The 48,016-nt window shown below is 68.8% G+C and carries 50 protein-coding genes, 1 tRNA gene and 1 rRNA gene (1 of these 52 cut by a window edge); 39 read left to right on the top strand and 13 right to left on the bottom strand.

Features of this window, described 5'->3' with window-relative positions:
* Nucleotides 1–5 precede the first annotated feature (5 nt).
* Both rrf and QWJ39_RS15610 read left to right on the top strand, forming a co-directional pair.
* A 5S ribosomal RNA gene (gene rrf, locus QWJ39_RS15615) occupies nt 6–122 on the top strand.
* 203 nt (nt 123–325) lie between these two features.
* A complete protein-coding gene (locus QWJ39_RS15610) occupies nt 326–814 on the top strand; it encodes a hypothetical protein (RefSeq protein WP_290258791.1) in 489 nt (162 codons plus the stop codon).
* 164 nt (nt 815–978) lie between these two features.
* Here QWJ39_RS15610 and QWJ39_RS15605 read toward each other — a convergent pair whose 3' ends face one another.
* On the bottom strand, nt 979–2,013 hold the full coding sequence (locus QWJ39_RS15605; RefSeq protein ID WP_290258790.1) for a LacI family DNA-binding transcriptional regulator: 1,035 nt from the start codon (nt 2,011–2,013) through the stop codon (nt 979–981).
* Nucleotides 2,014–2,015: 2 nt separating this feature from the next.
* Entirely contained in the window at nt 2,016–3,752 is a 1,737-nt protein-coding gene (locus tag QWJ39_RS15600; RefSeq protein WP_290258789.1) for an alpha-amylase family glycosyl hydrolase, read from the bottom strand.
* Between the two features lie 334 nt (nt 3,753–4,086).
* Here QWJ39_RS15600 and QWJ39_RS15595 point away from each other — a divergent pair, with 334 nt between their 5' ends.
* The 5 genes from QWJ39_RS15595 to QWJ39_RS15575 all read left to right on the top strand — a co-directional run bounded on the left by QWJ39_RS15595 (nt 4,087) and on the right by QWJ39_RS15575 (nt 11,498).
* On the top strand, nt 4,087–5,391 hold the full coding sequence (locus QWJ39_RS15595; RefSeq protein ID WP_290258788.1) for a maltose ABC transporter substrate-binding protein: 1,305 nt from the start codon (nt 4,087–4,089) through the stop codon (nt 5,389–5,391).
* Nucleotides 5,392–5,518: 127 nt separating this feature from the next.
* On the top strand, nt 5,519–7,180 hold the full coding sequence (locus QWJ39_RS15590; protein WP_290258787.1) for an ABC transporter permease subunit: 1,662 nt from the start codon (nt 5,519–5,521) through the stop codon (nt 7,178–7,180).
* Nucleotides 7,177–8,175, top strand: coding sequence for a sugar ABC transporter permease (locus QWJ39_RS15585; protein ID WP_290258786.1), 999 nt, complete (start codon nt 7,177–7,179; stop codon nt 8,173–8,175). The genes QWJ39_RS15590 and QWJ39_RS15585 overlap by 4 nt, the downstream gene beginning before the upstream one ends.
* Before the next feature lies 1 nt (nt 8,176).
* Complete coding sequence (locus tag QWJ39_RS15580) at nt 8,177–10,081, top strand: glycoside hydrolase family 13 protein (RefSeq protein WP_290258785.1); 1,905 nt, start codon at nt 8,177–8,179, stop codon at nt 10,079–10,081.
* Between the two features lie 46 nt (nt 10,082–10,127).
* Nucleotides 10,128–11,498 carry an FAD-linked oxidase C-terminal domain-containing protein gene (locus tag QWJ39_RS15575; RefSeq protein WP_290258784.1) on the top strand — a complete coding sequence of 457 codons (1,371 nt, stop codon included), beginning with the start codon at nt 10,128–10,130 and terminating at the stop codon, nt 11,496–11,498.
* Between the two features lie 21 nt (nt 11,499–11,519).
* Here QWJ39_RS15575 and QWJ39_RS15570 read toward each other — a convergent pair whose 3' ends face one another.
* Together QWJ39_RS15570 and ugpC are read right to left on the bottom strand one after the other, a co-directional pair.
* Nucleotides 11,520–12,935, bottom strand: a complete 1,416-nt coding sequence (locus QWJ39_RS15570; RefSeq protein ID WP_290258805.1) for a DUF4032 domain-containing protein — start codon at nt 12,933–12,935, stop codon at nt 11,520–11,522.
* Between the two features lie 120 nt (nt 12,936–13,055).
* Nucleotides 13,056–14,138, bottom strand: coding sequence for a sn-glycerol-3-phosphate ABC transporter ATP-binding protein UgpC (gene ugpC / locus QWJ39_RS15565; protein WP_290258783.1), 1,083 nt, complete (start codon nt 14,136–14,138; stop codon nt 13,056–13,058).
* A gap of 247 nt (nt 14,139–14,385) precedes the next feature.
* Between ugpC and QWJ39_RS15560 the strand changes: the two genes are divergently transcribed.
* Entirely contained in the window at nt 14,386–14,787 is a 402-nt protein-coding gene (locus QWJ39_RS15560; RefSeq protein ID WP_290258782.1) for a VOC family protein, read from the top strand.
* Between the two features lie 28 nt (nt 14,788–14,815).
* Here QWJ39_RS15560 and otsB read toward each other — a convergent pair whose 3' ends face one another.
* Together otsB and QWJ39_RS15550 are read right to left on the bottom strand one after the other, a co-directional pair.
* Complete coding sequence (otsB, locus tag QWJ39_RS15555) at nt 14,816–15,619, bottom strand: trehalose-phosphatase (RefSeq protein WP_290258781.1); 804 nt, start codon at nt 15,617–15,619, stop codon at nt 14,816–14,818.
* Nucleotides 15,609–17,018: a trehalose-6-phosphate synthase gene (locus tag QWJ39_RS15550; RefSeq protein ID WP_290258804.1), complete on the bottom strand. Its 1,410-nt coding sequence runs from the start codon at nt 17,016–17,018 to the stop codon at nt 15,609–15,611. The genes otsB and QWJ39_RS15550 overlap by 11 nt, the downstream gene beginning before the upstream one ends.
* Nucleotides 17,019–17,324: 306 nt before the next feature.
* Here QWJ39_RS15550 and QWJ39_RS15545 point away from each other — a divergent pair, with 306 nt between their 5' ends.
* On the top strand, nt 17,325–18,215 hold the full coding sequence (locus tag QWJ39_RS15545; protein WP_290258780.1) for a DsbA family protein: 891 nt from the start codon (nt 17,325–17,327) through the stop codon (nt 18,213–18,215).
* 154 nt (nt 18,216–18,369) lie between these two features.
* Nucleotides 18,370–18,443, top strand: a tRNA-Thr gene (locus tag QWJ39_RS15540).
* A 62-nt stretch (nt 18,444–18,505) separates the two neighbouring features.
* Here QWJ39_RS15540 and QWJ39_RS15535 read toward each other — a convergent pair.
* From QWJ39_RS15535 to QWJ39_RS15525, 3 genes are read right to left on the bottom strand one after another with little or no spacing between them, the layout of a single operon-like run.
* Nucleotides 18,506–19,069, bottom strand: a complete 564-nt coding sequence (locus QWJ39_RS15535; protein ID WP_290258779.1) for a hypothetical protein — start codon at nt 19,067–19,069, stop codon at nt 18,506–18,508.
* A gap of 17 nt (nt 19,070–19,086) precedes the next feature.
* Nucleotides 19,087–19,839, bottom strand: a complete 753-nt coding sequence (locus tag QWJ39_RS15530) for a FadR/GntR family transcriptional regulator (protein WP_290258778.1) — start codon at nt 19,837–19,839, stop codon at nt 19,087–19,089.
* Entirely contained in the window at nt 19,836–20,660 is an 825-nt protein-coding gene (locus QWJ39_RS15525; protein ID WP_290258777.1) for an IclR family transcriptional regulator, read from the bottom strand. The genes QWJ39_RS15530 and QWJ39_RS15525 overlap by 4 nt, the downstream gene beginning before the upstream one ends.
* Before the next feature lie 254 nt (nt 20,661–20,914).
* On the opposite strand from QWJ39_RS15525, the gene QWJ39_RS15520 reads away from it, so the two are divergent.
* The 6 genes from QWJ39_RS15520 (at nt 20,915) to QWJ39_RS15495 (ending at nt 26,187) form a co-directional block, all read left to right on the top strand.
* Nucleotides 20,915–22,237 (top strand): MFS transporter, encoded by a 1,323-nt coding sequence (locus QWJ39_RS15520; protein ID WP_290258776.1) that lies wholly within the window; start codon nt 20,915–20,917, stop codon nt 22,235–22,237.
* A complete protein-coding gene (locus QWJ39_RS15515) occupies nt 22,234–23,532 on the top strand; it encodes a CaiB/BaiF CoA-transferase family protein (RefSeq protein WP_290258775.1) in 1,299 nt (432 codons plus the stop codon). Before QWJ39_RS15520 ends, QWJ39_RS15515 begins: the two co-directional genes overlap by 4 nt.
* Nucleotides 23,529–24,314, top strand: a complete 786-nt coding sequence (locus QWJ39_RS15510) for an enoyl-CoA hydratase/isomerase family protein (protein ID WP_290258774.1) — start codon at nt 23,529–23,531, stop codon at nt 24,312–24,314. The genes QWJ39_RS15515 and QWJ39_RS15510 overlap by 4 nt, the downstream gene beginning before the upstream one ends.
* A 98-nt stretch (nt 24,315–24,412) precedes the next feature.
* Nucleotides 24,413–24,901 (top strand): GyrI-like domain-containing protein, encoded by a 489-nt coding sequence (locus QWJ39_RS15505; RefSeq protein ID WP_290258773.1) that lies wholly within the window; start codon nt 24,413–24,415, stop codon nt 24,899–24,901.
* A 168-nt stretch (nt 24,902–25,069) separates the two neighbouring features.
* Nucleotides 25,070–25,372 (top strand): DUF4193 domain-containing protein, encoded by a 303-nt coding sequence (locus tag QWJ39_RS15500; protein WP_290258772.1) that lies wholly within the window; start codon nt 25,070–25,072, stop codon nt 25,370–25,372.
* A 254-nt stretch (nt 25,373–25,626) separates the two neighbouring features.
* Nucleotides 25,627–26,187 (top strand): hypothetical protein, encoded by a 561-nt coding sequence (locus tag QWJ39_RS15495; RefSeq protein WP_290258770.1) that lies wholly within the window; start codon nt 25,627–25,629, stop codon nt 26,185–26,187.
* Between the two features lie 26 nt (nt 26,188–26,213).
* Here the strand turns inward: QWJ39_RS15495 and QWJ39_RS15490 are convergent, their stop codons facing one another.
* Genes QWJ39_RS15490 through QWJ39_RS15475 form a run of 4 tightly spaced genes read right to left on the bottom strand, consistent with a single transcriptional unit; the run spans nt 26,214 to nt 29,394 of the window.
* Nucleotides 26,214–26,603, bottom strand: a complete 390-nt coding sequence (locus QWJ39_RS15490) for a flagellar assembly protein FliW (RefSeq protein ID WP_290258769.1) — start codon at nt 26,601–26,603, stop codon at nt 26,214–26,216.
* Nucleotides 26,600–27,487, bottom strand: a complete 888-nt coding sequence (gene flgL, locus QWJ39_RS15485) for a flagellar hook-associated protein FlgL (protein ID WP_290258768.1) — start codon at nt 27,485–27,487, stop codon at nt 26,600–26,602. The genes QWJ39_RS15490 and flgL overlap by 4 nt, the downstream gene beginning before the upstream one ends.
* Nucleotides 27,488–27,491: 4 nt before the next feature.
* A complete protein-coding gene (flgK, locus tag QWJ39_RS15480) occupies nt 27,492–28,898 on the bottom strand; it encodes a flagellar hook-associated protein FlgK (RefSeq protein WP_290258767.1) in 1,407 nt (468 codons plus the stop codon).
* 10 nt (nt 28,899–28,908) lie between these two features.
* Nucleotides 28,909–29,394 carry a flagellar protein FlgN gene (locus tag QWJ39_RS15475; protein WP_290258766.1) on the bottom strand — a complete coding sequence of 162 codons (486 nt, stop codon included), beginning with the start codon at nt 29,392–29,394 and terminating at the stop codon, nt 28,909–28,911.
* Between the two features lie 294 nt (nt 29,395–29,688).
* Here QWJ39_RS15475 and QWJ39_RS15470 point away from each other — a divergent pair, with 294 nt between their 5' ends.
* From QWJ39_RS15470 to fliP, 23 genes are all read left to right on the top strand, one after another.
* A complete protein-coding gene (locus QWJ39_RS15470) occupies nt 29,689–30,534 on the top strand; it encodes a flagellin (protein ID WP_290258765.1) in 846 nt (281 codons plus the stop codon).
* Between the two features lie 179 nt (nt 30,535–30,713).
* Nucleotides 30,714–32,042, top strand: coding sequence for a flagellar filament capping protein FliD (gene fliD / locus QWJ39_RS15465; RefSeq protein ID WP_290258764.1), 1,329 nt, complete (start codon nt 30,714–30,716; stop codon nt 32,040–32,042).
* A complete protein-coding gene (gene fliS, locus QWJ39_RS15460) occupies nt 32,042–32,551 on the top strand; it encodes a flagellar export chaperone FliS (protein ID WP_290258763.1) in 510 nt (169 codons plus the stop codon). Before fliD ends, fliS begins: the two co-directional genes overlap by 1 nt.
* A gap of 10 nt (nt 32,552–32,561) precedes the next feature.
* A complete protein-coding gene (locus tag QWJ39_RS15455; protein WP_290258762.1) occupies nt 32,562–32,933 on the top strand; it encodes a hypothetical protein in 372 nt (123 codons plus the stop codon).
* A 170-nt stretch (nt 32,934–33,103) separates the two neighbouring features.
* Nucleotides 33,104–33,448 carry a flagellar basal body rod protein FlgB gene (flgB, locus tag QWJ39_RS15450; RefSeq protein WP_290258761.1) on the top strand — a complete coding sequence of 115 codons (345 nt, stop codon included), beginning with the start codon at nt 33,104–33,106 and terminating at the stop codon, nt 33,446–33,448.
* Nucleotides 33,445–33,837: a flagellar basal body rod C-terminal domain-containing protein gene (locus QWJ39_RS15445; protein WP_290258760.1), complete on the top strand. Its 393-nt coding sequence runs from the start codon at nt 33,445–33,447 to the stop codon at nt 33,835–33,837. Before flgB ends, QWJ39_RS15445 begins: the two co-directional genes overlap by 4 nt.
* Nucleotides 33,837–34,142, top strand: a complete 306-nt coding sequence (fliE, locus tag QWJ39_RS15440; protein ID WP_290258759.1) for a flagellar hook-basal body complex protein FliE — start codon at nt 33,837–33,839, stop codon at nt 34,140–34,142. Before QWJ39_RS15445 ends, fliE begins: the two co-directional genes overlap by 1 nt.
* The gene (fliF, locus tag QWJ39_RS15435) at nt 34,142–35,758 is read left to right on the top strand and encodes a flagellar basal-body MS-ring/collar protein FliF (protein WP_290258758.1); all 1,617 of its coding nucleotides are present in this window, start codon (nt 34,142–34,144) and stop codon (nt 35,756–35,758) included. Before fliE ends, fliF begins: the two co-directional genes overlap by 1 nt.
* Entirely contained in the window at nt 35,755–36,768 is a 1,014-nt protein-coding gene (gene fliG, locus QWJ39_RS15430) for a flagellar motor switch protein FliG (RefSeq protein WP_290258756.1), read from the top strand. The genes fliF and fliG overlap by 4 nt, the downstream gene beginning before the upstream one ends.
* The gene (locus tag QWJ39_RS15425) at nt 36,758–37,444 is read left to right on the top strand and encodes a FliH/SctL family protein (RefSeq protein WP_290258755.1); all 687 of its coding nucleotides are present in this window, start codon (nt 36,758–36,760) and stop codon (nt 37,442–37,444) included. Before fliG ends, QWJ39_RS15425 begins: the two co-directional genes overlap by 11 nt.
* Nucleotides 37,441–38,769, top strand: a complete 1,329-nt coding sequence (locus QWJ39_RS15420; protein WP_290258753.1) for a FliI/YscN family ATPase — start codon at nt 37,441–37,443, stop codon at nt 38,767–38,769. Before QWJ39_RS15425 ends, QWJ39_RS15420 begins: the two co-directional genes overlap by 4 nt.
* Nucleotides 38,766–39,200 carry a flagellar FliJ family protein gene (locus QWJ39_RS15415; protein ID WP_290258752.1) on the top strand — a complete coding sequence of 145 codons (435 nt, stop codon included), beginning with the start codon at nt 38,766–38,768 and terminating at the stop codon, nt 39,198–39,200. The genes QWJ39_RS15420 and QWJ39_RS15415 overlap by 4 nt, the downstream gene beginning before the upstream one ends.
* Nucleotides 39,197–39,883 (top strand): C40 family peptidase, encoded by a 687-nt coding sequence (locus QWJ39_RS15410; RefSeq protein ID WP_290258751.1) that lies wholly within the window; start codon nt 39,197–39,199, stop codon nt 39,881–39,883. The genes QWJ39_RS15415 and QWJ39_RS15410 overlap by 4 nt, the downstream gene beginning before the upstream one ends.
* Nucleotides 39,880–41,574, top strand: coding sequence for a flagellar hook-length control protein FliK (locus QWJ39_RS15405; protein ID WP_290258750.1), 1,695 nt, complete (start codon nt 39,880–39,882; stop codon nt 41,572–41,574). Before QWJ39_RS15410 ends, QWJ39_RS15405 begins: the two co-directional genes overlap by 4 nt.
* Before the next feature lie 18 nt (nt 41,575–41,592).
* Nucleotides 41,593–42,051 carry a flagellar hook capping FlgD N-terminal domain-containing protein gene (locus QWJ39_RS15400; RefSeq protein ID WP_290258749.1) on the top strand — a complete coding sequence of 153 codons (459 nt, stop codon included), beginning with the start codon at nt 41,593–41,595 and terminating at the stop codon, nt 42,049–42,051.
* A gap of 30 nt (nt 42,052–42,081) precedes the next feature.
* Nucleotides 42,082–43,251 (top strand): flagellar hook protein FlgE, encoded by a 1,170-nt coding sequence (locus QWJ39_RS15395; protein ID WP_290258748.1) that lies wholly within the window; start codon nt 42,082–42,084, stop codon nt 43,249–43,251.
* A 222-nt stretch (nt 43,252–43,473) separates the two neighbouring features.
* On the top strand, nt 43,474–43,761 hold the full coding sequence (locus QWJ39_RS15390; protein WP_290258747.1) for a flagellar FlbD family protein: 288 nt from the start codon (nt 43,474–43,476) through the stop codon (nt 43,759–43,761).
* Between the two features lie 3 nt (nt 43,762–43,764).
* On the top strand, nt 43,765–44,586 hold the full coding sequence (locus QWJ39_RS15385) for a MotA/TolQ/ExbB proton channel family protein (protein ID WP_290258745.1): 822 nt from the start codon (nt 43,765–43,767) through the stop codon (nt 44,584–44,586).
* Nucleotides 44,583–45,452: a flagellar motor protein MotB gene (locus QWJ39_RS15380; protein WP_290258743.1), complete on the top strand. Its 870-nt coding sequence runs from the start codon at nt 44,583–44,585 to the stop codon at nt 45,450–45,452. Before QWJ39_RS15385 ends, QWJ39_RS15380 begins: the two co-directional genes overlap by 4 nt.
* A 58-nt stretch (nt 45,453–45,510) precedes the next feature.
* Nucleotides 45,511–46,398 carry a flagellar motor switch protein FliM gene (locus QWJ39_RS15375; RefSeq protein ID WP_290258803.1) on the top strand — a complete coding sequence of 296 codons (888 nt, stop codon included), beginning with the start codon at nt 45,511–45,513 and terminating at the stop codon, nt 46,396–46,398.
* Nucleotides 46,395–47,123, top strand: a complete 729-nt coding sequence (gene fliN, locus QWJ39_RS15370) for a flagellar motor switch protein FliN (RefSeq protein ID WP_290258742.1) — start codon at nt 46,395–46,397, stop codon at nt 47,121–47,123. The genes QWJ39_RS15375 and fliN overlap by 4 nt, the downstream gene beginning before the upstream one ends.
* Entirely contained in the window at nt 47,124–47,720 is a 597-nt protein-coding gene (gene fliO / locus QWJ39_RS15365) for a flagellar biosynthetic protein FliO (RefSeq protein ID WP_290258741.1), read from the top strand. It begins immediately after the preceding gene.
* An 83-nt stretch (nt 47,721–47,803) separates the two neighbouring features.
* A protein-coding gene (fliP, locus tag QWJ39_RS15360) for a flagellar type III secretion system pore protein FliP (protein WP_290258802.1) crosses the window boundary here: on the top strand, nt 47,804–48,016 show its 5' portion. It continues 576 nt past the right edge of the window; the window shows 213 of its 789 coding nt (coding positions 1–213); the start codon lies at nt 47,804–47,806; the stop codon falls past the right edge of the window.

The raw sequence follows: 48,016 nt of genomic DNA, 5'->3' as shown, positions 1-48,016 counted from the left end.
AGGGTTACGGCGGTCATAGCGTGGGGGAAACGCCCGGTCCCATTCCGAACCCGGAAGCTAAGACCCACAGCGCCGATGGTACTGCACCCGGGAGGGTGTGGGAGAGTAGGTCACCGCCGGACATAATTTAGCGGCTCAGGCCCCGACAACCAGTGTCGGGGCCTGAGCTCTTTAACGACCACAGCAGCAACGGCGTAGGAGCGCCTCCCGTTGAGCCGGCTCTGGAGCCGGCAGCAACGGCGTAGGCGCCCCCCGCTGAGCCGGCTCTGGGAGCGGGCGTATGCACAGGGTGGGGCCATCGACTGCCCTAGTAGAGTTGACGCTCATGGATAACCTCTTCAGCCACGCAGCTGCCGCCCCAGAGCCCGGTCCCTCCGAGGGTCTTGACCCGTTGGTGTGCGCCGTCGTCGTACCCGGCGCCGTCGCCAGGGCATTCGTGGGTTTCACCGAGCACACGCACCTGTGGTGGCCGCTCGAGGAGCACGGCGTGTACGGGGCCGGATCCTACGTGGAGTTCGAGGAAAGCCTGATCCTGGAAACCGCGGACGACGGCCGCACCTCCATCTGGGGGACCATCGACGACTGGCAGCCCCCTCTCTCCTTCCACGCCAGCTGGCACCCAGGAACCCAGGCGCTGTGGTCCACGGAGATTCGCGTAGCGTTCCGGGCTGTGGATGCCGGTACCGAGCTCCGTTTGGTTCACAGCGGATGGGAAGGCGCAGAACACCCGGCAGTGACCCGTGACGAGTACGAGGGCCTCTGGCCCATGATTCTGCAGCGCTATGTCCGGTTCATGGGCGGCGACCAGGGCTAACGGGGGCGTCCCCCGTACCATCCTTCCCAGTTACTCGCCCAAGCATCACGGGGAGGAACCTTGGAAGGTCCACAATCCGGCCGCTGCGGTTGAGTAAGTGCTCGGGCTGGGAAGTAACTGGGCAGGAACGTACGCCAGGCTGCGGTACTAGTGCGCGGAGACGCTTAGTGCAGCGGAGACGCGTCGGCCGGGGGCACGGCCGTGCTGGAGCGGATGACGAACCGGGTGGGGTATTCCAGGTCCGCCGCGGCAGGCTCCCCGCCGCCGCCCTCCAGCCCCTCCAGGAGGCGCCGGACCGCGAGGGCACCCTGGCCGCGGGCATCCTGGTCGATGGTGGTGAGGCCGAAGACCTCGCCCAGCTCGTGGCCGTCGATGCCGATCACCGAAAGATCCTCAGGAACGCGAAGCCCGAAGTCGCGGGCCGCGAGGATGGTGCCGATCGCCATCTCATCCGAGGCGGCGAACACCGCCGTCGGACGCTCCGGGGAGCTCCCCAGCAGTTGCCGGGCGCTGGCGTAGGCGCCCTGGATGGTGAAGTCGGCGGAGACCAGCCACTCCGGCCGCACGGGAAGGCCGGCGCCGTGCATCGCCGCAGTGAAACCCGCCTGGCGGGTCCCGGGCAGGCGGAAGTCCTTGTCGTAGGCGGCGTCTCCGGTCATGTGCGCAATCCGGCTGTGCCCCAGCTGGATCAGGTGCCGGGCGGCAGCCTCCGCCAGGCCCGAGTCGTTGATCCGTATGGTGGGAGCCCCGGGGAGGGGGCCGCCGATGCCAACAATGGGGCGGTGGATGGCCAGCAGCTGCTGGATTTCGGCCTCGCTGAGCTCCAGGGACACCGCAATGACCGCGTCCACCCGCTTGCGCAGCAGGAAGTCGTTCAGGACGCTGTGCCGCCGCTCCTCGCCGTCGCTGACGTTGTACAGCGTGAGATCGTAGCCGGCGTCGAGCAGGGTGGCCGAGACGCCTTCCACTACCGCGGAGAAGAACCAGCGGTGCACGGACGGAACCACGACGCCGACGTTGTGGTTCCGCCCGGACGCCAGGCTGGAGGCATGGTAGGAGAGGACGAACCCGAGTTCCGCGGCCGCGGCCTGGGCCAGCGCGCGGCTGCGGGGAGAGACGTTGCCCTTGCCGCTCAAGGCGCGTGAAACGGTGGCGATGGAGAGGCCGGCCCGTTCCGCGACGTCCTTGATGCCGGGCATTTTCAGCTCTCCGTGTCCTCGATGTAGATTTCCAGCCAAACAGTTTCCCCTGAGCCTAACTGATGCTCCGGGACGTTCATGCCGGCAGCCGCGGAGCTGCGGAGCAGCACGGTTCCGGCGGGCAGGTCGAGCGGTTCGTGACCCACATTCATCAGCACCGCGACGGTGCCGTTCAGGTAGCCCAGCGAGCTGTCCGTGGACCAGTCCTCGAGCCAGGCCAGGGAGCCCTCGCCGAGGCGCAGCTGCCGGCGCAGCGCGAGCATGCTGCGGTAGAGGTTTAGGTGCGACGACGGCGAGGCGGCCTGGGTGTCCCGGGCCAAAACGCCGAAGCTTTCCGGCTGGGGCAGCCACGGGTCAGCGCCGGAGCCGAAGCCGTTGTTCGGTTCGCCTGCCCGCCACGGCAGCGGCACACGGCAGCCGTCGCGACCCAGCCGCTCGCCGCCGGTCCGCCCGAAGGTGGGGTCCTGGCGCTGGTGGTCGGGGATGTCGATGCCGTCCGGCAGGCCGAGTTCCTCGCCCTGGTAGAGGTACGCCCCGCCGGGCAGGCCCAGCATGAACATCGTGGCGGCGGCGGCGCGGGCGCGGCCGAGCTCGGCGTTCGGCTGGGGATCGGCGGGACCGATGCCGTCGCCGTCGCGGGGTGCCGGGCCGTCGTAGCCGAAGCGGGTGGCGTGCCGGACGACGTCGTGGTTGGACAACACCCAGGTGGTCGGGGCGCCGACGGCGTCCAGGGCGTTCAGGGACTCGGTCACCACGCGGCGCATGCGGTGCGGGTCCAGGCCGGCGTGCAGGTACGGGAAGTTGAACGCCTGGTGCATCTCGTCGGGGCGGACCCAGTCGGCCAGCCGGGGGAGCGGGTCCACATTGGCCTCGGCGCAAAGAATCCGGTCCGGACCGTATTCGGCCAGGATCCGGCGCCAGGCGCGGTAGATGTCGTGCAGGGCCGGCTGGCCGAACATCGGCGCCTCGTGGCCGGGGAAGCCGTCGGAGCTGTTGCCGTCGGCGCGGCCGCCCCACGCCGGCAGGCCGGGGGCCTTGACCAGGGCGTGGGCGACGTCGACGCGGAAGCCCGAGACCCCACGGTCCAGCCAGAACCGCAGGACGCGTTCGAACTCGGCGTGGACGGCGTCGTTGTCCCAGTTGAAGTCGGGCTGGGAGGAATCGAAGAGGTGCAGGTACCACTGGCCGGCGGCGCCGTCGGGCTCGGTGATCCGGGTCCAGGCCGGACCGCCGAAGTGCGACTGCCAGTTGTTCGGGGGAAGTTCGCCGGACTCGCCGAGTCCGTCGCGGAAGATGAACATGTCCCGCTCCGGGCCGTCGGCCGGGGCGGCGAGGGCGGCCTGGAACGCGGCGTGCTGGTCCGAGCAGTGGTTGGGCACCAGGTCCACGATCAGCCGCAGGCCCAACCGCTTGGCCTCGGCCATCATGGCGTCGAAGTCGTCCAGGGTGCCGAAGAGCGGGTCCACGTCGCAGTAATCGCTGACGTCGTAGCCGGCGTCGCGCTGCGGGGAGCGGTAGAAGGGGGAGAGCCAGACGGCGTCGACATCCAGCTCGGCGAGCTGCGGCAGCTCAGCCGTGATACCGGCGAGGTCGCCCACGCCGTCGCCGTTCAGGTCGCGGAAGGACCGGGGGTAGACCTGGTAGATAACGGCGGATCGCCACCAGCCGGGCGTGTGGTCTGCGGCGTGCACCAGGGTCAACGGGCCGGCGAGGGAGGCTGGGACTGTATCAACTGACATGCCGGTAATCGTAAGGCCGAAGACACCGAAATGAAAACGCTTCCAGAAGTTTCGGTCACCCGCTTCTCCCGGCACCGGGGCCCCTCCGTCGGGGTAGCAATGCGAATTTGCTTGTAACGCCGGGCTAATCGGCGGCCGGAGGAGCCCTAAGGGCCGGCCGGAGGGGCCGGCGCCCGCGACACGCCCGGCAAATGCCGACTTCCCAAACTACCTACCGGCGTGTAACTTGGAAGCGCTTGCAGCTGTGAGCCACATCACCGACGATGCCACCAGGCCCGACTCGATCCGATCGGGCCTCACGTGTGGATGCAGGATCTTTATGAAAGGGACACCAATGAAGGTGCAGAACACCCTCACCACCGGCACCAGCCGCCGGGTTTTCACGGCAGGTGCCGTCTCCGTCGTGGCCGCGCTGGCCCTCAGCGCCTGCGGCGGCGCGGCAGCCACCTCCCCAGCCTCGCCGTCCGCCACGGCCAAGCCGGACCTCAAGGCCTCCGGTGCCAGCACCATCACCATGTGGGTCGACGCCGAGCGCTCCCCGGCGCTGAAGGACATCACCGCCAAGTTCCAGGCCGACACCGGCATCGAGGTCAAACTGGTGGTCAAGGACTTCGCCGCCGTCCGTGACGACTTCATCACCCAGGTCCCCACCGGCAAGGGCCCGGACCTGATCGTCGGACCGCACGACTGGGTAGGCAAGTTCGTCCAGAACGGCGTGATCGCCCCCGTCGAACTCGGCGACAAGAAGGGCTCCTTCCAGGATTCCTCGATCAAGGCCATGACCTACAACGGCTCGGTTTACGGTGTCCCGTACGCGATCGAGAACATCGCACTGCTGCGCAACACGGCAATCGTCTCCGATTCCGCCAAGACCATGGACGAGGTCATCAGCAACGGCAAGAAGGCCGTCGCCGACGGCAAGGCCAAGTTCCCGTTCCTGGTGGGCATGGACCCCAAGCAGGGCGACCCGTACCACCTGTACCCGCTGCAGTCCTCGATGGGTTCGCAGGTCTTCGGCAAGGCTGCCGACGGCGGCTACGACCCCAAGCAGCTCCTCATCGGCGACGCTGCCGGCGTCGAGTTCGCCAAGAAGCTCGCCGCCTGGGGTGACGCCGGCGAAAAGATCATCAACTCCAACATCACCGGTGATATCGCCAAGGAGAAGTTCCTGGCCGGGGAGTCCCCGTACTACCTGACCGGCCCGTGGAACGTTCCGGACGTGCAGAAGAAGGGCATCAAGTTCGCTGTTGACCCGCTGCCGACCGCAGGCGACCAGCCGGCGCAGCCGTTTATCGGCGTCAACGGCTTCTTCATCAGCTCCAAGAGCGCCAACGCCCTGGCCACCAACGAGTTCGTCACCAACTACCTCACCTCCGAGGCAGCCCAGGACTCCATGTACAAGGCCGGCGGCCGCCCGCCGGCACTGAAGGCCTCCTTCGACAAGGCCGCCAGCGACCCGGTCGTCGCGGCCTTCGGCAAGATCGGCGCCACCGGCGTCCCGATGCCGGCCATCCCGGAAATGAGCGCCGTCTGGGCTGACTGGGGTGCAACCGAACTGTCCTTGATCAAGGGCCAGGGCGACCCGGCCGCCGACTGGGCCAAGATGGCTGCCAGCATCAAGACCAAGATCGGGGGCTAGCCCCCGCCCCGGATCCCGCCGCCGCGAACCGCCGCGGTGGCGGGATCCGGACAGCTCCGGGCCGGGCGGCACCACACCGCCCGGCCCGTTCCTGCATCACCCTGCTTCTCCCAAGGACTGAAGAGCCATGCCAGATACAGAACTCCGCGAGGGCACCGACCCCTCCGCCGCACCGCCAGCCCCTGGCGCGGGATCCCGCACAGGCAAGCGCACGGGACGGCCGGCCGGGTCAGCCCGCCGCCGCACCTCCCCGGACGGGACCAAGGGCATCATCGCCAAGATCGTCCTGCTGGGTCTGGTCGACGCCCTGGCCGTCTTCGTCCTGACCATGCTGTTCCTCAGCCACTCGTGGACCGTCCTGGTGGTCTCCGCCGTCGTGGTCCTGGCGATCAACTGGATCTACCTGCGCAAGGGCGGCCTCCCGGCCAAGTACCTGGCCCCCGGCGTGCTGTTCCTGCTCGTCTTCCAGGTCTTCGTGGTGGTCTTCAGCGGCTATATCGCCTTTACCAACTACGGCGACGGGCACAACAGCACCAAGGATGACGCGATCTCCGCCATCCAGCTCACCGCCCAGAAGCGCGTTCCGGACTCCCCGGCCTACAAGACTTCGGTCCTGGCCAAGGGGGATTCGTTCTACCTGCTCTTCACAGACCCGGCCGGCAAGGTCTCCCTCGGCAGCACGGACAAGCCCCTTGAGGACGCCGCCGGCGCGGTCAAGGACTCCACCGGCAAGGCCAAGTCCCTGGACGGCTACCAGACCCTGAACTTCCAGGAGATCGTCGCCAACCAGCAGAAGATCCTGGCCCTCACCGTCCCCGTCTCCGCCGACCCGGCCGACGGGACCCTGCGCACCGCGGACGGCAGCAACGCCTACCAGTTCAAGCCCTCGCTGAAGTACGACGCCGGTGCGGACACCTTCACGGACACGGACAGCGGCGCCGTCTACCGCGACAACGGCAAGGGCGCCTTCGCCGCGGCGGACGGGCAGACGCTGTCCACCGGCTGGAAGATCGACGTCGGCTTCGAAAACTTCTCCCGCGCCTTCACCGACCCGAGCCTGCGCGGGCCGCTCGTGGGCGTCATTCTCTGGACCTTCACCTTCGCCATTGCCTCCGTGGCGCTGACCTTCGCCCTGGGCCTGTTCCTGGCCATCGCCTTCAACCGCGAGGACCTCAAGGGCAAGAAGGTCTACCGGATCCTGATGATCCTGCCCTATGCCTTCCCCGCCTTCCTCACCGGCCTGGTCTGGTCCGGCATCCTCAACCCGGAGTTCGGCTGGCTGAACCAGACCCTCCTGGGCGGCGCCCATATCGGCTGGCTGACGGATCCGGTGCTGGCCAAGATCAGCGTCCTGGTGGTCAACCTCTGGCTCGGCTACCCGTACATGTTCCTGGTCTGCACCGGCGCGCTCCAGTCCCTGCCCTCCGAACTGGACGAGGCTGCCCGGATGGACGGCGCCAGCGCCTGGCGGGTATTCCGGTCGATCAAGCTGCCGCTGCTGCTGGTCTCGATCGCCCCGCTGCTGATCTCGTCCTTTGCGTTCAACTTCAACAACTTCAACGTCATCTTCATGCTCACCGGCGGCGGCCCGCGCTTCGCGGACACCACACGGGACATCGGCGCCACGGACATCCTGATCACCCTGGTCTACAAGGTGGCCTTCGGACAGGGCACCGGCCGCGACTACGGGCTGGCCAGCGCCCTAGCCATCATCATCTTCATCATCGTGGCCACCGTATCGGCCATCAGCTTCAAGCAGACCAAGGCACTCGAGGACGTGAACTCATGAACGGGCCAGCACCGCGCACCGCATCGTCGGCGACCCCGACGGACCAGGCCACCGGGACGACGGCGGAGCCGGCAACGGGGGAGGCAGCCCGCGCCACCGCCGCCGACGTCGAACGCCTCAAGTCCCTGCACCGCAGCCGCCCCTTCGGCGTCTGGTTCGCGGACAAGGGCTGGCGGCACCTGGTGGGCATCGCCGTGACCATCTTCGCGGTCTTCCCGCTGCTCTACGTGCTCTCCGCCGCGCTGAACTCCACCGGCACCCTGGTGGGCTCCAACGCCCTGTTCAGCAAGATCGACTTCGGCAACTTCACCGCCCTGTTCAACATCCCGTCCCGGCCCTTCGCCCGCTGGTTCCTGAACACGCTGGTGGTCGGCGGCATCACCTCCGCGGCCACCGTCTTCCTCGGCGCCATGGCGGCCTACGCCTTCTCCCGGATGCGCTTCACCGGCCGCCGGGTGGGGCTGCTCAGCCTGCTGCTGCTGCAGATGTTCCCGCAGCTGCTCGCCGTCGTCGCGATCTTCCTGCTCCTCAGCGGCATCTCCGAGGTTATCCCGGCCCTGGGGCTGGGCAGCCAGCTGGGCCTGATCATGGTCTACCTGGGCGGCGCCCTGGGCGTAAACACCTACCTGATGTACGGGTTCTTCAACACCGTGCCGCAGTCCCTGGACGAGGCGGCCAAGATCGACGGCGCCAGCCACACCCAGATCTTCTTCGGCATCATCATGCGCCTGGTCACCCCTATCCTGGCCGTCGTGGGTCTCCTGACCTACATCGCCATCTCCGGCGAGTTCGTCATCGCCTCCGTGGTGCTCACCGACCCGGACAGCCAGACCCTCGCCGTCGGCCTCTACTCCTTCGTCGCCCAGCAGCGCTCGGAGAACTGGGGCGTCTTCGCCGCCGGCGCCGTGATCTCCGCCCTGCCGGTCATGGCCCTGTTCCTCTACCTGCAGCGCTACATCGTCAGCGGCCTCACGGCCGGCTCGGTCAAGGGCTAGAGTGTCCGGCGCCGCTGCCGCCGGGCTCCTGCCGCACCACGACGGGTCCGCGCTCCACGCCCCTGACGGCGTGGAGCGCGGCGGCCCGGTCCGCCTGCGGCTCCGGATCCCCGTCGGGTGGGGCGAGGCGTCCCGCGTCTGGCTCCGCTCCCTGCACGACGGCGAACCACGCTACGATCCCTGCGACCTCCTCGGGATCGCCGACGGCTGGGCGTGGTGGGAAGCGGCGACGACGGCCACCAACCCCGTCCTCCGCTACCGGTTCCTGATCGAGGCCGGCGGCCGGAACTGGCAGCTGAACGCCCAGGGCCTCTTCGGCCGGGACGTCTCCGACTACGCCGACTTCCGGCTGGGCACCTACCCGGCCGGCCCGGACTGGCTGCGGACCGGGACCATGTACCAGATCTTCCCGGACCGGTTCGCCCGCTCCGTCCAGGCGGACACGCACCCGGCACCGGACTGGGCCGTCCCCGCGGACTGGCACACCACCGCGGTGGAAGGCGCCTCCGCGGTCACGCCCTACCAGTTCTACGGCGGCGACCTGCCCGGCATCACCGAACGGCTGGACCACATCCAGGCGCTCGGGGCGGACATCATTTACCTCACCCCGTTCTTCCCGGCCCGCTCCAATCACCGCTACGACGCCGCCACCTTCGCCACCGTGGACCCGCTCCTCGGCGGGGACCAGGCGCTGGTGGACCTCGTGGAGGCGGCGCACGCCCGCGGGCTCAAGGTGATGGGCGACCTCACCGCCAACCACTCCGGCGACGCCCACGAATGGTTCCGGAACGCACTGGCCGGCCCGGATGCGCCCGAGGCGGGCTACTACTACTTCTCCCCGGACCACAGCAGCTACGAGGCCTGGTACGGCGTGCCCTCGCTGCCCAAGCTCAACTGGTCCTCCGAAAGCCTGCGTGACGCGTTCGTCCGGGATGAGGACTCCCCGGTGGCGCGCTGGCTGCGGCCGCCGTTCAACCTGGACGGCTGGCGGATCGACGTCGGCAACATGACCGGACGGCTCGGCGCGACAGACCTCAACCACGATGTGGCCCGGCTGATCGCGGACCGGGTCCGCGGCATCAACCCGGAAGCGGCGCTGCTGGCCGAGTCGACCAACGACGCGGCCCCGGACTTCAGCGGCGAGCACTGGCACGGCGCCATGACCTACTCGAATTTCACCCGCCCGCTCTGGGCCTGGCTGGCCGGCGAGGCCCGGCACGTGAACTTCTTCGGCACGCCGCTGCAGGGCCCCGGCCGGATCGACGCCGCCGAGTTCCTCGCCACCCACCAGGACCTGGCGGCCGCGTTCAGCTGGGACGTCCGCCGGCAGAACATGAACGCGCTGAACAGTCACGACACCGCCCGCGCTGCCACCGCCATGGTCGACGGCGGTCAGCAGCTGGGCGCGGTGCTGATGTTCACTCTGCCCGGCGTGCCGGTGCTCTTCGCCGGCGACGAATTCGGGCTCAGCGGGGACAACGGCGAGTTCTCCCGGACCCCCATGCCCTGGGACCGCCCGGACCGGGTCCGGCACGACCTACGCGGCCTGTACGCCGCTTTGTCCGGGCTGCGCCGGGACCAGCCCGCGCTCACCGCCGGCGGAGTCCGCTGGCTCTACGCCGATGGCGACGTGCTGGCCTTCATCCGCGAAACCGCCGAGGCCACGGTGCTGGTGGCCGTCACCCGGGCCGACGCCGACGCCGGATTCGACCGGACACTGCTGACCGCCGCACAGTGGAAGGGCCTGGCCGGTGCCCCCGCGCTCGTCGTCGGGGAGTTGGCGTTCGATGATGCCGGCGGGTTGGCTCCCGGCGGCTTGGCCCGTGACGCCCAGCCGCGGCTGCGCTCCGCCGGCCCGGCGGCGGCGGTCTGGGTACTGCCGGGGGTTGCCGTCCCGGGCGCCTAGACTGGGTCCGACACAGAGCGGGTTCAACGGCGAACGGGAGCGGGACATGCGCGGCATCATTGGGGATCTGACGGCGGCCCTGGGGGCGGACAAGGTCGTGACGGAGGATCCTGCGCTCGCCGCCTATGCCGTGGACCAGGCCCCCGTGCTGGACTATCAGTTGCCGCAGGCCGTGGTCTGCGCCGTGTCGGTCGAGGACGTGCAGGCCGTGGTCCGGGCCTGCGCCGCCCGCCGGGTTCCGCTCGTGGCCCGCGGCGCCGGCACCGGCGTCTCCGGCGGAGCCCACGCCAGCGAGGGCTGCGTGGTCCTCAGCCTGGAGAAGATGAACCGCATCCTGGACCTCAACCCGGATGACGAAACCGCCGTCGTCGAACCCGGCGTCGTCAACGCGGACCTCAACGCGGCCGCCGCCGTCCACGGCCTTATGTACGCGCCGGACCCGGCCAGCTACCGCAGCTCCACGATCGGCGGCAACGTCGCCACCAACGCCGGGGGCCTGCGCTGCGCCAAGTACGGGGTAACGCGGGACTCGGTGCTGGCCCTCGACGTCGTCCTGGCCGACGGCACCCTGATCCACACCGGACACCAGACCTTCAAGGGCGTGGCCGGCTACGACCTGACCGGTCTGTTCGTCGGCTCCGAGGGGACCCTCGGGATCGTCGTCGGGATCACCGTCCGGCTCAAATACCTGCCGCGCGAGAAGCACACCATCGCCGCCTTCTACCCGGATTTCCGCAGCGCCGCGGCCGGAGTACTGGCCGTGGGGAAGGCCCGGGTGCAGCCGGCCATCATGGAACTGCTGGACAGCGGCACCCTCGCCCAGCTCGACGCCATACACGGCTCGACCCTCTCGGCCCGGGGCGCCTCGCTGCTGCTGCTCCAGACGGACGGCTTTGGCGCCGCCGCCGAGGCCGCCGCCATCCGGCCGCTGCTGGCCGCCGGCGGCGCGGTGGTGACCATGGAGGCGGACGCGGAAGCCGAGGCTCTGGTGGAGCTACGCCGGCACAGCCGCGGCGCCGAGGTCGACGACGAATACCGGGTGGGCGAGGACGTCGCCGTCCCGCGCTCCCGCCTGGTGGACTACGTGGCCGAACTCGATGCGATGGCGGCCCGGCACGAGGTCCAGCTCAAAGTGGTGGCGCACGCCGGAGACGGCAACCTCCACCCCACGTTCTGGGTGGACCGGGACGGCGACGGCGTGGACCCCGGCGCGATGGAACGCCTGGGCGCCGCCCTGGACGAGTCGGTGACCGTGGCCCTCGCGATGGGCGGCACCATCACCGGCGAGCACGGAGTGGGCCAGTACAAGCTGCGCTGGCTGGGCCTGGAGCAGAAGGAACCGGTCCGGCAGTTGCAGTACCGGATCAAGGAACTCTTCGACCCGGCCGGGATCCTGAACCCGGGCAAGGCCATCTAGCCCGGCTGTGCTGCAACCGGCCTAGTCGTCCGCGTCCGGGTACTCGTCTTCCTCGGTCTCATCGCCGTCGTAGCGGGACTCCTCGGTCTCGACCTCCAGGATCTTGAGCAGCTCGGTGTCCGGGTTCAGCATGATCGCGGCCTCGTCGCGCCGGTGCCGCAGTTCGGAGTCGATGTAGGACTGCACGGCCTCGGCCAGCGGGATGTGCCGGTTTTCCTTCTCGGACATGTACCAGCGGTGCTCCAGAATCTCGTGCACGGCCTCCGCCGGTTCCAGCTTGCCGGACAGGTCGCGGGGGATGGCGCGGACGATCGGCTCGAAGATCTGGCTGACCCACAGGTGGGCGCTGTACTCCTCGTCCATGCCGGGGTTGTTGTCCGCCCGGAAGGAGTCCATGTCGTTCAGCAGCCGGCGGGCCTGGTTTTCCTGGGCGTCCAGGCCGGTGAGCCGCAGCAGCCGGCGCTGGTGGTGGCCGGCGTCGACCACCTTGGGCTGAAGCTGGATGGTGGAACCGTTCTGGGTGGTCTTGATCGCGTATTCCTCGACGTCGAAGCCGAGTTCGTTGAGCCGCCGGATGCGGGCGGCCACCCGCCAGCGCTCGCCGACCTCGAAGGATTCCTTCTCCGTCAGCTCGGTCCAGAGCCGGCGGTAGCTCTCCATGATCAGCTCGCTGGTGGCCACGGGGTCCACCTTCTCCTCGATCAGCCCGCCGTCGAGCAGGTCCATCAGTTCCCCGGCAATGTTGACCCGTGCGATTTCCAGGTCGTACTCGCGCTGGCCGGTGGACAGGTCCGGGTACAGCTCGCCGGTCTCGGCGTCCACCAGGTAAGCGGCGAAGGCGCCGGCGTCGCGGCGGAACAGGGTGTTCGAGAGGGACACATCGCCCCAGTAGAAGCCGATCAGGTGCAGGCGGACCAGCAGCAGGGCCTGCGCGTCGATCAGGCGGGTAAGGGTGTCCTTGCGCAGCATCTGCGAGAACAGGGCGCGGTAGGGCATGGAGAACTTCAGGTGACGGGTCACCAGCACGGGGTTCAGGGGCTTGCCGTCCGGGGTGGTGCGGCCGGTGATGACCGCCACCGGCTCCACGCACGGGACATCCAGCCGGGCCAGCTTGCGGAGCATGTGGTACTCGTGCCGGGCGATGTGCTCGGAGGTTTCCTTGATGGCGATGACCGAGCCGCCCAGGTGCGCGAACCGGACGATGTGCCGGGAGATGCCGCGGGGGAGTGCGGCCAGGTATTCTGCGGGCCAGTCCTCGAGGGCGATGTGCCAGGGCAGGTCCAGCAGCTCCGGCTCGGTGGCGGCCGCGGTGATGCTCAGCGAGCTGGAGATCGCCTTGTCGTCATTGGCGCTCGCGGGCACGTACCGGGGCAGCTTGCCGATCTGGCCGTAGTCAGTGGGTTCGTCGTGCCACTGGGCACCGTTGTCCTCGCTCATGCGGTTCTCCTCGGTCATGGGGCAATTCTCCCGCACCCGGCGGCGGCGCGCCTAACCACGGGGCGGTTAACGGCCGACGGCGGCCCTCCCGCAGGAGGACCGCCGTCGGATAAGACTGCGTTAGTCGCCGAGGCGCTCGCCGGTCTTGGTGTCGAACAGGTGCACGTGGCCGGACTGCGGGCGGACCCAGATGGTCTCCCCCTTCATCGGCGGGCGGCGGCCGTCGACGCGGGCCACGATGTCGTGGTCCTTGCCGTCGAGCGTGGTGTGGCCGTAGACGTAGGCGTCGGCGCCGAGTTCCTCGACGACGTCGACCTCAACCTGCAGGCCCTCGCCCTGGCTGGCGGTCTCCAGGTCCTCGGGTCGGCTGCCCAGCGTGACGGTGGAGCCGGAGGCGTCCTCGAGGACATCGCGCGGCACCGGGTAGACGGTTCCACCGAACTGCACGCCGCCGTCGACAACGGGCAGTTCCAGCAGGTTCATGGCGGGGGAGCCGATGAAGCCGGCGACGAAGACGTTTTTCGGCTTGTCGTAGAGGTTGCGCGGGGTGTCCACCTGCATCAGCAGGCCGTCCTTGAGCACGGCGACGCGGTCGCCCATGGTCATGGCCTCGACCTGGTCGTGGGTGACGTAGACGGTGGTGACGCCCAGGCGGCGGGTCAGCGACGCGATCTGGGTGCGGGTCTGGACGCGGAGTTTGGCGTCGAGGTTGGAGAGCGGCTCGTCCATCAGGAAGACCTGCGGGTTACGGACGATCGCGCGGCCCATGGCGACGCGCTGGCGCTGACCGCCGGAGAGGGCCTTCGGCTTGCGGTCCAGGTACGGCTCGAGGTCCAGCAGCTTGGCGGCTTCGCGGACACGCTCGGCCCGCTCTTCCTTGCTGACGCCGGCGATCTTGAGGGCGAAGCCCATGTTGTCCGCGACGGTCATGTGCGGGTACAGGGCGTAGTTCTGGAACACCATCGCGATGTCGCGGTCCTTGGGCGGCATATCGGTGACGTCGCGGTCACCGATCAGGATGCGGCCGGAGTTGACGTCTTCCAGGCCTGCGAGCATGCGCAGGGAGGTGGACTTGCCGCAGCCCGAGGGGCCGACGAGAACCAGGAACTCGCCGTCGGCGATTTCGATGTTCAGCTTGTCGACCGCGGGCTTTTCGGTGCCCGGGTAGAGCCGCGTTGCGTTGTCAAAAGTAACTGTTGCCACAGTTTTCAATCCCTTCACCGGCAGGTACGTGCCGGACGATCCGTTGTGAATGGTCTTTTTATTCAGTTGTGAGTCTTGCGCCTGCTCCCCGGCCGAAGCCGAGGAGCAGCCAGCGACGCCGCACGGTAGCTGTGCGCCACATCACATACAGAGTATGTCAGATGGATCGCGAATGGGGGAAAAGGTTACGGATGTCACTGGTGATCCCTGCCACCCGTGGCCGTGCGGCGCTGTGTAGGCTGTGCGCATGACGGCCCTCCAGATCTACGTGAGTTTCCCCGGTACCGCGCGCGAGGCGCTCGGGTTCTACGCCGATGTCTTCGGCGGTGACCTGGCCTTGTTCACCTACGAGCAGTTCAACCGCACCGACGGTCCGGCCGATGCGATCGCCCACGGTGAGTTGAGGGGTGACGTGCGCCTGGCCGGCTCCGACGCGGCCGAGGGCGAAGCCACCGTCCGGTGCGAGGGGCTGATGCTCTCGCTGCTGGGGACGGCCGAGCCCAAGGTCCTGCACGCGTGGTTTGACCGGCTGGCAGACGGCGGACGCGTCATCGACCCGCTGGGACCGAAGCCCTGGGGCGCGTCCGACGGCCAGGTGGTGGACCGGCACGGACTGCACTGGCTGATCGGCTACGAACCCGAGTCCTGAGCCCGGTCGCAGCCGCAGCCCTCAGCGGTCAGCTGCCGACGGCGGCCTTCCGCTCGCGCAGCAGTGCCTCCAGCAGTTCGGACACGTGCGGCGGGGCTTCCACCCGGAACTCCGCCTGGGTGAAGTCCAGGCCCACCTTCACTCCCAGGTCACCGGAGACCAGGCTGCGCAGGGCGTCCTCGTCCGTGGTGTCGTCCCCGGCGAAGACCACCGCTGTCGCGCCCGTGGCCTGCCGAAGGAAGGACACCGCCTCGCCCTTGGAGGCGTGGACCACGGAGGTCTCCAGGACCCGGTTGCCGGTCTTCAGGTAAACCCCGGCGCGGTCCTTCAGGGCGGACTTCGCCGCGGCCACGGCGTCCTCGGCCACGTCGTTAGCGGCCAGGCGGGTGTGGAGCACGACGCCGGCCGGCTTCTCCTCGAGCAGGGTGCCGGGTGCCACGTGGACGATCTCCTCCAGGACGGCCCGCACGTCGGCCAGGAGCCGGCGCTGGTCCTCGTCGAGCTGAAGCTCGGCCGAGCCCGGTCCCATCCAGATCTCGGCGCCGTGGCTGCCGATCAGCAGGGTCTTCTCCGGCGGGGACGCGACCGAGCGCAGGCTGTCCAGTGCCCGGCCGGAGATCAGCGCCGTCGTGGTCCGCGGCAGTTCGGCCAGGGCGGCAAACGCCGCGGCCGAGCGGGGGAGGGCGCGGGAGTCCTCCGCGTGATCCACCAGCGGGGCCATGGTGCCGTCAAAGTCCATGGCCACCAGCAGCTCCTCGGTGCCGGCGATACGCCGCACCGCCGCGAGCAGTTCGGGGGACAGGGAGAGCTTGGCGTCGGGCTCAGGAGTCATCACGCACCACCTTTTCCTGCAGGGCGCGGAGGAAGTCCGCGGACCAGAGATCGACGTCGTTGGTCAGGATCTGCTTGCGCATGGCCCGCATCCGGCGGGCAGCCTCGGCGGGCTCCATGTTCACGGCCCGCATGATGGTGTCCTTGAGCCCGTCGATGTCGTGCGGATTCATCAGCAGGGCCTGCTTGAGTTGGTCCGCGGCGCCGGCGAACTCGCTGAGCACCAGCGCGCCGTCGTTGTTCGTGCGGGCCGTGACGTACTCCTTGGCAACCAGGTTCATGCCGTCGCGGAGGGCGGTGACCAGCATGACGTCTGCGGCCAGATAGAGCGCCACCATCTCCTCGATGGGGTAGCTGTGGTGCAGGTAGCGGACGGCGGTGTTCTGCATGGTGTCGTAGGTGCCGTTGATGTGGCCTACCGTGCCCTCGACCTCTTCGCGCAGCAGTCGGTACTGCTCCACGCGCTCGCGGCTGGGGCTGGCCACCTGGATCAGGGACGCGTCCTCCACCGTGACCTTGCCGTCCTCGAGGAGTTCCTCGTAGGCCTTGAGCCGGTGCCGGATCCCCTTGGTGTAGTCCAGCCGGTCCACGCCCAAAAGGATGGTCTTGGGGTTGCCGAGGTCGCGGCGGATCTGCTTGGCCCGCTCGATGACTTCCGGCTTTTGCGCCAGCTCGCTGATCTGCTTCACGTCAATGGAGATGGGGAAGGCCTGGGCCCGGGCGATGTGGGTGGTCTGGCCGTCGGCGCCCTTGACGTGCACCTGCTGCTGCTTGACGCTGGCGCCGAGGAAGCGGCGGGCGGAGCGCATGAAGTTCCCGGCGTCGCTGCTGCGCTGGAAGCCGATCAGGTCCGCGCCCAGCAGGCCGTCGATGATCGCGCGGCGCCAAGGCAGCTGGGCGAAGATCTCCGGAGGCGGGAACGGGATGTGGTTGAAGAAGCCGATCTTCAGGTCCGGTCGTTGCTCGCGAAGCATCCGGGGGACCAGCTGCAGCTGGTAGTCCTGGACCCAGACCGTGGCGCCCTCGGCGGCGTGCCGGATGACGGCGTCGGCGAACCGCTTGTTGACCTTCCGGTACGTGTCCCACCAGGCGCGGTGGAACTCCGGCGGAGCGATCACGTCGTGGTAGAGCGGCCACAGGGTCGCGTTGGAGAAGCCCTCGTAGTACAGCTCCACGTCGCGGGTGCTCAGCTGCACTGGGATCAGGTCGATGCCGCCGTGGCTGAAGGGTTCGAGGTGCTCGTCCGGGGCGCCGTGCCAGCCCACCCAGGCACCGTCGGTCTTGGTCATCATCGGCGCCAGTGCCGTGACCAGGCCTCCGGGGGATCGGCGCCAGCCGTCCTCGCAGCCGGGCTCGTCGGGGGAGCAACGGTCCACCGGCATGCGGTTGGACACCACCATGAAGTCGAAACGGTCGACGTCGTCCGTTCCGCCCTGGTGCCCCGCGGCCTTGCCCTCGGTTCCCGCGTCGGTGCCATGCTCTTGGTGCTTCTCGGCGCGGTGCTCTGCGCTTTCGGTTGCTTGCATTCGTGCTCCCTGGGGTCGCTTGTGGCTTGTGTTCACCCTATCGGGGCGGAATCTTCCGGGCTATTCGTCCGTTGGGCACACGGGAAGAAAGTTGAAAGCGCAAGCTCCCCAGCTTTCTCACCTAAAATGATGACCGTGCCACCCGCTGGCGCAGTCCAGGCCGATCGACACGAGGAACCAATGAGCCCCGCAAACGAACCCCGTCAGTCCAAAGCTGAGCGCACCGCCGCGGCCCGCGAGAAGGCCCGTGAGATCCGTGAGGCCCAGCTCAAGAAGGACAAGCGCAACAAACTGCTCATTGGCTGGGGCATCGTCGCCGCCGTTGTCGCCATCATCGTGGTGGTGGCCCTCGTGGTGACCTCCAATATCAAGAACAATGCCCCCGTAGCTGACTCCGGGCCCGCGCCCGCCAACGGCAACGTCCACGGCGGCGTGACCCTGCTGGCCAACACGGAGGTGGCGAAGACTGACGCCGCCACGGTCAAGCTCTCCGATGTTCCCGCAGCCCCGGCCACCCCGCCGGCAGACCTGAAGGCCCCCGGCGCCGATGCCGAGGCCGGCAAGCCCGTCAAGGTTGTCCTCTACATCGACTTCATCTGCCCGGTCTGCAAGAACTTCGAGGCGCAGTACAACGACACCCTGACCAAGCTGCGCAACGACGGCAAGATCACCGTCGAATACCGTCCGCTGGGCTTCCTGGACACCCGCTCCACCACCAACTACTCCTCCCGCGCCGCCGCCGCGGCGGCCTGCGTGGTGAACGAGTCGCCGGAGAAGTACGCGGCCTTCGTGGACGCCCTGTTCGCCAAGCAGCCCGCCGAGGGCAGCGCCGGCCTCTCCGACAACGAGCTGAAGAAGCTGGCCACCGACACCGGTGCGCAGAACATCGACAAGTGCGTGGATGACAAGACCTACCGCCCGTACGTGAAGTACACGACCCAGGAAGCCGCGGCCATCGGGGTCACCGGCACGCCGACGGTCTTCGTCGAGGGTAAGCAGTGGGGCAAGGGCGACAGCGCCAACACCCCGTTCGACCAGTACCTGCAGGCAGCGGTGGACGCCAAGAAGTAAGCGCCACGTCCGCTGGTGCGGCCCGGTCCCGGAGTTCTCCGGGGCCGGGCCGCTTTCGTGTGGCGGAGGATTTTTTACCGCCGGGCATCGGTGGGCTACCCTTATCTAGCCGTTGTCCTCGCGCGCTTTCCGCCGGATACGACCGCGGCGGATTGCCTCCTTAGCTCAGTTGGCCAGAGCACCGCTCTTGTAAAGCGGGGGTCGTCGGTTCGAATCCGACAGGGGGCCCAGTGATACCCCTCCGTTCCGGTGCTTGTGCCCGGGTGGAGGGGTTTTCTTTTTAGTCGGACTCAGGGCCCGGTGATCCGGATGCCGGCCAGGGCGCCGGTCCACGGGCCGGTGGGATTTTTTCGGGTCAGCCCGACCCTGATATAGCCCGGCAGGAGGCTCACCGTCCGGGACACAGGCGCCGTGCAGTCCACGACGATGGACGTTGGGCCGGTCGGGGTTTGGTCCTGGAAGATGATGACCTGCGAGGCGTCGACCCCGACGCAGGCGGCCGTGACCTGGTAGTCGCCCGCGGTCCTGACCCGTCCCGCCTTCTGGAAGCCGACGCCGTTGCCGTCCGCCGGTCCTGAATCTGCGAGCACGACGGGTCCCGTCGCCCCCGCGAGCAGCCCCTCCAGTGCGGCCTCGTTGCGCTGCTGCGCGGCCAGGACATCAGGTGGTGGGCCGGCCGGGATGGTGCGGCCCGGCCTGGGGGTAACCGCCGACGTCGGTGTGGCAGGTGGCCGCCCGCCGTCGTCGTCCTCGTAGGTGCAGCCGGCCAGCGATCCGGCCGCCAGGCACAGCAACACTGCCCCGCTCAGCACGGCACCGGTCCGGATGGTCCTCGTTCCCCCACGACGTGACATGGGGTCGAGTCTAACCGCTAGGCACCGGGGGAGGGCTGCCGCGGGGACACTTCCTGGGCCCGCTCGTAGAACCACTCGATGTGCTCGCGCAGCAGCCGGGCCGCGCGCTCGCCGTCCTGGTCCCTGACGGCGTCGTAGATCCCGTGGTGCTGGGCCCGCAGGACCGCGAGGACCTCCGGCCAGGACTCCATTGCGTCCATGGCACCCTTGACGTAGTCGACGATCGCGCCGCTGAGCGACTCCATCATGGTGGCGACCAGAGTGTTGCCGGCCAAAGAGCTGAGCGCGACGTGGAACCGGGCATCGAGTTCGTGGAAGGTGGGCCGGTCCAGCTCCGGATCATCCATGGCCGCCAGGAGTTGGGCCGCCTGCTCCAGGCCCGCATCGCCCTCGTCGCGGGGCCGGGTGGCGGCGGCCTGCGCGGACCAGGTCTCCAGAAGAATGCGGGTCTGCACGATATCCTCCACCGGCAGCCGGTTGCTGGCCACATGCAGCCGCAGGGCCGAGGACAGGCCGGCCGACGGGTTGGAAATGACGATCGCGCCGGAGGTGGGGCCGGACCCGACCGAGCTGCGCAGCACGCCCATCGCGTCCAGGATGCGGATGGCCTCCCGCACCGAGGCGCGGGAGATCCCGTAGTTCTCGGCGAGCGTGCGCTCCCCGGGCAGCCGGTCGCCGAGCTTGATCTTCCCGGAACGCAGGTCCGCCTCGATGTCCTGCAGCAGCGCGTCGTAGGTACGACGGCGGGGTGCGGCGTCGGCAGCGGTCACGGATGGTTCCCTTCGATGGCGGATGCTGGCGTGGGTGGCCGGTAGCCCAGGGCGGCGCTGGCTTCACGGGCGGCGCCGGCCACCATGGGGCCCAGCCGCGGGACGTCCGCCGCACTGACCCGCTGGGTCGGGAAGCCGACGCCGAGGACTGCCGCGAGCTGCCCGTCGTACCGGAAGACGGGGGCGCTGATGGACCCGACGTCGCTGTTCCGTTCGCCGAACGCGGCGAAGTAGCCCTGCTCGCGGGCCAGTTCCGCCTGCGCGTCAAGCTCTTTCCAGCTGACCGGCGTGATGTCGGTGAACCGGGTCAGTTCGGTGTCCTTGAGGGCCTCCCGCGCTCCCGGGTCGAAGGCCAGAAAGATCTTGCCGGGTGCGCCGGCGTGGATCGGCATCACCTGGCCCACCAGGAAGGGCCGCATCACCACGTGCCGGGTTTCGGCCACGGCCACCACGGTGCGGTACTGCCCGTCCCGCATGTAGACGCACGCCGTCTCACCGCTGTCGTCGCGGAGTTGCTGGATGATCGGGTGCAGCAGCCGGACCACGTCCAGGCCCAGGGTGCCCGGCGCGGCCCACTGGACCAGCCGCAGGCCGATCCGGTAGCGGTCGCCGTCGCGGTCCAGGAATCCCTCGCGCACCATGTTCTGCACCAGCCGCTGGCAGGTGCTCGCCGGCAGGCCGGTGGCCCGGGCAATCTGCTGCAGCGTCGGTTCCGGCGCATCGATCGAGAAGCAATTCAGGATGTCGCTGACCTTGCCCAGCACAAGGATGGGGGTCGTCCGGTCACCCTGCTCTTTTGCCGCCGCGTTGCCAGCTGCCACCTGCCACCGTCTTTCTCTACGGGTGTCCATCATAGCCAGCGGGTCCCGGTGTCCTGACGGATTACGCGCCCCGCGATCGTCGGCTAAACCTCCGAGTTTCCATTGACAGCATTAGGCTAAACCCGCAATATGGGTTGCGAAACCATATTGTGGGTTTTGCGCATAGGGTGAAAGGGCCAGGAGCCCGCGAGTACCCGGCAACGCCTCCATCCAAGCAAGGGCATTGGGCCCAGCCGCGTCATAACAACGGAGTGATGATGACAGTTCAGGCAGTAACCCGAGAGCAGGCCGCACGGCGGGCAACCGTCGCCAGCGTCGTGGGCACCACCATCGAGTGGTACGACTTCTTCCTCTACGGGACGGCGGCGGCGCTGGTCTTCCCGCAGCTCTTCTTCCCGGGACAGTCGGCCTTCGCCGGCGTCCTGGCCGCCTTCGGCACCCAGTTCGTCGGCTTCGTGGCCCGCCCCGTCGGCGCCGCCATCTTCGGCCACTACGGCGACCGGATCGGCCGCAAGACCACCCTCATGGTCACCCTCTTCCTGATGGCCTTCGGCACCGTGCTGATCGGCTTCCTCCCCACCTTCCAGGCCATCGGCGTCGCCGCCCCCATCCTGCTGACCCTGCTGCGGATCATCCAGGGCATCGGCGTCGGCGGCGAATGGGGCGGCTCCGTGCTGCTCAGCATGGAATGGGGCCACCAGCAGCGCCGCGGCTTCTCCGCCAGCTGGCCGCAGATCGGCGTGCCGCTGGGCCTGGTGCTCTCGACCGGCGTCGTCCGCATCACCTCCGGCATCACCGGCACCGAGGGCTTCGCGAGCTTCGGCTGGCGCATCCCGTTCATCATCAGCATCCTGCTGATCGGCGTCGGCCTCTTCGTCCGGATGCGCGTGATCGAGAGCCCCGAGTTCGAAGCCATCCGCAAGTCCAACAAGGTGATCCGCAACCCGCTGATCGAGGTCATCAAGCGCCAGCCCAAGGAAATCCTGCTCTCGGCCCTGGTCCGCATGTCCGAGCAGGCACCGTTCTACCTCTTCATCACGTTCGTGATCACCTACGCCGTCAAGCACCTGCAGCTCAACAGCAACTCGATCCTGGACGACACCCTGATCGCCGCCGCGCTGGGCCTGGTGAGCGTGCCGTTGTTCGGCCGGCTCTCGGACCGCTTCGGCCGGCGCAGGGTCTACGGCGTGGGCATCGTGCTGACCGCGCTCTTCGCCTTTCCCTACTTCGCCCTGCTGGACACCCGGGAACCCTTCATTGTGGGCGTCGCGATCGTGGTCAGCCTGATCCTGCACGACATCCAGTACGGCCCGCAGGCTGCGCTGATAGCGGAGAGCTTCGACGCCGACATCCGCTACACCGGCGCCGGGCTGGGCTACCAGCTGGCCAGCGTGGTGGCGGGCGGCCCCGCGCCGTTGATCGCCGCGGCCCTCCTGGCCCAGTACGGGAACTCGACGGCGATCGCCCTGTACATCATTGCCTGCTGCGCCGTCGCGATGCTGGCCCTGATTTTCCTGCCCAAGGCCGGCCACCGCTTCCCGGCCACCGCCGCCACCAAGACGGAAGCCACCGTATGAGCCTGACAGACACCGCACCCCGCCAAGAGGCAACGAACGACGCCGGGGCGGCAGCCCCGCAGACGTCAGGCCCGCAGACAGGGGCCGGGCCGGAGACCACGGAAGCCGCCGGACCGCTGAAGGACCTGGTGGTCCTGGACCTGAGCCGGATTCTCTCCGGCCCGTTCGCCACCATGACCCTCGCGGACCTCGGCGCGGACGTCATCAAGATCGAGCAGCCCGGCGCCGGCGATGACACCCGCCAGTGGGGCCCTCCGTTCCAAGGCGAGGAGGCCGCGTACTTCCTCTCCGTGAACCGGAACAAGCGCAGCCTCGCCGTCGACCTGAAGTCCCCTGAGGGACTCGAGGTGGTCCGGGAACTCGCCCGCCGCGCCGACATCGTGGTGGAGAACTTCCGCCCCGGCACCGTCGCCCGCCTGGGCCTGGGCTACGAGGAGCTCTCCAAGGACAACCCCGGCCTGGTCTACGCCTCCATCAGCGGCTACGGCCAGACCGGCCCGGACGCGCTCCGGCCCGGCTACGACGCGATCGCCCAGGCCCGCAGCGGGATCATGAGCGTCACCGGGGAGACCGACGGCCCGCCCGTTCGGGTGGGCGTCAGCAGCGCGGACCTGGTCGCCGGGATGTGGGCCACCATCGGCGTCCTGGCCGCCCTGCATGAGAAGCAGCGCACCGGGCAGGGCCAGTGGGTGGACATCAGCCTGCTCGACGGGTCCGTCTCCTGGCTGACCTACGTCTCCAGTGGCTACTTCGCCAGCGGAGAGGTTCCGCGCCGCTACGGCTCTGCACACCCCACGATCGCCCCGTATCAGGCGTTCCCCTCTGCGGACGGCTTCGTCATGGTCGCCGTCGGCAACGACGGGCTGTGGCGGCGCTTCGCGGACGCCCTCGGCGACGCGGCGCTCGCCGGGGATCCGCGGTACGCGAGCAATCCGTCCCGCGTAGCCCACCGGGAGGAACTCATTCCCGCGATCGAGGCCATCATGCGGACCCGCACCACGGAAGACTGGGTGCGCACCCTGGACGAGGCGGGCGTTCCGGTAGGGCCGATCCAGACTGTGGACCAGGCACTCGCCGATCCCCAGGTGCTGGCCCGGGGCATGGTGGCCGAACTGGACCACCCGACCGCCGGACCCATGAAGGTGGTGGGCTGCCCGGTGCGGCTGACCCGGACGCCCGCCTCGGTGCGGACCGCCCCGCCCGTCCTGGGCCAGGACACGGACCAGGTGCTGGCGTCGCTGGGCCTGGACGCGGACCGGATCCACGCCCTGCACAGCAGCGGCGCGGTGCAGTGACGGCCGCGGTGGGGCACGCCCCGGGAGTCCGGCTGGATATCGACGACGACGGCGTCGCCCACCTGGAGGTGGGCACCGGCGAACGCTTCAACGCCCTCGACTCGGACCAGTGGCGGGCGCTCGCGGCCGAGGCCCGGGTGCTCGCCGCGGACCCCGCCGTCCGTGCCGTGGTGATTCGGGGTGCCGGCGGGACCTTCTGCTCCGGCTCCGATCTGCGGGAGTGGCAGGACGCCAGCGGGGACCAGGTGACCGGCGCCTTCGGTGCCATCGAGGAAGCGCTGCAGGCCGTGGAGGCCATCCCGGTGCCGACGGTGGCCCTGGTGCAGGGCGTCGCCACCGGCGCGGGCTGCCAGCTGGCCCTCGCCTGCGACCTGCAGGTCCTGGAGGAGACCGCGCGGATCGGTATGCCGATCGCCCGGCTGGGGATGCTCATTCCGCCCACCTTTGCCAACCGGATGTCCCTCCGGATCGGTCCGTCCAGGACCAAGGATCTGCTCTTCGGCGGCCGGATTTACTCCGCCGCTGAGGCCCACGCGATGGGACTCGTCAGCACCCTGGCGGGCCCGGGCCGCGGTCCCGCGGTGGCGGCGGCGCTGACGGAACAGTGGTCCGGCCTGTCGCTGGCCTCGCTGCGGGCGTCCAAGGCGGCGGTTAACCAGGGACTGGCCCCGGTGGAACAGCCGGCCAAGGCGTTGCCGCTGGGTCCGGCCGCGGATCCGGTGGAATTCCGGGCACGGGTCAACCGGTTCCTGCACCGCAACCGCCGTCCGGCAGCTTCCTAGGGGCGCGTCCTAGGGTCGCGGGGGAGTTCCCCGGGGGACCGCCAGTAGGGGTCCAACCGGCCCTTGACCGGAACCGGGGGCCCGGGGAGGGTGGCCGTATGAACGAACACCAGCCCCACGCCGCCCCGGAGATCACCGTCAGCGACCGGCAGGAGCAGCCCACCGCGGTCATCCACGAAACCGTGCCGATGGCGGACCTGCGGGATTTCTTCGACCGGGCATACCGTTCCGTCATGACCGCCGTCCAGCAACAGAACGTCCAGCTGGCCGGCCCGCCGTTCGCGCTGTACCGGGGGACACCCACCGACGTCGTTGACGTCGAAGCCGGCTTCCCCCTGGCCGGCCCCTACCCGGGAGGGGGCGACGGCGCCGTCGTCGCCGGGACCCTTCCCGGCGGCCGGGCGCTGGAGGCCACGCACGTTGGCCCGTATGAAACCCTCCCGCAAACCTACGGAGCCGTCATGGCAAAGATGCAGGCGGACGGTCTCACCCCTGGGGAGGCCATGTGGGAGTACTACCTCACCGACCCCGCCGCGGAGCCGGACCCCGCCACCTGGAAAACGCTGGTGGTCTGGCCGGTCGCCTGAGCCGTGCAACAGCACCATAAAAACTGACATCTTCCGCGCCATCACGGGGATTTTTTGCCCCGGATGTCGCCTTGCGCACACTATTCTTCAACTTCTGCGATGATGCCCTAAACTGCTTCACTGAGGTGCCTGAAATGGCGCTATGCAGCAACGAAAGTGAATCCCGTTATGGCTACCGATTACGACGCCCCACGCAAGACAGAAGAAGAATCTCCCGCTGAATCGCTGGAGGCCCTTCAGGCGTCCCGTGGCGGCGGCGCCCAGACTGCTGTTATCGATGTCGACGAGAACGACACCGCCGAGGGCATCGACCTTCCCGGAGCCGATCTTTCCGGCGTAGAACTGACCGTGATCGTCGTTCCCGAACAGTCCGACGAGTTCACCTGCTCCTCCTGCTTCCTGGTCCGTCACCGGTCCCAGGTCGCCAAGGAAAAGAACGGCCTGAAGTACTGCCGCGACTGCGAGGGCTAAACAGCCTTCCCGTCGGGCCGGCACCACGGCCCGTACCAGTTTTTACCGCCTGAGCGCCCGGCGCCGACTCCCTCGGGGAGCGGCGCCGGGCGCTTTTGTGTACTGCATTCCTATATTGGCGTTACCTGCGGTTGATGACGGGTCACGGTTGATGGACCGCCGGACCTTGGGCCCTCCCCGTTCGGCGACAGCGGGCCTACGCTGGAAGAATCCGGGAAAAGCATGAAATCCGGGTGGCCCGAGGGGTGGCAGTGATGACTCGAATCCGTTCACGGAAACCTGCAGGCTGGCTGATGGCCCTGCTGCTCGCGGCCGGGTTGCTGTTGGCGGCTCCCGGGGCCGCCGTCGCAGCGCCGTACTGCGGGCAGGTCTGGGGCTCGCTGGCCAAATCGGATCCGGCGATGGGCCGGGCTCCGGTGACGAACGTCCGGACCGGCCAGCATTACTGTTACGACCGGCTGGTGGTTGACCTCAGGGGGCCTGCAGGCGGGTACACCGTGCGGTACGTTCCGCAGGTGGCGCAGGAGGGTTCCGGGATGCCGGTACCGCTGCGCGGCCAGGCGTTCCTGCAGATCACGGTAAATTCACCGGCCTACGACGACGCCGGGCAGGCCACGTATTCGCCGGCCAACAAGAACGAACTGACTGATGTCACCGGATACCGGACGTTCCGCCAGGTCGCCTGGGCGGGCAGTTTCGAGGGGTACAGCACCCTGGGGCTCGGGGTGCGGGCCAGGTTGCCGTTCCGGGTGTTCACGCTGCCGGGTCCGGACGCCGGTTCACGGCTGGTGATCGACGTCGGGCACTACTGGTAGGCGCTAAGCCGGGCCGGTTACAGCTTTTAGGCGGCGCCGAGGACTGCCCGGAGCGGATACTCCCTGCCGTCCAGCACCAGCTGGGTGCACTTGCGGGCGGTCTCGTTCAGCACGATCGGCGCCATCAGGTTCACGGTGGTGCACTCGGGGGAGTGGTTGACCACCACGAGCAGGCGGGGCGACTCCCCGTCGGAGAGCTCAAGGGCCTCCAGCGCGGGGCGCGGCAGGCGGGGGCTGTAGTCGGGGACGAACACGGCGGCGTCCGCCAGGAACAGCCGCACGGGCGCGGACTCCGATTCGAGGGCGAAGAGTCCGGGGGCGCTGTCGATGCTGCGGAGCGCGAAGTCGTGGACCGCTTCCAGCCCCGGCATGGGGGCGGTGAAGGTCACGGGGGTGCTGCTCAGGACGGAGTTCATCGCAGGAAGTCCATCAGCGTGGGCTGCAGGACCCGCGCCGTGGCGGCCAGGGCCACCTGGTAGTTGGTTTCCTGCAGCTTCAGGTCCATGATCACGCTGCCGAGGTCAGCTTTTTCAATCCCGGTCCGCTGGGCGTCCAAGGAAGCCTCCATTCCTGTGTTGACGGTGCCGGCGCGGTCCAGTTGCGCCTGGCGCGCTCCGACGTCGGCGCGTCCGTTGACGATTTTCTTGTAGGCGTCGTCGATCTCGCTCACGCGCGGCATGGTGTCGGCGCCGTTGCGCAGGTCCGTCGCCAGTTTATTGACGGTATCGAAGACCGAGCCGGTACCGCTGCCGAAGATCGTGCCGCCGTCGGCGTCCACCCGCACGGTCTGCGTCTCGCTGATGCGCCGTTCCACCGGGCTGGTCCCGGCGGCGACGAACGTCGGCGGCATTGCGCCGTCGAAGGGCGCTGCCTTGTCTGAATTGCCCGCGAAGATGTTGCGGCCGAGGTGTTTGGAGTTGGCAACGTTGATGAGGTCCTGGTTCAGCGAGTCCAGTTCATTGGCAATCGCGTCCTTGCCGGACTGCGGCAGCGTGCCGTTGCCGGCCTGGACGGTGAGGTCCTTGATCCGCTGCATCACGTTGCTGGCCTGCTGCAGGGCGGAGTCGGCCGCCGATAACCAGGTATTGCCGTCGTCGATGTTCCGGCCGTACTGGGCATTCGCGGCCTGCAACGCCCTTGTTTCCAGTGCCTGCGCGGTGGCGGCTGGGTCGTCCGAGGGGCGCGAGATTTTGTTGAGCGTGCTCGCCTTGTCCTGCAGGTCGGCCAGCTTGGACTGCTGCGTCTGCAGGGTCCGCTGCGCCGCCGCGGTCATGGTCAGGTTTGTAACGCGGTTAAGCATGGTTCTACCTTCCTACCAGGCCAGTGCGGTTGATCAGGACATCCAAGGCCTCGTCGACGGCGGTCATGACGCGTGCCGCCGCTTGGTAGGCGTGCTGGTTGGTGAGCAGGTTGACGTTTTCTTCGTCCAGGCTGACGGAGGTCTGGGATGCCCGGCCCGTCACCGCGGAGGCTTGGGTTGCGGCGGCGAGGTCCTCGCGTTGCTGGGCTCCCCGGGATTGCACCCCGATGCCGGTGACGATGCCGGACCAGAGCTTATCCGGGGACGTGGAGCCGGTGCCCAGCTGGGCCATGGCGTCGGCGACACTGGTGTCGAACGCGCCGGCGCCTGACTTGCCGAGGGCCACTGCAGAGGTGGAGATCGGTCCCTTGATACCGAGCGCGGCCGAGGGGCCGGTGACGGTGAAGTAGTCCGTGCCCGTGGTGCCGCTTCCCGTGGTGCCGGTCTGGTGGACAGCGTTGACGGCTGTGGCTAAAGCGCTAGCAAACCCGTTGTAGGAGGCGGCTGCCTCCGCGATTGCGCCTCCGTTGCCGCCGGCCGCCGGGGCAAGGACCGAAAGCGCTCCGGCGATTTCCCCACCATCGGTTGAGGCGACGCCATCAGGGTTTTTCCAGAGCAGCTGCACGGGCGCGCCGAGGGCGTCCGTGGACTGCCCGGACAACGCCAGGGTACGGACGGAGGTGCCCATGACCAGAGCGTTCCCACCGATGTGGACATCCACGGTGCCGTCCGGCTGCTCCCGGACGGTGCCGCCGGCCAGGCGGGCGATGGTCTCGGTGAGCTTTGCGCGGGCGTCGATCAGTTCGTTGGCTGTGCCGCCGGCGGCGACCGTTGAGCGGATGGTCGCGTTGTAGGCCGCGACCTGGCTGGCGGCGGCATTGACGGCATCCACGGCGTCTGAGGCCTTGGCGCGGACGCTGCTCCACTGAGCCTGCAGGGCCTGGTAGCCGGTCGAAATTTTGTCAGTGAGCGAGTTGGCGGCAGTCAGCAGCAGGCCCTTGGGCCCGTCGTCGTCCGGCTGCCTTGCAGCTCCCTGCCAGGCGGCCCAAAAACCCTGCAGGGCTGTGGAGATGCCATTGTCTCCGGGCTCCTGGAGCACGCCCTCAATTCCCTGGAGTGCGGCGGAGCGGGTGCTGGCGTAACCGGCCTGTGCGCTGGCGGAGCGGACGCTGGCGTCCAGGGTGGTGTTGCCGAGCCTGGCGATGGAGTCGACGGAGACCCCCTGGCCCACCTCCGGGCGGCCCGAGCCGTTGAGGCCCTGGGCGGGAGCGGCGATGGCGGACTGCTCGACCCGCTGCCGGGTGTAGCCATCGGTCGCGGCGTTGGCGATGTTCTGGCCAGCAACCGTCATGGCCTGCTGTGCGGCAGTCAGCCCGCGATAGGCGGTATTCAGGGCGCCGAAGGTACTCATGGTCGCGTCCTTAGAATCGCTGGTCGAAGATGCGTGAGCCGGCGGAGTCTCCGGTTTTCCCTTGGGCGTCGTAGGTGCCGGCCGCGGCCGGTCGCAGATCCGCCAGGGACTCCTGGGTGGAGCGGACCGCAGAGCGCAGGTACTGCTCGTTGGCGTCCCGGAGTTCCTTGATGAGGGACGTCTGTCGGGTGAGCGCGGTCAGGTGGGCCGTCAGCACCTCGGCCCAGGCGCCCTCCGGCGCGGCCGCTGCCAATTCGCTGAGCGTTGCGTCCGTCGGAAGCCCCCAAGTTTCTGCGACGACGGCGGCCTCGATGGTCCGGGCCAGGCTCGCCTCGGACAGGTGTCCGAGCACCTGCTCGACTTCCTTGGTGCCGTGCGGCAGCCAGCGTGATTTGCCGGACGTCAGGAGCAATTGCTCCTCTTCGAGTTTAAAAGTCAGTACGTCCAGGAGTTCACGCTCCCGCCAAAGCAAGGCAGAAAGTTCGTGGATGGCCATGATCCGGACGGCTCCCTCAGTGGTGTCGATGATGCGCGGGTGAAGCGGTACCTACTGCGGCCGTGTGCAGCGTGCGGACGGTGCGGACCGCAGCAGGGTTCGTACAAACTATCGGCAGGGTTTCCGCAGGTGTTAGCAGGAATAAGGCTGATAACTGCCGGGACGTCGCCGGAGGATGTGGGTAAAAAAGAATTTTCGATTTCTCCTTACCTGTCTTCCCTCTATGGCGATAACTACTCCTGAAGGCCCACGGATGGGCCGTCGCTTACAGTCCCAACTCACGGAGGAAATACCATGGGCTTCGTTATCAACAACAACCTCGCGGCGAACAACTCGTACCGCAACCTCAACGCCACCCAGAACGACCTCTCCAAGTCCTTGGAGAAGCTGTCCACCGGCCTGCGCATCAACCGCGCCGGCGATGACGCGGCAGGTCTGTCCATCTCCGAGGGCCTGAAGGCCCAGGTCACCGGTTCGGCCCAGGCTGCCCGCAACGCTCAGGACGGCATCTCGGTCATCCAGACCACCGAAGGCGCCCTGACCGAGGTTCACTCCATCCTGCAGCGCATGCGTGACCTTGCTGTCCAGGGTGCGAACGACACCAACAACGCCGACGCCCGCAAGGCGATCAAGGCCGAAGGTGACTCGTTGGGTCAGGAACTGGACCGCCTCACCAAGGCGACTAACTTCAACGGTATCGACCTGCTCAAGGGCGGCTCTTTGAACATCCAGGTCGGAACTGGCGGCACTGCCGGAACCGACAGCATCTCCGTCAAGCTCGGCGACGTCGCGACCGCTACCGGCGGGCTGTCCGACGCCGCGGGTACCGGCGCAGCCGACTTCGTCGTCGACACCAGCGCCAACGCCCAGGGCTCGATTGTCAAGATCGACGCAGCAATTGCGGCGGTTTCGAAGTCCCGGGCTGATCTGGGCGCGTCCCAGAACCGCCTCGAGCACACTGTCAAGTCCCTGAACGTTGCCGGTGAGAACCTGCAGGCCGCTCAGTCCCGCATCGCCGACGTCGACATGGCGTCGGAAATGGTCAAGTTCACCAAGGCGAACATCCTGTCCCAGGCAGGCACCGCCATGCTGGCGCAGGCCAACCAGTCCAGCCAGGGCGTTCTTTCCCTCCTGCGCTAGGCCTGATCCGGCGGGCTTCTAGTTCATAGGCGCCTTCCACCTGGTCGGACGAAGAGACACCCCCGATCACCGCGAAAGGGCCGGATGATGGCAAAACCATCGTCCGGCCCTTACGTGCAACACCATTACTCCAAAAAATAAGCGATAAAGACGAACTTCTTCAGCAAGGAGAGGCAGCGATGGGAATTTCCCTCGACGGACTGGCCAGCGGACTGGACACCACCGCCCTGATCAGCTCCATCATGCAGACCGAGGCGCTGCCCCAGACCCTGCTCAAGAACAAGTCCTACGACGTCCAAAACATGGTGTCGGCCCTTCAGGGGCTGAACAACAAGGTCGCCGCCCTGGCCACGCAGGCCACTGCCGCCGCCAAGCCTGCAGCTTTGGACCTGTATAGCGCAACCACGACCAGCCCCAACGTCACGGCGACGACGTCGAGCGGCGCGAAGCCCGGCTCCCTCGACTTCCAGGTCACCCAGCTCGCCCAGACCCAGGTCACGGTGACGCCCATGGTGAACGGGGTGACCGGTTGGCCCTACACCACCCTGACGATCAACACCGGCGGGGCGAACTACACCGTCACGCCGGCCTCCAACAGCCTGGATGACGTCGTCAGCGCGGTCAACGCCTCCGGCTCGGGTATCACTGCAAGCAAGGTCGACGTTGGCGGCGGAAACTTCCGCCTCCAGTTCACCGCGGCGAAGTCCGGCGCCGCCGGCGCCTTCACCATCACCGATGCGGGCACGACGTATACGGACGTCAAGAAGGCCCAGGACGCGCAGGTGACCCTCTGGCCCGGCTCGGCCGTCGCGCAGACCGTGACCTCCTCGACGAACACGTTCACCAACCTGCTCCCCGGCGTGACCATCACGGCCAAGGACGTCACCACCGGAACCGCAACGCTGACGGTGGCCAGCGACAATGCAGGCATCACCAAGATGGCCTCGGACCTGGTGGACGGTGTCAACGGAATTTTTTCCTACGTAGCCAGCCGGACGGCCGTCAGCACGAGTACCACGACCACGGGCACGACGACCTCGGCCGGCGTCTTCTCCGGCGACAGCACGGTCCGTTCCGTGAATCAGGACATTCTGTCGGCGGCCTCGTTGCCCGTCGGCACGCCGCCGAAATCGCCGTCGGATATGGGCATCAGCATCACCAAGACCGGCACGATGGAATTCGACGCGACCAAGTTCGGTGCGGCCTTGGCCGCCGACCCGGCAGGCACGAAGGCCAAGGTGCAGGAAATCGCCGGGCGGATCGCGGCGGCGGCCACGGCTGCCTCGGATCCCTACACCGGCTCCCTGACCACCACCATCAAGGGCCAGCAGTCCGAGGTCAGTGACTTGGCGAGCCAGATCAGCGACTGGGACACCCGGCTCGCGGACCGCCAAGCGACGCTCAAGAGCACCTACTCGGCCCTTGAAGTGGCCATGAGTAACATGAAGGCTCAACAGTCCTGGCTGTCCTCGCAGTTGGCAGGCCTCTCCACCGGAAGTTCCAAGTAATGACAAGCAACCCCCTCGGCGGCTTCGGTGCTGGCTACGGCACCAGCCAGCGCAACCAGTACCTGGAGGACTCCGTACTGTCTGCACCACCGGCCCGACTGCTGACCATGCTCTACGACCGTTTGCTGCTGGACCTTGGCCGCGCAGAGACTGCGCAGCAGGCCGCCAACTGGCAGGTCGCCTCCGAAAACCTGCTCCATGGCCAGTCCATCATCGCGGAATTGATTTCCTCCCTGAAGACCGACTCCTGGGACGGCGCGGATGGGCTGCTGGGGCTCTACAACTACGCCTTCACGGCCCTGGTCAACGCCAACATCCAGCGGAACCACGAGCTGACCCGGGAGGCGATCGACCTGCTGGAACCCTTGCGCCAGGCCTGGCACGAGGCGGCGGCAGCGATCCCCGCGGCACAGCCTGCCCGGACCGCGGCTGCGCCGTCGTCGTTCGCCGCCGCCGGTTCATGGGCTGCCTCATCAGGCTCCGGAAGCGGGAGCCTCGGCTTTGGCTGAACAAGATTCCTTGGGGGAGGGCAATCGCACCGGGCAGCCGGATGATCCCGCGGCTGCCGCGTGGCACCTGGTGCTGGATGTCCTGGAAATGGCCGTGACTGCCGCGGAGAGAACGCTTAATGATCCGCTCGGTCCGCTCTCGGCGCCGCTGCACCAGCCGGAGTCAGCGCTGCCCGTGCAACGCTGGAGCCCGCCGGTGCTCACCGGACCCCTGCCCCCCGAGGCCCGCCGCCGGGCCATGGCCCTCTCCGCCGCGCAGGATCGCGTGGCCAAACGCCTGGAAGCGGCCAAAAAGGACGTCTCCCGCCAGCTCCACGCCCTCAGCACCGTCCCGAGCCTGAGCTCCCCGTCGCGGGCCGTGTACCTCGACGTCCAGGGCTGATTTCCGCCGCTGGTCCCGGTCGTCGGCAGTCGGCAAAACCCTCCCGAAAAAGTTGTTTCAAATTTCCCTAACGCGGCCCTGAGCTGTGCCGATAACCACAGTAAGAGCACGGATCGCTCGTTTCCCGGCCACGGATCGGCCAAGCCCCACCCTTTCCCAGGCAGGACTCTGTGCTCGAATCCGTGACTTCCGCCGCCCTGGCCAGCGCCCTCAACGGGCTGTCCCAGCGTCAGCGTGCGATCGCGAACAACATCGCGAACGTCAACACGCCGAACTACCACGCCCAGCGCGTCAGCTTCGAGGATGCCCTGGCCCAGTCCGTGCAGTCCGGCGACGGCCGTGTGCAGGCCACGACGGCGTCCTCCCTGGAACCCACCCAGCTCAACGGCAACAACGTGAACCTGGATACCGAGACGCTTTCCAACATCGACACCGTGCTTCGCTTCCAGTTCGCCTCGCGGGCGATCGGCTACGAGTTCAGCGGCGTCCGTTCGGCAATGAGGACCAGCTCATGACCTTTGACGCCATCGGCATCGCCGGCTCCGCCCTCACGGTCCACCGCAAGTGGCTCGACGCCGTCTCGGACAACCTCGCGAACATGAACAACGTCTCCGCCACCTCCGGCAACGCCTTCCAGCAGAAGTACGTGGAGGCGGCCGAGAGCACCGGCGGCGAGGGTGTCTACGTCAAGAGCACACCCCTGGGCAGCGGCGCCGGCCGGATCGTCTACCAGCCGGACCACCCGCTGGCCGATGCCAACGGCAACGTCAAATACCCGGACATCGACATGGCCGAACAGATGGGTTCCCTGATCGTTGCCCAGCGCGGCTACCAGGCCAACGCCCAGGTGGTTGACCGCGCCCGTGAGACCTACATGGCTGCCCTTGAGATTGGACGATCCTGATGCCTGTTTCCCCCATCGCCCCGGTCCAGGGCGTCATGCCCACGGACTACGTGGGCGGCGCCTCGGCCGTGTCCGGTACCGACGGTTCCGGCTTCGCGGCGTCCCTCACCGGCGCCGTCGATAACCTCCAGCAACTCCAGTCGACGTCGAACCAGCTGGCCGTCTCCGCCGTCACCGGCAACCTCAACGACATCCAGGACGCCACCATCGCCGCTACCCGCGCCCAGGTCACCCTGGAACTGGTCGCGTCCCTGCGCAACAAGGGCGTTGACGCGTTCAACGAGATCATGAGGATGCAGGCCTGATGCCTCCGCAGATCACCATCTTCTTCCAGCGCTTCGGCAACGGACTCAAAAGCTTCACCACCGGCCAGCGCACCCTGGCCGTCATCGGTGCCGCCCTCCTGGTGGTAGGCATCGTGGCGCTCTCTGCCTGGTTGTCCAAGCCCACCCTGACGCCGCTGTTCTCCGGGCTGAAGAGCGCCGACGCCAGCGCCGTCGTCGACCAGCTGAAAAAGGACGGCGTCCCCTACGAACTCAGCGACGGCGGCGCCACCGTCCTGGTGCCGCAGGAAAAGGTCTACGACGAGCGGCTCAAGGCAGCCTCCGCCGGCCTGCCCACCGCAGCCGCAACCGGCTACTCGCTGCTGGACAAGATGGGCGTCACGTCCTCGGAGTTCCAGCAGTCGGTCACCTACAAGCGCGCCCTTGAAGGCGAACTCGCCAGCACGATCGGCGCCATGGAGGGCGTGAAGACCGCCGCCGTCCGGCTGGCCATCCCCGAGAAGACCGTCTTCGTCTCCAAGACCCCGGACACCACCGCCTCCGTCTTCATCGAGACCGCCCCCGGCGTGACCCTCTCCAGCGACAAGGTCCAGGCGATCGTCCACCTGACCTCCGCCGCGATTGAAAACCTCAAGCCCTCCAACGTCTCTGTCGTGGACTCCCAGGGCAACGTCCTGTCCACGGTCGGCGGCACGACGGCGGGCAGTTCCTCCAAGCAGGCGACGGACTATCAGCAGCGCACCGGCGACGCCGTCCGCGCCGTCCTGGACCGCGTGGTGGGCCCGGGCAACTCCACCGTGGCCGTCGCCGCCGACGTCACCGGAGAATCCGCACAGCAGAAGAGCGAGACCTTCTCCAACACCGCCGGAGCCCTGCCGCTGAGCGAGTCGTCCAAGACCGAGAAGTACACCGGAACCGGGGGAGGCGCCGCCGGCGTCCTGGGCCCGGACAACATCTCCGTGCCCGGCGGCAGCAGTGGCAACGGCAACTTCGACTCCACGACGGAGACCAAGAACAACGCCGTCAACAAGGTCACCGAGGACCGGACCATCCCGCCGGGAGCCATCAAACGCCAGACCATCTCCGTGGCCGTCAGCCAGTCCGCCGCCGGCGGACTGAACATTGGCTCCCTCACGGCCCTGGTCACCTCCGCTGCCGGCGTCGACAAGAACCGCGGCGACGTCGTCACCGTCGAGGTCATCCCGTTCAGCACAGCGGCCGCCGACCAGGCCAACGCCTCCCTGGATGCAGCCAAGGCCGAGATCGAGGCACAGAAGCAGCAGGCGTTCTTCGGCACCCTCGTCACCGCCGGCAGCATCCTGCTGGGCCTGTTGATCCTGGCCCTCATCATCACGATCATCCTGCGCCGCCGCCAGAAGCGGGAACCTGTGGACCTGGGCGAACGTCTGGACCTGCTCCCGCCGGTCCCCACCGTCACCGCGCTCGATCCCGCACCGGCCACCTCCGCCATCCCGCTGATCGCGCGGCCGCTGGAGCCACTGCCGCTGCCCGCACCGGCCCCGGAGGTCCTCGAGGCCGAGCGCCGGATGCAGGAAATCGACGCCATGGTGGCCAACAACCCGGAGAAGGCCGCCGACTACCTGCGCGGCCTGATGGATGACAGGCAGCCGGCATGAAAACCGGTGAGGCCCTGACCGGCACGCAGCGCGCCGCCGTCGTCCTGATGCAGATGAGCCCCACCAACGCAGCCCTGGTGATGGCGCAGCTGACCGACATGGAGGCCGAGGAGATCGCCGCGGAGATCGTCCGGCTCCGCAAGGTGGACCCGGAGACCGCCGAGAAGATCATGAAGGACTTCCACGAGGCTGCGCTCAGCAGCCCGCGCTCCGCCCGCGGCGGCCGGGAACTGGCCGAGGGCCTGCTGGAGGCCTCCTTCGGTTCGGAGAAGGCCGCCGGTCTGATAAACCGCCTGACCGTGAACATGGCCGGGAAGTCCTTCGAGTTCCTCGAGGACATCGAGCCGGTGCAGATCCTGGCCCTGATCGACGGCGAACTGCCGCAGACTATCGCCCTGGTCCTGGCGCACCTGAGCCCCCGCAAGGCCTCCGCAGTGATGTCCGGGCTGCCCGGCTCGCTGCGCGCCGACGTCGCCCTCAGTATCGCCACCATGGGCTCCGGCGCACCCGAGGCCATCGGTATCGTCGCCGACACCCTGAAGCTCCGCGGCGGCGCGGCCGTCTCGCAGCAGGCCTCCAAGGTGGTGGGTGGCATCCAGCCGCTGCTGGAGATCATCAACCGGACCGACGCCGGCACCGAGCGCTCGGTCCTGGACGGCCTCGACCTGCTGGACCCGGATCTGGCCGTGGAGATCCGCGCGCAGATGGTCACCTTCGACGACATCATCAAGCTGGAACGCCGTGACGTGCAGCTGGTGCTCCGCGGCCTGGACGCTTCCGTCCTGGCCGTGGCCATGAAGGGTGCCACCGAGCAGGTCCTGGAAACCATCACCACCAACGTCTCCGGCCGCAACCTGGAGATCCTCGAATCCGAGATGGCAGCCCTCGGCCCGCTCCGCGCCTCGCAGATCGAGGAGGCGCGCGCCGCCGTCGTCCGCGCCATCCGGGAGCTCGTCGACGAGGGCCAGATCGTCATCCACCGCGGGGACGAAGAGGACTATGTTTACTGACGGGCGGAGCGCCGCGGGCGCGACGACGGCGGCCGCGGCGGGGGAGGCCCCTGCCCGGATCGTCTTCCCGTCGCTGCGCTCCACCGGCCCCGCCAACGAACAGGCCGGCTACACCGAGGGCCACGCCGCCGGGTACGCCGCCGGCGTCCGCGCGGCCGCCAAGGAGCAGCGCCGCTGGCGCGACCGGATGGCCGCCGAACAGGCAGCCTCACTGGCCGCCGGGCAGCAGGACCTGGACCGCGCCGTCCGCGCCCTGGCCGTCGCGCGGACTGACTTCGCCCACCGCAACGTCCAGGCCCTGCACGACGCCGAAGAGGTGCTGGCGCGCACCGCCCTGGAACTGGCCGAGGCCATCCTCGGCTATGAACTCGCCGAGGGCACCCGGACGGCCCGCGCCGCGCTGGCCCGCGCCCTCTCCGGGTCCGACGCCGCCACCGTCCTTGCCATCCGGCTGCACCCGGCCGACATCGAGGTCTTGCGCCGCGAGGGGCAGGACGAACCCGGCGGGCTGCCGCTCGTGGCGGACACGTCCCTGCAGCGCGGCGACGCCAAAGTCGAATACCAGCAGGGCTGGCTCGACGCCAGCCTCGGCACCGCCTTGGCCCGGGCCAAGGCGGCCCTGCTCGACGACCACCAATACCCCGCCGCCCCTCCCGCCCCGGGAGGCCGGCCGTGAAAACCCTGTGGCGGCCCCGCGCCGCGGACTTCGAAGCCGCCCTCGCCTCTGCCGCCCCGCAGCGCGTCGGCATCGTCACCTCTGTCATGGGCCTGGGCCTGGAAGTCTCCGGCCTCGACTGCGCGCTCGGTGACCTGCTCACGGTAGGGGAACACCCCGGGCTCGACGCCGAGGTGGTCGCCGCCCTGGACGGCTCCGTACGGTGCATGCCGCTGGGACGGCTTGCCGGCATTGCCGCCGGGGACCCGGTCCGTGCCAAGGGCGGTAATGTCCTAGTGCCTACCGGCGCCGGGCTCTTCGGCCGCGTCCTCGACGGCCTGGGCCGGCCGATCGATGACAAGGGTCCGCTGCTCAGCGGCCCCCGCGTGCCGATCGACAACGAGGCGCCCAACGCCATGAAACGCGCCCGGATCGACACCCCGCTGCAGACCGGGGTGCGGGTCCTGGACACCATGACCACCCTGGGCAAGGGCCAGCGCATGGGCCTCTTCGCCGGTTCCGGCGTCGGCAAGTCCTCCCTGCTCTCCATGATCGCCCGGGGCACCGACGCCCAGGTGTCCGTGATCGCCCTGGTGGGGGAGCGCGGCCGTGAAGTCCGGGAATTCCTCGAGGACGACCTCGGCCCCGAAGGCCTGGCCCGTTCCGTCGTGGTGGTCGCTACCTCCGACGAGCCGGCCCTGATGCGCATGCGCGCGGCCTTCACCGCCACCCGGATCGCGGAGTCCTTCCGCGACGCAGGGCAGGACGTGGTGCTGATGATGGACTCGCTCACCCGCGTGGCCATGGCCCAGCGCGAGATCGGGCTCTCCGCCGGCGAACCACCCGCCACCCGCGGCTACCCGCCGTCGACCTTCTCCATCCTGGCGCGCCTGCTGGAGCGGGCCGGCACCGCCGAGACCGGGTCCGTGACAGGGATCTACACGGTCCTGGTGGACGGCGACGACCACAACGAACCGATCGCCGACGCGGCCCGCTCCATCCTGGACGGGCACGTGGTGCTGGACCGCAAGCTCGCCGTGACCGGCCACTTCCCGTCCGTGGACGTGCTCGGCTCCGTCTCCCGCGTCGCGTCCAAGGTCAACGCCAGGCCCCACCTGGCGGCCGCCGCAGCCCTGCGCAAGGTCATGGCGGCCCGCAAGTCCGCGCAGGACCTGATTGACGTCGGCGCCTACCAGTCAGGCACCAACCCGCTCGTCGACGCGGCACTGGCCAACGAAGACGCCGTAGCCGCGTTCCTGCAGCAGCCGATGGAAGAGTCAACCCCCCACCCCGAGTCCTGGCGTCAGCTGGGCCACCTCACGTCGATCCTGGGAGCCGCAGCATGAGCCGGCAATTCTCTCTGGCCGGGTTGTTGCGCCTGCGCCAAATACAGCAGGACCAGGCCGCCTCGGGCCTGGCCCGCGCCCGGTCACGGTCCACCTCGGCGCGCGCCCGGGAAGCCTCGGCCCGCCGCCAGCTGGCGGACACGGACCCGGACATCGTCAGCTCGGCGTCGATGCGCGCCGTCGCGGCGGCCCGCTCGGCATCGCACAGCATGCTCGCGGACCTGCAGACCCTGAGCCGCGTGGCCGAAGCCGACGAGACGGCAGCACGCGAGGAGTTCATCGCCGCGCGCACACGCTCGGTGGGCCTGGAGAAGCTGGCCGCCCGGCACCACGCCGAGGTCGCCTCCGAGGAGCTTCGCGCCGAGCAGTCCGCCCTGGATGAGATTTCCTCCACCATCTGGCACCGGGACGAACAGCAGGTGCGCTCATGAGCATGGCGGAGGCCCTGGGCCGGATGCAGGGCATCCAATCGATGATCGCGGAACTGACCCGTCCCGCGCAGACCGCGCAGAGCACCGCCGCGGCACAGAAAGCCTCGGCTGTGTCGACGCTGGCGTCCGGCACCGGAACCGCAAACTCCGCCGCGTTCACCGACGCGCTGACGGCGGCGCTCGGCGGCACCGGCGGCACCACGCAGACCGACCTGTCCTCCCTGACGGGGGCAGCCCCGGGGCTTGGCGCCCTCACCGGGCTCGCCCTCCCGACCACCCCCGCAGCAGCGCCGGTCGCACCGGGCAACGCCACCGGCACCGACGTCGTCGCCATGGCCAAGAAGTACATCGGCGTGCCGTACGTCTGGGGCGGGACCAACCCGGCAACGGGCATGGACTGCTCCGGCTTCACCCAGCGGGTCTTCAAGGACCTGGGCGTCGACATTCCCCGCGTCGTCAGCGACCAGATGAAGGTGGGTACCCCGGTGGCGTCCCTGGCGCAGGCCAAGCCCGGTGACCTGCTGATCAGCTTTGGCGGCAACCACATTTCCATCTACCTCGGCAACGGCAAGGCCATCGACGCGCCCGTCCCCGGGAAGACCATCCAGATCCGTGACGCCTGGGAGCAGCAGTCCAACCTGACCGCGATCCGCCGGATTGTCCCGGCCGGGGCGGGCTCGTGAAGGCCCCGGCCACGGCGGACCTTGCGTCCGTCCTCACGAAGACGGCGGCCGCCGCGCGCGGCGCGCAGCCGGGTTCCCGTGCCGCCGCGGGCACGGGGGAACGCTTCGGCAGCGCCCTGAACGACGCCGTCGGGGCCGCCACGCGCAGGTCCCAGCCGGAAGCCCCGCACGACGCCGGGGCCCGGGCAGGGCGGCCGGCGCCGGCTGCCGCCGGACCACGCTCCGGGCACGACCGCGGCCCTGACCTGCACGCCGCCGGCCACGCGACCGGCAAGACTGCGCGCCGCGGCGGCGCTTCCACTCCGAGCGATGAGGCCGCCGGCGTCGGGGGTAGCGCGTCTGCCCCTGCGGCGGCAGCGCAGCCCGCTGCTCCACAGGCTGCTTCTCCACAGGCCGGGGCCCCGCAGACCGGTCCGACGTCTTCCGATGCAGCTCAGGCCGCTGCGGCCACACCTGATCTGACCGGAGCGGCGACTGCCGCCGGCATCCCGACCGTTGATCCCGGTGCCGCTCAGCCCGACGCCGCGACCAGCGACGGCTCGGGGGCCACCTCGCCAGCCCGGGCAGCCGTAGCCGCTGACGCGCTCCGCCTGCCGGAGGCGCTCTCGCGCACCCTCGGCCAGACCGGCGCACCGGCAGCAAACCCCACCGCAACCGCAGGCCAAGCGGCCGGAACCGTCAATGGCCTGGCAGCTGCAGCGTCCGCTGCGGCCTCCGCGGCTCCGGCGTTCGCATCGGCCGCGACCGCCGCCGTGGAGGCAGTGGCCCGTCCCGGCTCCGCAGCCTCGGGCAACGCACAGGAGAGCCCTGCCGCCCGAACCGCTGCCACGGATACCGCCGCCGGGGCCGCCACCCCAGTGAGTGGAACGGCCAGCCTCGCCCAGGTGCCGGCCCGCACCGGCGTCGTGAGCACCGCAGGAGCAGCCGCAGCTGCGCCCGCCGGGGCCCCGGCAGGCGCCGCATCCGTGACAGTGCCGGCCGCCTTCGCCACGGCAGTGTTGGCTGCGCAGCCGGTTCCCGCGGCGGCTGCCGCCGCCGGCGCACCCGCCGCACAGGACGCTTCCGGAACGCCGGCCGCCGTGGCTCCCGCCGTCGACGCTTCGGCCGCTGCAGCCTTCGCCGGTGCAGCCTCTGCCCCCGCCGCGCCGTCCGCCGTCCCGGCGTCGGCAGCACCCGCTCCCGCCCCGCCCGCCGCGCCGCAGCCGCCGCTTCTGCCCCAGCTGGCCAAGCCGCTCTTCACCCTCGCCGCGGCCGCGCCCGGGCAGCACATCATGACTCTGAAGGTTTCCCCCGAGGACCTGGGGCCGCTCACCGTCCGCGCCCACATCGACGCGGCCGGCGTGAGAATCGAACTGTTCGCACCGGCGGAGGCCGGCCGCGAGGCGGTGCGTAATCTCCTGCCGGAACTGCGGAAGGAACTCGCGGGCTCCGGCTTCGGTGCCAGCCTGAACCTCTCGAACCAGAGCGGCCCGCCGGCAGGGGGCCAGGACGGGGCCCAGCAAAACCGGCCCGACGCCTGGCTGGGCGGGGGACAGGACCCCGGCCGCAGCGGATATGGGTCCGGTGGAGGCCAGGACACCCCGGGCGCCCGCCGGCCGGGCCACCGGTGGGACGACCTGGCGGACGAATCCTCGCTCCGCACCGCCCGGATCCTGAACGGTCCCCAGACCACCCTTGACATTCTCGCCTGACACGAAGGAACGCGACCCATGACGATCCAGCCGATCACCCCGCAGTCCGTTACCCCTCAGCCGGTCACCCCGCAGGCTGTCGGGGGAACCTCCACACCGGCGTCATCCGTGCGCTCACCCGTCCAGACCATGGACGCCAATGTCTTCATGACGCTGCTGGTGGCCCAGATGAAAAACCAGAACCCCAGCGCCCCGATGGACACCAACCAGATGATGAGCCAGACCATCCAGCTCTCCATGATGGAAAAGACCACCGAGATGACCACCAACAGCAAGGAAGCGTTCTCGCTGCAGATGCGCTCCGCCGCCGCACAGCTGGTGGGTCACAACGTCGATTACACCCTCAGCGACGGCACCACCGGGACCGGCCTCGCCGGCTCCGTGTCCTTCGCAGGCAGCGTGCCGACCGTCAAGGTTGGCACCCTCTCCATTCCGCTCGATTCGATTTCCGGCATTACGGCGCCCGCCGCCTCCTAATCAGCTCTTCCCCGTAGAAAGGCAGTTCCCATGCTCCGCTCGCTGTACTCCGGAATCTCCGGCCTCCGTGCCCACCAGACCATGCTCGACGTCACCGGCAACAACATTGCCAACGTCAACACGGCGGGCTTCAAGTCCTCCACCACCCAGTTCCAGGACACCCTCTCCCAGATGACCCAGGGTGCCTCCGCACCGCAGGGCCAGACCGGCGGCAGCAACCCGGCGCAGATCGGCCTGGGCGTCCGCGTGGCAGGCGTCAGCACCAACTTCTCCCAGGGTTCTTCGCAGAGCACGGGCCGCGCAACGGACATGATGATCTCCGGCGATGGCTTCTTCATCACGAACAAGGGCGGCCAGCAGCTCTACACCCGTGCCGGGTCCATGACCTTCGACGCCAACAGCCAGCTTGTCAGCCCCGACGGCGGCATCCTGCAGGGCTGGACGGCCAACGGCGGCACCGTGGACCCGGCCGGTCCGATCGGCAACATCACGCTGAACCCGAACACCATGGTGGCGACGCCCACCAAGACCGTCACGTTGGACGGCAACCTGCCCAGTGACGCCGCCGATGGAACCTCCCTCCAGCGTGTCGTCAAGGTCTACGACCCCAGCGGGGCCGAAAGCACCCTGACCCTGAACTTCTCGTTCGATAAGACCGCAGGCAAGTGGAACGTCGCGGATGGAGCCACTTCCATCGGTTCCATGACCTTCTCCGCCGATGGGAAGCTGACCTCGGGGGGAACCCTGACCAGCGCCGGCGGCCTGAAGATCGACCTCTCCAAGGTCTCTGGCTACGCCACGATGAACTCCCTCACCGTCGCGGGCCAGGACGGCGCGCCGGTCGGCAAGCTCGAATCCTTCACCCTTGGCAACGACGGATCCCTCATCGGGTCCTTCAGCAACGGCACCAAGCAGGTGCTCGCCAAGATCGCGCTGGCCAAGTTCACCAACCCGGCCGGCCTGGAGAAGGCGGGCGGTTCCTCCTACGTCGCCACCGCCAACTCCGGCAACGTCCAGCTCGGCGCGGCGGGGGACCCCGGCATCGGCACCCTGGCCGGCGGCTCCCTGGAAATGTCTAACGTGGACCTCTCCCAGGAGTTCACCAACCTGATCGTCGCCCAGCGCGGCTTCCAGGCCAACGCCCGCATTATCACCACCTCGGACGAGGTCCTGCAGGAGCTCACCCAGCTCAAGCGCTAGCACCGCCGTCGTCGTTGCCCTGTCACTTACCGCGGCCAAACCGGCCGGATAGCAGCCGTAGGTGATAGGGCAACGCGGGTTGCCGGGTGGATAAGTGCCCGGGGGAGCGGGGTCCGGGAACGCCCCTGCCTAACGAACGGGGCCCGCCGGCCGACAGTGAAGGGAGAACACCCGTCCCGCCTGTCCGCCCCGGCCAGGCCGTCCCCAAAGCAGAATCGGCCCATGATCGTCGTCACACGCCTCAACGGAACGCGCTTCGCGGTCAACCCGGACCTGATTGAACGGATCCACGAGAGCCCGGATACCCATCTGGTCACGCTCGACGGCGCCGCCTACGTGGTGCTGGAAAGCCTGGCCGAAGTGGTCGAACTGATCGCCGACTACCGCGCCTACGTGTTGAGCAAGGCCCGGGACTTTCCCGCGGTGACCGGCTATCCGCTGAGCCTGGTCCCGGACGCGGAGACGGACGACGACGCCGGCTCGCCGGACCCCGAAGCACCGAGGAAGTAACCCATGGATCCCGCAACAATCATCGGAATACTCCTCGCCTTCGGTGCCGTGATCAGCATGGTGTTCATCGAAGGCGGCAACATCACCTCGCTGCTGCTGCCCGGGCCCATGGTCCTGGTGTTCGGCGCCACCCTGGCCGTCGGCCTGGCCGGCAACACGCTCAAGGACGTCATCCAGGCCTTCAAAGCCGTGCCGGCAATGTTCATGGGCAAGACCGCCAAACCGCAGGAAAGCATCGACCAGATGGTCCGCTTCGCGGAGAAGGCCCGCGCGGAGGGCCTGCTCTCCCTCGAGGAGGAGGCCGCCAGCCTCAAGGACCCGTTCCTCGCCCGCGCCCTCCAGAACATCGCCGACGGCACCGACGCCGAAGACCTCCGCGTGCAGATGGAGGACGAGATCGACACGAAGACCCGCAGCGACCATGCGTCCTCGAAGTTCTTCGCCAGCCTCGGCGGCTACGCCCCGACCGTGGGCATCGTCGGCACCGTCGTCTCCCTGACCCACGTCCTCGAGAACCTCTCCAAGCCGGACGAACTCGGCCACATGATCGCCGCGGCCTTCGTCGCCACCCTGTGGGGCCTGCTCTCCGCGAACTTCATCTGGCTCCCCTTCAGCTCCCGCCTGGCCCGGCTCTCCGAACTGGAAATCGAACGCATGACCCTGGTGATGGAGGGCATGCTCGCCGTCCAGGCCGGTGCCCAGCCCCTGCTGCTGGCCGAACGGCTCCGCTCCATGGTGCCCGAACACCAGCTCAAGAGCGCCGGCTCCGGCAAGAAGGCCCCCAGCGGCGACGGGCTGGCCGCCAGCTTGGACGACGCGGCGTGAGTTCCCGCCGTCGCGGGCGCAAGAAGCCCGAGGCACACCACGTCGACGAACGCTGGATGGCCTCCTACATGGACATGGTCACCGTCCTGATGTGCCTCTTCATCGTGCTCTACGCCATGTCCACGGTGGACGCGAACAAGTTCGAAAAGCTCCGCAACTCCCTGGCCACCGGCTTCGGCACGGTCGCTACCCAGACGGTGGACACCGCGGAAGGCACGGTGGTGCCGCCCGACTTCGTCGACAAAAACCTCGAGGCCTTCGCCGCAGCCTCCAGCCCGGCGTCGGCCCCGGCCTCCACGCCGCCCTCCATTCCCGCGACCGCGTCGGCGGACCAGGCCCAGCAATTGGAGGAAGCCAAGAAGGAAGTGGACCGGCTGCGCGCCCTGCAGGAGAAGATGAAGGCCGGACTCTCCGCCGCCGGACTGACCGAGAACGTCGAGTTCCAGATCGATCAGCGCGGGCTGACCGTGAAGCTGATCGGTTCGCAGGCCTTCTTCGCCCCGGACCGGCCCGAGCTGACCGACCGTGCCACCCAGGTCCTCAAAATTATCTCGCCCATCCTCGCCCCGGCCGGGCTGGAGATCATGGTGGAGGGCCACGCCGCCAACGGCATCACCGCCTACCCCTCCACCTGGGAGCTGTCCTCCGCCCGCGCCGTCAACGTGTTGCGCTTCATGGTGGACCGCGGCAGCATCCCGCCCGAGCGGATCGGCGCCGTCGCGTTCGGGTCGGCCCGCCAGGTCAACGACGACTCCACGCCGGAGCTGATGGAACGCAACCGCCGCGTGGACATCGTGGTCATCTCGAACGAGCCGGAGACCGTCCGGGCACTTATCCCCGAGGCACTGAAACTCACCGAGAAATAGGCGCCGCCGCAGCCTTACCGGCCCGGTTCCCTTGCCGATAGTGGCATCCGTGAGTGTTATGGATGAACGGGAAGTGGCACGGGAGCGGACCGTCAGCGTCTATGACTTCCGGCGTCCCGCGACGCTGGCGCGTGAGCACAGCAGGGTCCTGGAGCTCGCCTTCGAGACTTTCGCCCGGCAGTGGGGCACCCAGTTGACCGCCAAGGTGCGCGTCAAGTCGGTGGTCCGGCTCGAGGACGTGCGGATGCAGAGCTACGACGAGTACGCCGCGTCCCTGCCGGCGGTGACCGCCATGGTGCTTTGCGCCGTCGACACCCAGGACTCCAAGCTGGTGGTCCAGTTCCCCGCCCCCGCGGCCCTGGGATGGATCAACCGGATGCTGGGCGCCTCCAACGACACGGCCATGCCGGACCGGAAGTTCACCCAGATCGAGCAGGCACTCGTGAAGGGGCTGATGGATGAAGCCCTCGAGGATCTCGGCTATTCGCTGGGGCCGCTGCTGAGCGAAGCCATCAAGGTGGACACCGTCCAATACAACTCCCAGTTCGCCCAGGCCGCCGCGCCGAGCGAGCTGATGATCGTCGCCGCGTTCATCATCAACGTCGGCAACATCAGCGCTCCCGCCACCCTGGCCGTCCCGGCGGCGCTGCTGCTGGGCCGGTTGAAGAAGGTCAACCCCACGGACAACCGCGGCGACGCCGCCGCCAGGGTCAGCTCCCAGCTGGAGCGGGTTCCGGTGGAACTTTCCGTCCGGCTCGCCACCTCCTACGTCACCCCCAGCCAGGTGCTGGGCCTCGCCGTCGGCGACGTGCTGACCCTCCCGCACCTGGAAAACCGTCCCTTTGACCTGACCCTGGACGGCACGCGGCTGGCAACGGCCGCGCCCGCCCGCAACGGGTCCCGGGCCGCTGCAGTCATTGTCACCATCGAGGAGAACCACCAATGAGCATGACCCTGACCAAGCACGAATCGTCGGCGGAACGGCTCGTCGAGGAGCTGCCCAGCCCGGTGGCCCTCAAGGTAACGGCCCTCGTCCCGGCGCGGGCCGCCGCGGCGTACGCCCGGCAGGCCGTGACCGCTACCTTCGTCGGGTCCGTCACCGCGGACCTGGCCCTGATGCTCAGCGACCGCACCTTCCTGGACGAGGCGGCGGGCGGGATGGCCGGCGGCCGCGGCGGCGTCGTCTCCGTCACCGACGTGCTCCGCCCCGCGATGGAGGCCGCCAGCTCGGTCTTCGGCGCCGGGGTGCTCTCCGACCTGCGCGAATCCGACGCCTCCGGCCTGCTCACGGACCCGGACACGGCCGTGTTCGAACTCTCCGACGGCACCAACCCGGCCGCATGGTTCGCGGTACGCCTGCGCGAACACGGCGGCGGGCAGGACCGCGGCGGCGACCTCTTCGGCGGCGGTGACACCGTGGCCGGCCGCCTGGGCCGCATCAACAACATCGAAATGGCCCTGACCGTGGAGATCGGCCGCACCCGGATGTCCGTCCGGGACGTGCTCTCCCTCGAGCCGGGCAAGATCATCGAACTTGACCGCTCGGCCGGCGCCCCCGCCGACGTCCTGCTCAACGGCCGACTGATCGCCCACGGGGAGGTCGTGGTCCTGGACCAGGACTACGCCGTGCGCATCACCCGGATCCTCGACGTGGCCGAGGGACTTAGCTGAATGGACTCGCTGATCCTTGGGCTGCGGGTAGTCGTAGCCCTGGGCGCGGTGCTGGGCCTGATCTGGGTGCTCCAGCGCCGCCTGGGCAAGGGCCCGGGACGACGCCGGGCTGACGCCACCCTGAGCGTGGTGAGCCGCCAGAGCGTGGGCCAGCGCGCCTCCGTGGTGGTGGTCGACGCCGGCGGGCAGCGCTTCCTGCTGGGCGTCACCGACCACGCCGTCAACGTCCTGCACACCGGGGAGATCCCGGAGGAACCGGTGGAGGCGACCGACGCCGAACCGCGCCGCGGTGCCGCCGGCGCCTTCGCCCAGATCCTCGCCGCCACCGGCGCCACCGGCGCCGCCGGAGCCACGGGGGCCGCCGGCGCAACCGCCGCGCCCGCCGCAACCGTCGCCGCGGACGCTCCCGTCCCCGGCGTCCCCGCCGCGGAGCTCCCGCTCTCCCGCCGTAGCTCCATGCACCGCGACGGCCATCCCCGCACCGCCGCGGGCCGCCCCACCCCGGGCACCACCCACCCGCCGCTGCACGGGTCGATCCTCTCCGGATCCACTTGGAAGCAGGCCGCCGCCGCGCTCAGGAGCGGACGCCGCAATTGATCCGCCCGCTCACGTCCTCCACGCTCCAGCCCGCACCCGCACCCGCCGCCGTCGACCGCTTCCAGAAAATCCTGGCCCTCGGCCTGGCCGCCGTGCTCCTGGCCATCCTGCTGCTCTGGCTCAACGCCGCCGCCGGCCACGCCGCACCGGTGCCGCCGACGCCCCCGGCAACCCCCTCCGCCCCGGCGAGCCCGGACACCGGCAGCGTCAACATCGAGATCAACGGCATGGACGGGAAGCCCTCCAGCGCCGTCCTGACCCTGATCGGCATCACGCTGCTCTCCGTGGCACCGGCG

Origin of the sequence: Arthrobacter sp. YD4, assembly GCF_030410515.1 — a bacterium.
In the GTDB taxonomy this organism is placed as follows: Bacteria; Actinomycetota; Actinomycetes; order Actinomycetales; family Micrococcaceae; genus Arthrobacter.
The sequence above is the reverse complement of the archived record's forward strand: the minus strand, read 5'-3'. Positions and strand labels throughout refer to the sequence as shown.

Excerpts from the sequence above, each read along its gene's own strand:
- QWJ39_RS15610 (WP_290258791.1), top strand. The coding sequence starts at position 326 with ATGGATAACCTCTTCAGCCACGCAGCTGCCGCCCCAGAGCCCGGTCCC.
- QWJ39_RS15605 (WP_290258790.1), bottom strand. The coding sequence starts at position 2,013 with ATGCCCGGCATCAAGGACGTCGCGGAACGGGCCGGCCTCTCCATCGCC.
- QWJ39_RS15600 (WP_290258789.1), bottom strand. The coding sequence starts at position 3,752 with ATGTCAGTTGATACAGTCCCAGCCTCCCTCGCCGGCCCGTTGACCCTG.
- QWJ39_RS15595 (WP_290258788.1), top strand. The coding sequence starts at position 4,087 with ATGAAGGTGCAGAACACCCTCACCACCGGCACCAGCCGCCGGGTTTTC.
- QWJ39_RS15590 (WP_290258787.1), top strand. The coding sequence starts at position 5,519 with ATGCCAGATACAGAACTCCGCGAGGGCACCGACCCCTCCGCCGCACCG.
- QWJ39_RS15585 (WP_290258786.1), top strand. The coding sequence starts at position 7,177 with ATGAACGGGCCAGCACCGCGCACCGCATCGTCGGCGACCCCGACGGAC.
- QWJ39_RS15575 (WP_290258784.1), top strand. The coding sequence starts at position 10,128 with ATGCGCGGCATCATTGGGGATCTGACGGCGGCCCTGGGGGCGGACAAG.
- QWJ39_RS15570 (WP_290258805.1), bottom strand. The coding sequence starts at position 12,935 with ATGAGCGAGGACAACGGTGCCCAGTGGCACGACGAACCCACTGACTAC.
- QWJ39_RS15560 (WP_290258782.1), top strand. The coding sequence starts at position 14,386 with ATGACGGCCCTCCAGATCTACGTGAGTTTCCCCGGTACCGCGCGCGAG.
- otsB (WP_290258781.1), bottom strand. The coding sequence starts at position 15,619 with ATGACTCCTGAGCCCGACGCCAAGCTCTCCCTGTCCCCCGAACTGCTC.
- QWJ39_RS15550 (WP_290258804.1), bottom strand. The coding sequence starts at position 17,018 with ATGGTGGTGTCCAACCGCATGCCGGTGGACCGTTGCTCCCCCGACGAG.
- QWJ39_RS15545 (WP_290258780.1), top strand. The coding sequence starts at position 17,325 with ATGAGCCCCGCAAACGAACCCCGTCAGTCCAAAGCTGAGCGCACCGCC.
- QWJ39_RS15535 (WP_290258779.1), bottom strand. The coding sequence starts at position 19,069 with ATGTCACGTCGTGGGGGAACGAGGACCATCCGGACCGGTGCCGTGCTG.
- QWJ39_RS15520 (WP_290258776.1), top strand. The coding sequence starts at position 20,915 with ATGATGACAGTTCAGGCAGTAACCCGAGAGCAGGCCGCACGGCGGGCA.
- QWJ39_RS15515 (WP_290258775.1), top strand. The coding sequence starts at position 22,234 with ATGAGCCTGACAGACACCGCACCCCGCCAAGAGGCAACGAACGACGCC.
- QWJ39_RS15505 (WP_290258773.1), top strand. The coding sequence starts at position 24,413 with ATGAACGAACACCAGCCCCACGCCGCCCCGGAGATCACCGTCAGCGAC.
- QWJ39_RS15500 (WP_290258772.1), top strand. The coding sequence starts at position 25,070 with ATGGCTACCGATTACGACGCCCCACGCAAGACAGAAGAAGAATCTCCC.
- QWJ39_RS15495 (WP_290258770.1), top strand. The coding sequence starts at position 25,627 with ATGACTCGAATCCGTTCACGGAAACCTGCAGGCTGGCTGATGGCCCTG.
- QWJ39_RS15490 (WP_290258769.1), bottom strand. The coding sequence starts at position 26,603 with ATGAACTCCGTCCTGAGCAGCACCCCCGTGACCTTCACCGCCCCCATG.
- flgL (WP_290258768.1), bottom strand. The coding sequence starts at position 27,487 with ATGCTTAACCGCGTTACAAACCTGACCATGACCGCGGCGGCGCAGCGG.
- flgK (WP_290258767.1), bottom strand. The coding sequence starts at position 28,898 with ATGAGTACCTTCGGCGCCCTGAATACCGCCTATCGCGGGCTGACTGCC.
- QWJ39_RS15475 (WP_290258766.1), bottom strand. The coding sequence starts at position 29,394 with ATGGCCATCCACGAACTTTCTGCCTTGCTTTGGCGGGAGCGTGAACTC.
- QWJ39_RS15470 (WP_290258765.1), top strand. The coding sequence starts at position 29,689 with ATGGGCTTCGTTATCAACAACAACCTCGCGGCGAACAACTCGTACCGC.
- fliD (WP_290258764.1), top strand. The coding sequence starts at position 30,714 with ATGGGAATTTCCCTCGACGGACTGGCCAGCGGACTGGACACCACCGCC.
- fliS (WP_290258763.1), top strand. The coding sequence starts at position 32,042 with ATGACAAGCAACCCCCTCGGCGGCTTCGGTGCTGGCTACGGCACCAGC.
- QWJ39_RS15445 (WP_290258760.1), top strand. The coding sequence starts at position 33,445 with ATGACCTTTGACGCCATCGGCATCGCCGGCTCCGCCCTCACGGTCCAC.
- fliE (WP_290258759.1), top strand. The coding sequence starts at position 33,837 with ATGCCTGTTTCCCCCATCGCCCCGGTCCAGGGCGTCATGCCCACGGAC.
- fliF (WP_290258758.1), top strand. The coding sequence starts at position 34,142 with ATGCCTCCGCAGATCACCATCTTCTTCCAGCGCTTCGGCAACGGACTC.
- fliG (WP_290258756.1), top strand. The coding sequence starts at position 35,755 with ATGAAAACCGGTGAGGCCCTGACCGGCACGCAGCGCGCCGCCGTCGTC.
- QWJ39_RS15425 (WP_290258755.1), top strand. The coding sequence starts at position 36,758 with ATGTTTACTGACGGGCGGAGCGCCGCGGGCGCGACGACGGCGGCCGCG.
- QWJ39_RS15415 (WP_290258752.1), top strand. The coding sequence starts at position 38,766 with ATGAGCCGGCAATTCTCTCTGGCCGGGTTGTTGCGCCTGCGCCAAATA.
- QWJ39_RS15410 (WP_290258751.1), top strand. The coding sequence starts at position 39,197 with ATGAGCATGGCGGAGGCCCTGGGCCGGATGCAGGGCATCCAATCGATG.
- QWJ39_RS15400 (WP_290258749.1), top strand. The coding sequence starts at position 41,593 with ATGACGATCCAGCCGATCACCCCGCAGTCCGTTACCCCTCAGCCGGTC.
- QWJ39_RS15395 (WP_290258748.1), top strand. The coding sequence starts at position 42,082 with ATGCTCCGCTCGCTGTACTCCGGAATCTCCGGCCTCCGTGCCCACCAG.
- QWJ39_RS15390 (WP_290258747.1), top strand. The coding sequence starts at position 43,474 with ATGATCGTCGTCACACGCCTCAACGGAACGCGCTTCGCGGTCAACCCG.
- QWJ39_RS15385 (WP_290258745.1), top strand. The coding sequence starts at position 43,765 with ATGGATCCCGCAACAATCATCGGAATACTCCTCGCCTTCGGTGCCGTG.
- QWJ39_RS15375 (WP_290258803.1), top strand. The coding sequence starts at position 45,511 with ATGGATGAACGGGAAGTGGCACGGGAGCGGACCGTCAGCGTCTATGAC.
- fliN (WP_290258742.1), top strand. The coding sequence starts at position 46,395 with ATGAGCATGACCCTGACCAAGCACGAATCGTCGGCGGAACGGCTCGTC.
- fliO (WP_290258741.1), top strand. The coding sequence starts at position 47,124 with ATGGACTCGCTGATCCTTGGGCTGCGGGTAGTCGTAGCCCTGGGCGCG.